Source organism: Bacillus litorisediminis (assembly GCF_022808645.1).
GTDB classification, from domain to species: Bacteria; Bacillota; Bacilli; order Bacillales; family JC228; genus Bacillus_BF; species Bacillus_BF litorisediminis.
On sequence record NZ_JAKZKT010000001.1, the window covers coordinates 1 to 57,671 of the forward strand.

The following is a 57,671-nucleotide window of genomic DNA, read 5'->3' on the forward strand; positions in this document are numbered from 1 at the left end:
AGGCCGAACACCTTCGTCATAAACAAGAAGTAAAAGAAATATATGCACGTCGAAAAGAATCCATTGAACGAGTCTTTGCGGATGCAAAAGAAAAGCATGGTATGCGATGGACTACTTTAAGAGGCCTTAAAAAATTGTCCATGCAGGCGATGCTTACGTTTGCTGCCATAAATCTTAAAAAATTAGCCAACTGGACTTGGGTAAGTCCAAAAATGGCATAAAGAATAAGAATAATAGACAAATCACACTCATTTCTAAGATGGATTCTGAGAAAAATTCTTAAAATCATAAAGGCATTTGGGAATAAAAACATTCCCAAATGCCTTTTGTCTTCAATCTGAACAGGCGATTACCGCCTGTTTTCTTCTCGAACTATTTAATTTTCAAATCTTTTAAAGACTAGTGTAGCATTATGGCCGCCAAATCCAAGCGAGTTGCTTAAGGCTGCTTTAATATCGGCCTTTCTGGCTTGGTTTGGAACGTAATCCAGGTCACAATCAGGATCTGGTGTTTCGTAATTAATGGTCGGCGGTAAAATACCGTGCTTAATAGCCAATACGCTAAAAATAGCTTCAATTCCGCCGGCTGCTCCTAACAGGTGCCCCGTCATAGATTTTGTTGAGCTAACCGGGAGCTTATAGGCATAATCGCCAAATACTTCTTTTATAGCCATTGTTTCAAATTTATCATTGTAATCTGTGCTCGTTCCGTGAGCATTTACGTACCCGATATCTTCCGGTGCTAATCCGCTATCTTGAATCGCTATTTTCATTGCCCGTGCTCCGCCTTCTCCTCCTGGAGATGGGGCTGTGATGTGGTAGGCATCTCCTGTTGCACCATACCCAACTACTTCTGCGTAAATTTGCGCACCTCGATTTAATGCATGTTCTAATTCTTCCAAAACGACAATTCCTGCGCCTTCTCCGATTACAAATCCATCCCTATTTTTATCAAATGGACGGCTTGCTGTTTTTGGATCAGGATTAGTGGATAGAGCAGTATTAGCACAAAATCCTGCAAGAGCCATTCTTGTGATAGGCGCTTCAGTGCCTCCTGAAATTATGGCATCTGCATCGCCACGCTGAATCGCTTTAAAAGCATCTCCGATTGAGTTCGTACCTGTAGCACATGCGGTTACTGTACAAGAGTTTATACCCTTTGCACCCAGGATTATCGAAACTTGGCCGGCTGCCATATCTGGGATCATCATTGGAATTAAGAATGGACTTACACGTCTTGGTCCCCGATTTAACAAAGTTTCAAATTGAGTTTCCCATGTTTCCATTCCGCCGATACCGGAACCAATCCAGACTCCAATCCGTTCTGCATTTTCTTCTGTAATTTTTAATCCGGAATCTTCAACCGCCATCAAAGAGGCTGCCACTGCATATTGGGCAAATTTGTCCATTTTTCGTGCTTCTTTTTTGTGAACATACTTTTCCGGATCAAAATCTTTAATTTCCGCTGCTACCTTTGCAGGATAATCGTCCGGATTTACCCGCGTTAATGGGCCTACTCCCGATTTGCCTTCAATCAGGGCACTCCAAGTAGATGACGCGTCACTGCCCAGTGGAGTTACTGCACCTACTCCTGTTATAACGACTCTTTTTTTCGGCATCGTCATACTTGCCACTCCTTTTTTAGATTTAACTTATGAATGACATACAATTCGAACATTGCATTTATCTTCCCCATCTTAAGGCAATAGCCCCCCAAGTGAGGCCGCCTCCAAAACCAACTAATACGATGACATCACCGTCTTTGATTTGTCCATTTTCTGCCGCTTCAGATATTGAAATTGGAATCGATGCAGAGGATGTATTCCCGTACGATCTTACGGTAGTTGACATTTTTTCAAGCGGTAAGCCTAATCTTTCCCGTGCAGATTCCATAATTCTCATGTTAGCTTGATGAGGAATTAAAAAGTCAACGTCCTCTCGCTTTAAACCTGCTTTTTCTATTACATTAACACAGGATTCACCCATTTGTCTTACTGCAAATTTAAATACTTCTCTGCCACTCATTTGAATATATTGATCCTGGTATAAGTACTTGCCTCCAGAGCCATCAGCCCCCAATTCAAAGGAAAGAATTCCTTTCTCTTCTGAGACTGGTCCCATTACTACGGCTCCTGCTCCATCTCCAAATAATACCGCTGTGTTCCGGTCTTCCCAATCAACTATTTTCGAAAGTTTTTCTACACCAACTACTAAGACATGCTTATAAGCGCCGGATTCAATGAACTGAGCTGCTGTTACCATCCCATACATAAAGCCGGAGCAAGCTGCACTTAAATCCATGGCTGCAGCCTTTTTGGCACCAAGCTTCTCCTGAAGGATACACGCTACAGAAGGAAAGGGCATATCTGGAGTGACTGTTGCCACTAAAATCAGATCAATATCCTCTCCCGCCACCTCAGCATGCTCAAGTGCTTTTTTCGCTGCTTCAAATCCCATATCGGAAGTATCCATATCATCAGATGCGATTCTCCGCTCCTCTATTCCTGTTCTAGTACGGATCCATTCATCTGATGTGTCCATTCGTTTTTCTAAATCAAAATTTGTAACAACTTTTTCTGGCACAAAATGCCCGACACCTAATACGCCTGCTTTCAAGGATTTCATCCCCTAACTTTATAATGTCTCTCTATGAATTCGTGTTAGCAAAAATATTATAGGTTAATAATATGACTTGGTACTAATTTTAATCAAAAAAGTAAAATTTCGCAACTCATTTCTTATTTTCAAAATAGAGACAACCGTCTATACGCCCCTATATTTTTCCACATACATTACTAAAGAAAAAAGATGCAGGGAGGGATGGACATGGAGAAAAGCCGATATCAGGAGATGGATGAACGTTTTTCTAGGTTCATGTTTGGCGCTCAAAGAAACCGCAGAGATAGTGAATCAATTGATGAAAAAGAAGAAATAGATGAAATGGAAGAAATTTTCAAACCAGAATCTAATCAATCATCCTCGTCAGAAATCCCTTACTTGGAACTAATGGAAAATATCGACCGGCTTATGACTTCCTTATCTACTTTTAAGCCATTAGTTAAAAAAGTAACGCCTCTACTTGAAAAATTTCTCGTTAAAAAAGGGTAATCAATAAAGAGAGCTACTTTCATAGAAGGCAGCTCTCCTTACTTTTTAATTATACATGAAACGTATTTTTATGCTGAGAATCTATACGTTGAATCCATTCCTTGTGTTTCTCCTTAACACTTTCTGTTCCTGGAACCTCAACTTCCTTCATTGTTTCCAAGTCATCCCGTGACCACACTGACAATTTCCCTGACCATTTGTACTCTTTTTGCAAAATGTAATCAATAAAGCCCGTAAATCCTCCATTACTTTTTAGGAAGGTACTTTCAAAGGACGGAAACAACTTTTTCACGACAAATGCAGCTGCTGTTTCACTGGATAAAATATAATCAAAATTGCTCTTAGGTACCTCTGCCACTTCTTTATTCCGATATACATGTACAAACAGATCCTTCTCGGGCTGTCTCATCCCATACAGAGGAGGTAACGCTATATAAACCGGATTGGAAACAATAGCACTAACCTTCTTTTGAAATGCCGTAAAACGATCTAGTTGAATCGATGTAGACGTATATTCTGCCGGCTGAAATATAATTGTCTGGTCTATTTTACTCAAGTCCAAATTTAATTGAATATGCTCTATAATTTCATCGTAATGTTGGTCCTCTAAAAACTGATGATCATAATGGGAGAAAAAGAGAAAAGACTTTTGTTCCTTTTTATCTATCGTCTGATCTAATGTTTGGTTAGTACCCTTCCATTCGATAAAGTTTGCATTTCTGCCAACCATCATGGCGAGCTCCTCATCATCTTCCTGAAAGGGATAAGGTATCCCTGTAACTTGATAACCCTCGTTTAAAAACTGCTGGCATAATTCAAAAGCAAAAAAATGATAGACTCCGTAAATAAAGATCTGATCCATTCCGGTCCCCCCTATTGCTAACAGTCTATGAATGTTCACCTTTTTATATGTGTAAGGTTCGAGACAAGAAGGGTTCGCTATATTTCCTCAAAATTTTTAAAAGTCCGCAGTATGAATGAAGATATGACATTTCTTCTTTCCGGCAAAATGTAATGGATCATGGTCTGGGTCTGCTTCTTTTTACGCTGTTCAACGAGCTCTTCCATTAATCTCTTTTTGGAGTATGTCCGATTTCCATCCATCACGAAAAAAATGGATAAGACTTGAGGGAATGTCCAATGCCTTATCGACTCTTCCGTTTGAAACTGCAGCCGGTCTTCTGCACCGAGGTTGGCCACTTTCACTTCGTGCAAAAATTTTTTATAAAAGAATAATTGCTCTTTTTCTTCATCCATTTTTTCTTTAAGAGAAAAATATGGATTGATAAGGGAAACCGTTCGAATATTTCCCTCTAAGTTTTTAACCAATTCAGGAATTAAAAGGGCACCCATTCCTTCTGCAATGATGTGTATCCTTTCATTTAAAATTTCGTGTCTTATCACATAATGATAAAGGCTTTCAGCCAATTCTCCGGCTTTTTCACTGCCCCAATGATTGCCATACAAATTAGAATAAAAAACAGTGTAGCCTGCCTCAAGCAAAGCCTTTAACCAAATGTTTCTGCCCATATGCTGAAGCCAAAAGCTATTTTTTTCCTCAACAAAATGACCCTCACCACCGAAAATTAAGACACCAAATCCGTTTGGTTTCTCTGGGTAATGGATCACATTCCATTCCGTATCCAATTGAAAAAAACGCTGCTTCACCATAGAGATGACCCCTCTTTAAAATAGATACTCTTAACATAGCTATGCAAGAACTTAGCAAAAGGATAGAGACGTATGCCTAATAATCAAGAAAACGTTCACGAAATGTAAACAAAATTTCTTTTAATACTTTTGGTCCGTGTGGTAACATATAAAAAGGAATAGGATGAAAAGTAGGTGACATTAGATGCAATATATTTGGACAATCATTTGGTCATTTCTATTGGGATTAATGATTTCTTATGTAATCCCTTCTATGACAGGTGATGTATTTCACCTTGAACTAGGATTAATCCTTGGAACTATTTTCTCTGCGTTTGTTATATTAATTACTGCATTAATGCCTGAAGGGGAAAACCAAGAAGACCCCTCTCATTAATGATAAGAAAACCACCGAGTTTGGTGGTTTTCTTATTTTAGGCAGAAATAGTGAGAGGGTTTCATTATTTCTGTGGATGCACGGTTATTTCACCCGAACTTAATGAAACAATTGCTTGATCGCCTTCACGTATAGAACCCGCAATCATTTCTATCGCCAGTCTGTTTTCTACCTCTCGCTGAATATATCTTTTCAATGGTCTGGCACCAAACTTAGGATCCCACGCATTTCTGGCAATAAAGGATTTAGCCTCATCCTCAACTGCAAGGGAGATCCCTTGTTCTTTTAATCTTTTTTCGAGGTCTGTAATGAATTTTTCAACAATTTGCATAATTAAAGCGTCATTGAGTGCATTAAAAAGAATGATTTCATCGACTCGATTTAAAAATTCGGGCCGGAAGAAAGATTGAAGGATTGGCAAAATATCCGTTTCATTTACGGCCTCAGATTTCTGTTTTTCGAAAATTAGATCAGAACCGATATTGGACGTCATAATTACAATGGCGTTTCTTCCGTCAACCGTCCTTCCCTGGGAATCAGTAATCCGTCCATCGTCTAGAAGCTGCAGGAGTATATTAAATACTTCTGGATGAGCCTTTTCCACTTCATCTAATAAAACAACAGAATATGGCTGCCGTCTTAAAGCCTCCGTTAACTGACCGCCTTCTTCATACCCGACATATCCCGGAGGTGCACCGACTAATCTGGAGACTGCATGCTTTTCCATATATTCGCTCATATCAATCCGAATCATTTGTTCCTCGCTGTCAAATAAAGCTTCAGCCAAAGCTTTTGCAAGCTCTGTCTTTCCTACCCCAGTTGGTCCTAAAAACAGAAAAGATCCTATCGGTCTTTTAGGATCTTTTAATCCAGACCTTGACCGTAAAATTGCATTTGCGACCAATTCAATAGCATGATCTTGCCCAATCACTCTCTGTTTTAATGTATCTTGTAGGCGTAACAGTTTTTCCCGCTCTCCTTCTACAAGCTTTGTAATCGGAATACCTGTCCATCGCGAAATAATTTGCGCGATTTCTTCCTCTGTTACCTCTTCTCTTAACAGCTTTTTTTCTTCAACTGCTTCTGATTGACCCTTTTCTAGTTGTTCCAGTGCTTTTTCAAGGGCGGGAATTCTCCCATGGCGTAATTCTGCCGCCCGATTTAAATCATACTGGTCCTCAGCATCTTCTAATTCCCTTCTTAACTCTTCCAGTTCTTTTCGTTTATCTCGAATCAGCTGAAGCTGGCTTTTTTCAATATCCCATTTTTCTTTCATTGAAGCTGCCATTTTTCTCTGTTCTTCAAGTTCTTTCCTTAGTTCCTCTAATCGTTTTAGGCTAACTTCATCTTTTTCTTTCAAAAGAGCTGCCTCTTCAATTTCTAATTGCATTACTTTTCTTGTCACTTGGTCCAATTCTGAAGGCATGGAATCAATTTCTGTGCGAATCATGGCACAAGCCTCATCGACTAAATCAATGGCCTTATCCGGCAAAAATCGATCTGTAATATATCGGTTCGATAAGACTGCAGCCGATACAAGAGCTCGGTCATGAATTTTTACGCCATGGTGTACCTCATACCTTTCTTTTAAACCGCGCAAAATCGAAATCGTATCCTCAACATCAGGTTCTTGAACGAGCACCTGCTGGAATCGCCGCTCTAATGCAGGATCTTTTTCAATATACTTTCTGTACTCATCTAATGTGGTAGCCCCAATACAATGCAATTCACCGCGGGCGAGCATTGGTTTTAGCATGTTGCCTGCGTCCATTGCACCTTCTGTTTTACCTGCTCCAACAATGGTATGTATTTCATCAATAAAAAGAAGAATCTGTCCATCACATTTTTTAATTTCCTGAAGAACCGCTTTTAAACGCTCTTCAAATTCACCCCTAAATTTAGCTCCGGCAATCAGTGAACTCATATCTAATGAAAAGATAGTTTTATCCTTTAAGGCTTCAGGAACATCTTTTTTGACAATCCGCTGCGCTAGTCCTTCTACGATTGCCGTTTTCCCTACACCTGGTTCACCAATTAACACAGGATTATTTTTTGTTTTTCGTGAGAGAATGCGAATCACATTCCTGATTTCTTCATCTCTGCCAATAACGGGATCTAACCGTCCTTCTTTGACTTCTTCTACTAGATTCCTTCCATATTTTTTTAAAGACTGATATTGGTCTTCTGGATTTTGCGTTATCACCCTATGACTCCCCCTTATTTGGCGAATGGCAGCTTCAGTCTTATCCACTGTTAAGCCAGCGTTTTCGAGAATCGTTTTTACCTGATGATTCGGTAACGAATAAATGGCCAGACAAATATGTTCCACCGAGAGATATTGATCTTCCCACTGACGCTGAAGCTCTTCACCTTCCTTTAATAAATTATTTACTGGATAACTGATGGATAATTGATGCGCATCATAATTTATGTTAGAGCCTGTTACTACAGGAAACTTTTCTAATGCCGCAAGCAGCTCCTGCTGGATAAAGTGGACGGAAGTAGCATTATGTTCCAGGATCTCAGGCAATAATCCGGCCGGGTCCTGGGACAACGCGTAAAAAATATGCTCGGGTTCGATGGCAGGGTGGTTCTTCGATTTAACTATTTCAGCTGCTGCGCGGAAGGCATCTTGCAGCTTATAGGTCATTTTTTCAAAAAGCATGATGCTATTTCACCTCCAACTGAAACAAATTCCTCCATTTACTTTTCCTACTTAAAAAGAGCCATTCCAATCGGATGGAAGGCTCAGGTTGTTATATTCTTATACGAATTTTAATTATGAAAGGTTTCTTTTATTTAAATTTACTTTTATATGTCCATTTCCGATTATCGTTTGTTGTTTCAGGGAAAGTGTCCCCTGCATGTAATCTGATCGATTTCGGATGCATTACATTATCTCCGGTTTCGCCAATTTCAACATAAACACCATTGTTTGGCGCTTTTTGTCCCGGTCTGAATTGTCTGCTTTGCCCCATGACAGCTCCTCCTTTGACAAGAGTTATTCTTAGTTTGAACTTTTAGCAAAGGTTTTATGACCTGATTTCCATGGCGGGAATAATTGGTGATTTAGAGCCCTTTTTTTCGCTTTCATCGTAATTCTGGTCAATGAGGCGGTTTGTCTGCCCATTTTTTTACTAACCTAATTTTGGTCATTGAGGCCTAACTACGAAAGAAGGAGCAGGTACAAAACCTCCTCCGTTTTTTAATCGTTATCTAATCCCAAGTGCAATTTTAGCATAGCGAGACATCCTGTCCTTTGTCCAAGGAGGATTCCACACAATATTCACTTGAGTATCCTTTACCTCTGGCAAATCGGCTACAGCGGTTTTAACTTGGTCAACAATGGTGCCTGCAAGCGGACACCCCATAGAAGTCAATGTCATTTCGACTTCTAAAACCCCATTTTCGTCTAATTCAACATTATATACTAAGCCGAGGTTCACGATATCCATACCCAGCTCAGGATCAATCACTTGTTCAAGTGCAGCATAGATACTGTCTTTTAAATCCTGATCCATTTGTCGAACACTCCTTTACCTTTATTCTCTCTGTTTTTTTTATGGTAACAAATCTTTGTTCAAATGAAAAATGTTTAGGTTTTAATCGTAAACTTTATTAATGTGATGAAGGCACAAGCTTGCTTTTAAGATGCTGCTCAAACCATTCTGCTGTTTTTAAAACCCCGAATCTCGAAACTTTATGATCTGCTTGCGGGTCCCGATAAAATTGAAAATGCTCCTGATTCGTATAACGTTTTTTGACCTGTTCAAAAAAGGAATACGCTGATTCAAAAGGAACAATCGGGTCTTTTTCGCCATGCCAAAACATAAGAGGGCGGTTATTTAAAGTATCCGGCTGTTGGCTTAAATCATATTCTTTCAGAATCTCTATCTGAGCATTAATCAATTCATCAGATAATGGAAGTTGAATCCCCATTTTTCGAATGTTTTCTATTTGCATAGCTGCAAACTCAACATATGCGGGATTTCCCATTAAGCTGACGGCAGTCTGAATCCAATCATATTTAGTCAACGCACCAAGGGTTATAATTGCTCCCATTGATGTACCAGCTACCCCGATGGAATTATTTTTAAGCTTATTCTCACCGTTTAAGTACTGGTAAATATCTTTAAGCTCTTCCATTGAATGAATCACTATATTCCAAAACTGGAATGTTATTTCCTGAAATGACTGTTTGTTTGCTCGTTCGCCATGATACAAACAATCCTGCAGGATGACTCTAAATCCCTTCTCCGCTAAATAATAAGCATAGTGCAGATTATGCTCTTTTGCACTATGTATTCCATGGATAAAGATAACGGTTGGCAGCGGATCAGATTTTTGGTTTATAGGAGCGACCTCTAAGATTGGAATATCTTTAACAGTATAATGATCGATATAATACAATGATCTTCAACCTTTCTTAACGATTCTTTAGTAGAACTTTTATATAATTTACCTCATAATACCAATAGGGACTGAATAAAATGATTATCCCACTATCTTTAAAAAAAGTAAAAAAGGAGACGTTATGAAAGACAAACATTTAATTGCATTAGATTTAGATGGAACCTTACTTAGAGACGATAAAACCATCTCTCCTTATACAAAGGACATTATACATAAAGTTAAAGAACAAGGACACCAGGTCATGATTTCAACGGGACGGCCGTTTCGTTCCAGTGAAATGTACTACCATGAACTCGAATTAAATACACCAATTGTTAATTTCAACGGGGCCTTTATTCATCATCCTCTCGACCATACATTCGAAGAAATTCATAGCCCGATGGATCTTGAAGTCGTCAAAGAAATCGTTAGCACCTGTCATACCTATAATTTCCATAATATCATTGCAGAGGTAAAAGATGAGGTTTATATCCATTACCATGACGAAAAATTATTAGAAATATTCTCTCTCGGAAACCCGAAAACAACGTCAGGCGATTTGCGGGAATTTTTAAAACAGGCTCCTACCAGTCTGCTCATCCACGCTGAAGAGGAAGATGTCGACATCATCCGAAAACACTTATCAGATGTACATGCTGAAGTGATTGACCATAGAAAATGGGGAGCACCTTTTCATGTCATTGAGATGGTAAAGTATGGGCTTAACAAAGCAGTCGGAGTTAAAAAAGTCGCTGACTACCTGGGAATTCAAACAGAGCATATTATTGCCTTTGGCGATGAGGACAATGATATAGAAATGCTTGAATTTGCTGGGGTAGGTGTTGCTATGGCCAATGCAATTGATAAAGTCAAGTCTGTTGCAAATGAAATCACCTTATCTAATGAAGAAGATGGAATTGGGAAATTTTTAGAGAAATATCTTTTATAATGCCTTATACTGATAATTCTTTGTCGGTCTCACCACATTTTGCCCTGTTTGAAGAATCGCCTTTTCACTTACACTATAAATGGATCACAAGATAAGATCCAATTCGGTTTCATCAACAGGGGGTTGTTGCTGTGGGGAAAAGAAATCGTTCTAGACGGTTTATCCAGCAAAATAAAACGACTGTTTCGAAGCATGATGAAGTTTTTCCATATCAAACCACCTATGCAGAAGCTGAAGCAAGAAAAATGGCGAATGTTCATTCTTCCGCTCTTGGGGGAATTGAATAGTGGGAAACCGCATTTTTAATGAAGCCTCTAAATGGGTGCATCGGGCTACTGCGGCAAGTAAAGAAACAGGTTCCAAAGACGAAGAATTGATTGCTAAAGCACAAAATGCTCTATCTTCTGCTTACGCCAATTCTACAACGGCCGAAAAGATGCAATTAAGAGATCTTCAAAACCGGTTAGATCAGATCCAATAAATATGCTGCAAAAGGCAGGTCCATTGATAGTTCCATCATGGATCTGCCTCTTTTTTAGACTTCTAACGGGATCACATATGGCAAATACCGAGTATTTTTTGTATAAATCGTTAAAACTAATGTTCCCTTAGTTCCAAGTGGTATCTCGTTATTTGGCACTAAAAAATAAAAATGATCCTGTCTCACCGATATCCTTTTTTCAGGGATCAGTACTCTATGCCCATCATCCAATGTAAAATACAAATCATGGCCATTAGCCTCTACTGTTCCGCTTACAAGAAAACCATCGTAGTTTCTTTGAACAGATATATCTGTTACAGTCGGATTAACCTCTGGAAAAAACACCTGTTTTACAATACTTCTTTGATTATGATCAAGCGGCTTTTTATCTACTGTTTTAGCCAATAATGTCAGCTTTACGACATGTTCTCCCTGCGGAACCTTGCCATTTTCTGCATACTCCCACGTTTCTTTCCACCTTCTTACTTCCTTTGGCTGTAATACCATTCTTTGAATCGCCTGCAAAAAGGACTTATTGGCTGAGTACGTATACACTGTCTCTTTCGTTCTCGGATTTGTTATTTGTATTTCAAAAACCTGGGATGTTGTAAAAATCAGTTCCCGTTTCTGATTACTGCGATTTTGCAAAACGATTTCCATTTCTGTCTGATCTGTGCCTGGTCTTACATGAATGTCTAATGCTAATCCAAATGATGGCTGAATCGCCATTGCCAGCTGAGATGGAATAAAGGAAATGAGTAAACTTGTCATCACCAGATATATTAGCGTCTTTTTCATTCAGATACCTCCAAATGGAGTCTTTTTGATGTTAGTATGTGATTTTTGCGTAAAATCATGTTAATCTCTTCTAAAAAATCCATATACGCCAGTTGTTTCAATAATATTGGTAAAGGCATTGGGGTCCACCGTTTTTATAATCCGTTCTAAGTCATACAATTCATATCTGGTAATCACAATCATCAGCATTTCCCTTGGTTCATTGGAGAAAGCACCTTTCGCCGACAAAGTGGTAATTCCTCTGATTAATTTTTCGTGAATGGTTTTTTTCATTTCATCCGATTTTTTCGTTATAATAAGCGCTGTTAATTTTTGATAACGGGTATGAATTGCATCAATCACCCTGGTTGTCACATAAAGCGTAACCAGTGTATAAAGTGCATATTCCCAGCCAAAAAGAAACCCTGCTGACAGGATAATAATGGAATTTAAGATAAAATAGTAGGTGCCCACCGGCTTATCATTCATCTTAGATAAGACCATTGCAATAATGTCCATTCCGCCGGTAGAAGCCCCAAACTTTAAAGTAAGACCAACTCCAATCGCCACGATTACTCCTCCAAAGACGGCGTTTAGAAGAATATCCTCGGAAAGACTTCGGACTGGCAGGATTTCAAGAAAAAACGAGGACAGCACGACACTGATAAAGCTATATAATGTGAAAGACTTGCCGACTTTTTTCCATCCCAAAATAGTAACTGGGATATTTAATAGAAATAACAGGATACCGGTAGAAATCGTGAATGGAGTAAAGAGATCAGAGATTCTTGAAAGCAATTGCGACAATCCTGTAAATCCGCTGGCATACACATCAGCAGGAATCAGGAAAAAATTCATCGATAATGCATTTAAAAAGGCTCCGAAACAAACGACTATGATTTTTTTTAACTCAGTTAGTATCACAAAATCAAACCCTTCTAAATGTTGCTGAATTTACCAGAATTTCGTAAACTTAAGTGAAAGCTATCATTTTAAAAAAAGAGGTGATAAAATGACTGTTCAAATCATTGCTGATAGCGCATGTGATTTACCGCTTACATACTTACAAGAACATCAGGTAGAGGTATTCCCTCTCAAGGTTCTGCTAAATGATAAAGAATATGATGACCTCTTCGATATCACATACGATCAAATTTATAACGAAATGAGGCAAGGGAGCGTGCCTAAAACAGCACAGGCTTCTCCTTTTAGGATGAAGGAAATCTTCACAAAATATGCTCAAGAAGGAAAATCTGCTGTATATGTTGCCTTTTCCTCAGGTCTTTCAGGCACTTTTCAGACAGCTTATTCCGTTCGTAACGAAGTGAAGGAAGACTATCCTAAAACGGACATTGAAGTGATTGATACGAAATGTGCATCCCTTGGCTATGGACTCGTTGTAAAAAAAGCAATTGAATTAAGTGCCATGGGAAAAACAAAAGATGAGATAGTCTCAGAAGTGGAAAGCTATAGTAAACAAATCAAACACCTCTTTACCGTTGAAAATCTCGAATATTTAGCCCGGGGCGGACGAATTTCCAAAGCTTCAGCCTGGATTGGCGGAATGCTGCAGGTAAAACCTCTTTTACATGTTGAAAACGGAGAGCTTGTTCCATTAGAAAAGGTTAGAGGAAAAGATCGCTGGAAAAAGCGGATGATTCAGTGGATGCAGGAAATAGGCGGGGACTGGGAACACCAAACAGTGGCGATTAGCCATGGAGACGCAGAAGAGACAGCGGAAGAAATGAAAACACTTATTCAATCTGAATTGGGTGTAAAGGACTTTATTATTTATCCGATTGGCGCCACAATTGGGGCACATGCAGGACCGGGAACGATTGCCATCTTTTTTTTGAAAAAGTAACGGGCATACTTTAAAAAGGAACAAACACCCGATTTAATTTTGGACATACTCTGTTTCGCGGTGTAAGGGTGTTTTGCTGAACTTTTTAAAGGAGTGGTCTTACATTGCCTCGCACATCTGATAACGATAAAAAGGCCTTTGATAATCAGGCCAACCACGAAAAGAAAAATGAACTTAGAGAGAAAAACCGCAAGGCTGGAAAGCTTCAGTACTCTAAAAAGACTGATCATTTGTAGATAATGAAATGGATAAGCCGGGCGGCTGGGAGCGCCCGGTTATATTTTTATTGAATAAGGTGCTTGGCGGTGTTGGATGAGGGCAACCCGATAGATTCTATGTCCGATAACGGACGAACGGATAGTTATCGGGGGCATTTAATCCGCTAACAGCTAAATTCCTACCAAATATCGTATTTCCTCCACAGTAAAAAACGGACTCTGAAAATCCTCCTCATGGACCGAAATTGGGTTGACACCCAAAAAACGGGCTTTGATATTCCTCCTCAATAACCAATTTGGGTTGCCTTTGAAAAAAAGCCTTGATATTTCGTCTCAAGACATAAAAAAGGACCGCAATCAGCGATCCTTTCTTAAAACTGCACGATTTGCTTCGAAGTTGCAGACCCAAGCGGCCCGCAAGAGTCACGTTTTACTAAATTGTGCGGAATGATAATCCGTTTAACAGGCTCCTTCGGGTTTTCAATCATTTGAATTAAATTCCTGGCTGATTCAAAGCCTAAATCAAAGATGTTTATGTCAACGGAAGTCAAAGGCGGCCGCGACATTTCCGCGAGCATCACATTGTTAAAGCTTACAACGGATATATCTTGGGGAACACGAATACCAATCTCATTTAAGGTATTGAGAACACCTAATGCCATCAAATCATCTGCTACAACTAAGGCTGTTGGTGGTTCTTCGAGAGAAAGAAGCTCTTTCATGGCTTCCTGCCCGCCTTCCCGAACAAATTCCTCATGCACCACATACTCATTGCGCATTTCGATTCCTACGTCCCGTAAAGCCTTTTCATATCCTAAGACACGATCTACCGTCACAACAAAGTTTAAATTTCCTCCGACAAAAGCAATTCGTTCGTGACCTAAATCAACGAGATGCTTTGTAACATCTTTCGCGGCACGGAAATTGTCATTGTCTACATGAGTTATCTGTTCTACGTGTTTAAATGGTTTTCCAATCACAACAAATGGAAAATTCCTTTCCATCAAATAACCGAGTACCGGGTCCTCAACCTTGGAATATAGGAGAATCACGCCGTCTACACGCCGTCCCTGTACCATTTTAACTACATCGTCATATATTTCTCGTTCTGTTTTTCCAGTTGTCATGTGCAGACTATATTGTTTTTGATGGGCTGCTTCACTTATTCCTCTTAATACAGTTGGAAAGAATGGATTTTGAAACACAAGATCAGTTGAACTAGCTGCCACTAACCCAATGGTTTGTGTGGTTTGACTTGCCAAGCTTCTGGCAATCATGTTGGGGTGATAGCCAAGCTGCTTCATAGCGTCCCTTACTTTTTTCTTTGTCTTTTCACTGATCCGTGAGCTGTTTGCTATGACGCGGGAAACCGTTGATGGAGATACGCCAGCAAGCTTGGCAACGTCTTTGATTGTAACAGTCATTTTAATCCCCCCTTCCAACTTTCATAAAATTAAAGATTAATTTTATAAAAACCTGCCGTTGTCTGATGAAGTTCTTCCTCGTTTACTAGAACCATAGCGTTCTCTGGCAATCCATGAAACTTAAATTGTAGTGTTTCCCACTCAGGCTGATAATGGCCCTGTTTTTGAGCGGTAATCCTTACGGTTTTTTCATCTTGATGAATTAGAATTGAATAATCTACAAAACTTCCATTTTTATAATCAAAGGTTAATCCGTCATCTTCATACATTTTAAATGTATATTCATGGTCTGCCTGATAATAGATGTGGATTGTTCTTTCCAATTCTTTCTCTGCAGTTGACATGCGAACCGGCCCCTGGGCAATAGCGGTACCAGCTAATACAAAGACTGGCATCGTATCTAATGGTGCGTGAATTAGATGCCTTTTACCGCCTGCCAATTTTTCACCAGTCCAGTAATCGTACCAATCTCCTTTTGGCAAATACACTACCCTGTATTCATCCGAAGGTTTCAGGATTGGAGCGACAATGACATTATCACCGATCATAAATTGATCATACAGATTATAGGTGTTTTCATCATCAGGAAATTCCATGACCAACGGTCTCATAATCGGAACACCCGTGTCATGGGCTTCTTTAAAGAGAGTATAAAGCTGTGGAAGCCATTGATAGCGAAGCTGAATATATTTTCGAATGATGGCTTCGTATTTTTCTCCAAATGACCACGGTTCCTGGCGAAGGAAGCCAATCGCACTATGATTTCTGAAGAACGGGGTTAACGCTCCTACCTGTGTCCATCTCGCCAATAGTTCCCCATTAGAATCATGCGCAAAGCCTCCGACATCTGGTCCGGCAAATGGAATACCTGACATCCCTAAATTCATCACCATAGGCAAAGACATTTGCAAATGTTCCCAGAAGCTTCGGTTATCTCCTGTCCAAACTGCAGCATAGCGCTGGACGCCAGAATACCCGGCTCTTGTAAGCAGAAATGGCCGTCTACCATTTAATTTTGATTTTAAACCTTCGTATGTGGCTTTTCCCATTAATAATCCATAGACATTATGAAGCTCGCGGTGCGTCTTTGGATCCCCATCATTTTCATGGATAACCTTTAAATCCATTGTCTTGGTTTCATTGAAGACTGCCGGCTCATTCATGTCATTCCAGATACCTTCAATTCCTAAATCGCTGTAAAATTGGTGGTTGTCCCCCCACCATTTGCGGACTTTTTCGCTGGTAAAATCAGGGAATGCACTATTTCCCGGCCATACTTCACCAAAATAGATGGATCCCTCAATGTATTTGCAGAAGAGATCTTCTCTTACTCCCTGCTGATAAATAGGATACTCCGGATCTTCTTTTACACCTGGATCGACAATAGGTACAACATGAATGCCTGCTTCTTTCAAATCTTGCACCAGCTGCTTTGGATTCGGAAAACGAATCGGGTCAAAAGTAAACACACGGTATCCATCCATATAATGGATATCCAAATGAACGACGTCAAGCGGAATATTCTTTTGCTTGAACGTATTGACCAAGTTACGAACTTCTTCTTCTGTTTCATAGCTATAGCGGGATTGGTGATAACCTAGTGCCCACTTTGGCGGTATAGGACTCTTTCCTGTCAAATGGGTATATTGTTCAAGTACATGTTTGAGGGTTGGTCCAGCAAATACATAATAATTGATAGTTCCCCCTTCACTCGAAAACGAGTAACAATCCTCTTCAGAGCGAAGATCAAAAGTTGTTTTGAACGTATTATCAAAAAAGATCCCATGAGCTCCTGCTTTAGATAAGGTTGTGAAAAATGGAATCGACTCATATAATGAATCAGTTTCCGGGTTATGCGGTGCGTATACATCACTGTTCCACATCACCATTTTTTCTCCCCGTTTATCCAAGAAACCCGTCTTTTCGCCAAATCCGTAAAAATGCTCATCTTCTTTCATATCTTTATAACAAATGATTTCCTTAGTTGCTTTATAGGCCATCCCTTTTTTTGTTTCCTGTACAAGAACTCTGCCATTTTGATCCATAATCGAAATCATAAGCGGCTGTTTTTGAATCGTTACGGTTAGGTCTTGTGAAGAAAGTGTTAAGGTCTCCCCAGTATCATTAGAGCTACATACGACCTGGTCGGCATTTGCTACAATAGCCGGACTATGGCGGAGCTGAGCCTCCCCAAATGGGTTCATTTCAATCCGGACAATATCGTTACGATAAAAAACGATGGCTAGCTCTCCCTGACCTGTTTTCCCGCGAAAAACATTTCCATCAAGCCGATACGATTGTAAAGGACTAACCAATTTGTAACCATGGTCGGTTATTTTTTGTTGAGCGCCGGGATGTATAGCAAAGCTTGTATCCTCTAACATGGCTGTTTCCTCCTAAGTCACGATGCTTTTCTACGTTTTCCTTTTCTCCAAACGTATAGAACAAAACCAATAAATCCTAAATAGACGACTCCTAAGACCGTGATAAACGGAATGTTAAGACCTTTTTCTTCGGAAAGCATATAAATCTCTGACGTTTCCCGGTCTAACGTAATATTAAATTGCCGGTTATCATTGCTGCGAACAATTTCTCCGTTTAGTAAGCCGTGCAGCTCTTGATCCGCTTGTAAATCAGATACATCAATTAAAGCGGTTTTCGTCTCTGATGTATTGTTAATCGCTACTACCGTTATTTCGTCTTCATACATTCTTTTATAAACAGCCATCCCATCTTCTTCAAAAAGAAGTTCCATATCTCCTCTTCGAAGGGAAGGAAATTGACTTCTGATTTCGCTTAATTCTGTTATATACTCGATTAATGCCGGATCTGCACGGAATCTCATCATTTGACGATTGTCTGGGTCATTTCCGCCATTCATAGCAATTTCAGTTCCATAATAAATAATCGGAATCCCTGGAGCTGTATACAAATAGGTTAATGGCAGCTTCCATCTTGTCCCCGGAAACAAATGATTCTGGACAATATCTTGGGTAAACCGCGGATTATCATGGTTATCGATAAAGTTTCCGTTTAAGTAGGGATCCTCATAAAGTGATTTGTTTCGGTCCCACTGCACAAACAACCATTCAAGGGATTGATCATAGTTTGCAAAAGCGTTTCTTAAATGATCAAATAATGGATAATCTACAAACCCATCAATTCCGGTTTCCTGATAGGAGGCAATAAACTGCGGATCCTTCGACCAAACTTCTCCAATCAAATAGAAATCGTCTTTTACACTTTTCACTTCTTTTGTAAATTCAGTCCAAAAACTTTGCGGAACATGTTTGACTGTATCCAGTCTAAACCCATCAATATCTGTTTCTTCAATCCACCATTTTGCTGCATCAATCAGATATTTTTTAACTTCCGGATTTTCTTGAGCCAGATCTGGCAGTTCATAAAGCCAGCCATTTTCTAATTGCTCAGGTGTATCGCCAAGGATTGGCTTCTTTTCATGAAACCACTCTTGCTTTTCTGGATTCTGTACCCAAGGATGCGTAGGCGATACATGATTGACAACAAAATCTACTATAATTTTGATATCCCTTTTATGAGCTTCCTCGACTAATTCTTTAAATTCATCCATTGTCCCAAAATGCTCTTCTGTATTATAAAAGTCTTGAATCCAATATCCGTGGTATCCTTTTTCTGAGTTATCAAATATTGGGGTGAGCCAAATCGCGGTAAACCCCATATCCTTTAAATAATCTAATTTTTCAATGATTCCTTGAAAATCTCCTCCATGATAAGCATAAGGATCCTTCATATTTACTTGAAAGTCATTAGATGTGTCTCCATTATTAAAACGGTCAACCATCAGGAAATAAATCATCTCATCTTGCCACTTTCGATCTTCTGCCTTAATGACTTGGACATTAGCTAGAGGTGAAAGGAGAAGCAACATGAGAAACAGAGCGATTGATTTTTTAAACATGCGCTGTCCCTCCCAAAATTTTTCGGTCTGTTGTTCATTTTACCCTTTCGTTCCCCCAGATGTAAGTCCTGAGATGAGATATCGCTGTAAGAACAAGAATACTAATGCAATTGGTACTGCAATAAGAATCGATCCCGCTGCAAAACGAGTAAAGTTATTAGCAAATTGCTGGTTTATAAAATTAAACAAGCCAAGAGCCAATGTGTAGTTTTCGGAGCTTCTTAAAATAATTCTTGGAAGCAGGAAGTCCACAAATGGCGCCATAAAATTAAACAGTGCTACTACTGCTAAAATCGGTTTTGCCAGCGGTAAAATGATTCGGAAAAAGACTCCAAAGTGCCCGGCGCCATCTATTTTTGCCGCCTCATCAAGCTCTCTCGGAATGGTGTCATAATACCCTTTTACAAGCCATGCGTTAAATGGAATTTGTCCTCCAATATAGACGAGAATAAGTCCCCAAAGGTTATCGTGCAGCCCTAACATGTTAATTAAAATATATAAGGCAACCATCGCCATTAGGGATGGGAACATCTGAAGAAGCAAAAACGCATATAATCCGTATTTTCTTCCTACAAACTGATAACGAGAAAAGGCGTAGGCAATTAAAGCTGTTAGTATAACAGAAGTAAATGAATTAATGATGGCCACAAAAATACTGTTTTTGTACCAAATTAAATAATCGCTATCCTCACTGAAAAATAACCATTTATAATGCTCGAGTGACCATTTTTCAGGAATAATCGATGCAGAATACATGCTCGTCCCTGGATTTAAAGACATGCCAATCGTCCAAAGTAACGGATAGGCAATCACAACTGCAACAATTGCAAGAAAAATATAGATAGCTGCTACCTCGATTTTTGATTTGGTTTTTCGGTTCATCAGATGTTGCCCTCCTCTTTAAAGGATCTGGTTCGTCTGAATTGGTAGAAGGCAAAGAGGCAGACGATTGATCCTAATATCAGAGAAATGACCGCAGCCATATAATACTGGTTCAATTCAAACGTTAAATCATAAACCCAAGATATTAAAATATCAGTTCCGCCCGCATTTTGACCGCGTACAGCCGGTCCTCCCTGGTTAAATAGGAAGATAATATTAAAGTTATTAAAATTCCCGGCATATTGCATGATCAAAAGAGGTGCAGTTGCGTATAACACATGGGGAAGTGTAATTTGCCGGAATTTTTGCCATCTTGTAGCACCATCTACTTCAGCAGCTTCATACCAATCTTTCGAGATACTTTGCAGGACTCCAGTAAACAGCGCAAATACAAACGGGAACCCGAGCCAGGTCTGAATCATAATCAGAGCCACTTTAGCCCAAAACGGATCTTGCATCCATGGAAGTGAGATTCCAAAAAGCGGCTGTAAAATATTATTATTGATCGCACCGAATTCTCCATTAAATAAAGCAGAGAAAATTAAGATGGTAACAAAAGCTGGAACTGCCCAAGGCAAAATTAAAATAGTACGAATTGTTTTTTTAAATTTGATACGCGGGTCATTAACCAATAAAGCTAAGAACAGACCGAGCCCTACCTGCAGGGTAGTGGCCACAACCGTCCAAATAATGGTCCAGGTGAATACGCTAAAAAAAGTATCCCGCCAAATATCTACTGTTACAAGTTTCGTAAAGTTTTCAAATCCTACCCAGTTTAATAGATTCTTAGGAGGTGAATTATTTAAACTGTAATCCGTAAAGGCGAGGGAGACCGTAAATAATAACGGTAATATAACGATAAAAGTCAGCATAACTAGACCCGGTGTAACAAATAGATACGGAAATCCATAGTCCCATGTATGTTTTAACGACTGGTGAAGAGTCGGATTTTTCTGTCCTGATTCAATTGCGATTGCATTTCTTCTGGCATCTAACACGTTTAATACATGAAGCGTAATCGCAAAGGCTAAAATGATGATTGAAATTAATCCATAAATCATTAAGAAAATGGAGTGATCGATTTTGGGGTCAATCCCAAGAGTCCTCAGACCCCATAAACCATAGTTAAGAAATCCACCAAGCGATAAAATAAAGGAAAGCTCTAGAATGATAAATAGGAGGCCCTTTAAATAGCGACGGTTATAGAGTTGTCCCAGTCCTGCAAATAGGATGGAAAGAATCGTAGCAATGACATGTCTTTGCTTAATCCAGGCACCAAAGCTTAGGCTGCTTTCAGCTACACTTTCCTTTCTTTCTATTTTCATTATGAATCCTCCTGAGAATAATATGATGAGACTGACCCACAAGGGGTCAGTGTCTCCCGCAAAATCGTTAACTTGCGGGGTCTGACCCTCATTGCCTGAAGTCAGCCTCATGAAATCATGGCCATTACTGAGCGGCAGCGATATTATCTTTAATTAATTGCACTGCTTCATTTAAAACATCTTCAACTGGTTCACCCTTTGCAATAAATGAAAGTGCATTGTTGATTGGCTCCCAAACTTGAGCCATTTCTGGAGCACTTGGCATTGGCTCGCCGTATTGAGATTGTTCAGCAAAGGCAGCAACCATTTCATTGTTAGTTACTGCATCACTGTTCAGTGCAGCTTCATTCGCAGGCATTTCACCAGCTACTTCATAATAGTGAAGAGAATTTTCTTCATTTGTAATAAATTTCATAAGATCAGTGGCCCACTCTTTATTTTCTGAGTAAGTAGAAAGCATCCATGATTTTACACCCATGAATGATTTGGCATTTTGACCATCAATCGTTGGCAGCGGCGCGGTTCCAAGCTTGTCACCTAGAGCCTCTTGGAATACTGGGATATTCCAAGGACCAGATAGAACCACTGATGCTTTCCCTTCAGTAAATAAACCGCTAATGATATCTGGGTTTACTTCAACTGGAATATAGCCATTTTGGAACCAGGATTGAATCAGTTCCCCGCCTTTAATGGCTCCTTCATTATTTAAACCAATGTCTTCCACGTCATAAGCACCATCTGTTTTATTGAAGACATAGGCACCATAAGTAGCAAAGAATGGATAAGAGAAATAGAAGTTAGCTGCTTCAGCTAAAAAGCCATAGGTTCCGGCGCTTGCATCTGTATGTTCTGCTGCAATCGCATTTAACTCCTCAAGCGTCTCAGGAGCTTTTTCAACTAAATCTTTATTATAGAAAATTCCATATGTTTCAACGACTAAAGGAACACCATAGATTTCCCCATCATAGGTTACAGCGTCAATAGCCGATTGTGTGTAAGTATCAACAGTATCACCTAAATCTATTGGATCAGCATGTCCGGCAGCTACTATACTTCCAATTCTGTCATGAGGCTGGAAGAAGATATCCGGACCGTTACCTGCCGGGCCATCTAAAGCCAATGCTTCTACTTGGTCAAGCATACTAATAGGAGTTACTTCAATTTCAATACCAGTTTCTTCTGTGTATTTGTCAAAAATCGTTTGTAAAGCTTCTTTTTGCTTTTCTTCATCATTTACCCAAATTTTTAATGACTCAGGTTTTTCTGGCATCTCCTCTGCTGCTTGTTCGCCATCGTTTGTTTCAGGCTGATCATTTTCCGATTGTGCGTCTTCACGCGTCGGACCACAGGCAGCCAATACGCCCAAAATGAGCATAAACACCATGAAAAGCGTTAACGCTTTTTTCATTTTGACCCCTCCAAATAATTATAGGATTCTATAAGACTATTGATTGTACAAACGTTTGCACAAATTTCCTTAAAAAAAGAAAAGCAAGCTACTTCAAATTATGTTGTGAAAGCGATTGCACAATCTACTTTCATTATACATGGAAAAATCACTTTGACAACCCTTTTTTTATTTTTTTGTAAACGGTATCTTTATGATAATACTTGATTTTATTATCACATTCTCATAATCTGTTAATATGATTCTGAAAGGGGATTGTTAAAAAAATGCAAATTGAATCCGTTTACCATCGGCCTACCGATAATTATGCATACGTTTGCGCAAATGGGGATTTAAAAATCGTTTTACGAACAAAAAAGAATGATATCCATGAAGTACAATTAATTGCAGGAGACCCTTATGATTGGACTGAAGTTTCGAAGGGACAATGGGAATGGAACAAAGAGACAGCGCCTATGAAGCTTTCCGGAACTGATTCATTATTTGACTATTGGTCAATCACTGTTCGCCCTCCCTTTCACCGGCTCCGCTATGGATTTCTATTAATTAGTCAAACTCAACCGATATTTTATTGTGAAAAAGGGTTCTATGATCATCCGCTTAAAGATAATGGCTATTACTTTTGCTTCCCTTTTGTTCACACGAGCGATGCGACCGATGTTCCGAAGTGGGTGCAAAATACCGTATGGTATCAGATCTTTCCAGAAAGATTTGCCAATGGGAATGCAAACAATGACCCCCAGGGAACACTTGAATGGGCAAGCGCTGAACCATCCCCGACCAACTTTTTTGGCGGAGATCTTGAAGGTGTCATAGAGCATCTTGATTATTTAGAGGACTTAGGTGTGAATGGCCTTTATTTTACACCGATTTTTAAAGCAACCTCTAACCATAAATATGACACTGTTGATTATTTTGAAATCGATCCTCAATTCGGGACAAAAGAAACCTTTAAAAAGCTAATAGACGAATGTCATAAACGGGGTATTCGGGTTATGTTAGATGCCGTCTTTAACCATAGCGGCTATTACTTTCCTCCATTTCAGGATGTTCTAAAGCACGGAGAAGCTTCTATTTATAAGGATTGGTTTCATATTCGCGAGTTCCCGATCGTTCAAGAGCCAAGACCTAATTATGATACATTTGCTTTTACTCCGTTTATGCCAAAATTCAATACGCAAAATCCGGAAGTTAAACAGTACTTACTAGACGTAGGTCGTTATTGGGTGAAAGAATTTGATATTGACGGCTGGAGACTCGACGTGGCCAATGAAGTAGATCACCAATTTTGGAGAGAATTTAGAACCGCTGTAAAAGAAATCAAGCCTGACCTATATATATTAGGAGAAATTTGGCACGATTCGATGCCTTGGCTTCGTGGTGACCAATTTGATTCTGTAATGAACTATCCATTCCAGACCAATGTCTTAGATTTATTTGCCCGTAAAACAATTTCCTCGCGAAAGTTTATGGAAAATATGACATCAGTTCTGTTCCTATATCCGGAAACCATTAATAAAGGTTTATTTAATCTTGTGGGCAGCCATGATACACCGCGTATTTTAACAGAGTGCGGAGAAAATTTGGATGATGTTAAACAAATCTTTACTTTGCTATTAACCTATCCAGGTACACCCTGTATATATTATGGGGATGAGATTGGACTGACTGGCGGGATGGATCCGGGCTGCCGCAAATGCATGCCATGGGATCGAAAACTGCATAATCAAGAGCTATTTAAGCATATTCAATCACTGATATCGCTTAGAAAAAAAGAGCCTTTGCTTGCCAATCAGGGATGTATTAAATGGGAGTACGAGTCAGGACTTATTGGTTTTAGGAAATACAATCAGGAAAAAGAAGTATTAGTATTAATTAATCCCCATGACAGGAAAGTGAATGTGAATTTAAAAAGTAAACTGGTTCGGGCAGCAGAATGGAAGGACCTGCTTGCATCAAAGATCTTACAGAAAGATAGCAGTTCGATTTTCATTGACATTCCGGCAAAACAATTTATTATCATTAGTGTGCAATGAAATTTTGTTAAGCTCGTCGTAAAAGAACAAAATAGATGAGTGCCGACTCAAAGTTAAAAGCCATAAAACCTCACTATCATTCATAAAATGAGAGGGTCCGGTCTTTTAACCCATTATGAGTCGGCTTCTTCTTTTATACTTGTTTGATTAAAGGAGAATACAGATTATGGAATCTGGCAGAAATCAGTTAAAGAATATGTCCTTATTTGCATTAACTTGGCCGATTTTTATTGAAATCTTTTTACACATGCTGATGGGGAATGCTGATACCCTTATGCTTAGCCAGTATTCAGATAATTCCGTTGCTGCAGTTGGTGTAGCTAATCAAATCCTTTATCTTATTATTGTGATGTTCGGTTTTGTAGCAACCGGGACTGTTATCTTGGTCGCTCAATATTTAGGGGCAGAAAGGGAATTAGAGGCTGGCAGTGTCTCGGTCGTTTCCTTATTTGCCAACCTTATTTTCGGAATGATTCTCAGCCTAATTCTGCTTATATTTACATCGCCTATTTTAAAAATGATGGATATCCCGGCTGAGTTAATGGCTGAAGCCAGCTCCTATTTAAAAATAGTCGGCGGTTTTGCCTTCGTTCAAGCCTTGATTATGACTGCAAGCAGCATTCTGCGCAGTTATGGATTTACGAAGGATGCGATGTATATCACGATCGGCATGAATATTCTAAATGTCATCGGAAATTATCTTTTTATTTTCGGACCGTTTGGAATTCCTGTATTAGGTGTCGATGGAGTTGCCATTTCTACCACGGTGAGCCGTCTGGCTGGTTTTATTATCATCATGATTGTTTTAGTTAAAAGAGCGCCAAATTCACTGCCAATCCGAACTATTGTCCGTCCGCTCCAACACTTTAAGGATTTGTTAAAAATCGGGATTCCTTCCGCTGGGGAACAATTATCGTACAACGCCTCTCAAATGGTGATTACCATATTTATTGCATCCCTTGGAACCGAGGATTTAACTACTCGTGTATATACACAAAATATTATGATGTTTATTTTTCTCTTTGCAGTTGCCATCAGCCAGGGCACGCAAATTATCATCGGTCATATGATTGGCGCAGGGAAAATAAGCGAGGCTTACGATAGATGCATAAAAAGTCTTAAGATTGCAATCGTGATTTCACTTGCAATGGCTATCGTTGTTTCCTTTTTCTCAAAACCGCTTTTCTCGATTTTCACTGAAAATTCTTCAATCATATCGCTCGGTTCATTACTAATCTTGATCACTATTATTTTAGAACCGGGTCGGTCGTTTAACCTCGTAGTCATCAATTCATTGCGGGCTGCTGGGGATGTAAAATTTCCAGTGTATATCGGGATTCTTTCGATGTGGGGCGTTAGTGTAACTCTTGCATATCTATTAGGAATTACCTTTGGCATGGGATTAGTCGGAATCTGGATCGCCTATTGTGCGGATGAATGGCTGCGCGGCATTTTAATGCTTTTTAGGTGGAGATCAAGGGTATGGGTGGATAAAGCTTTTGTAAAGGTGAGTGCTTAGTAGACAAATAGTGGAGGCCAGGGCTTTCTGATTTTGTTATTTAGCCCTCGGTTCTGCAGTTCGGTAACAGTTTTCTGAGTCCGATTATCCGCTTCTGTGTTCGGTTACCCTGCTCCTGAGTTCAGTAATCCGCTTCTCAGTTCGGTTACCCTGCTCCTGAGTTCGGTTATCCGTTTCTAAGTGCGGTTATCTTGCTGCCGAGTTCGGTTATCTCGCTCGTGAGTTCAGTTATCTTGTCCTGAGTTCGGTTACCCGCTTCTGAGTTCTGAAAAATCACCTATTCATCTATAAAATCAGCTCAAAATACTATAGATTCAGCTTCAAGCAGGTTCAATTACCCCCGAATTCAGATAAAACAGCTCAATCACCCAATAAACCAACATTAACTTCCGATATCCAGCCCCACACGAAAAAACCTTAGCTACTCGCTAAGGTTTTTTTCAGAATAAGAGAGCTTTCGCCAAACAATTCCTATCAATCACTCACCTGAACCCCATAATCAGTAAACCAAACATGAATTTGACCCAGATGAGCAAGTAACTGCGGACCAGACATCAACTGTCCATACCAGGGAATCGAGAAGGATTTGCCTTCTGACTGAACAAGTTCATTTAATTGATTTACATCAAAAAACTCATATAAAGGAGAATTGGAGTCTTCTAAAATTGTATGGAGCCATTTGGTTACCGCCTTCGTATAAGCAGGGTTATGAGTTTTCGGATACGGGCTCTTTTTGCGATACAAGACTTCATTAGGCAGCAGACCTTCTAGAGCTTTGCGTAAAATTCCTTTCTCCCGGTTACCCGCCATTTTCATCTCCCAAGGAACATTCCAAACATATTCAACAAGTCGATGATCTGCATAAGGAACCCTTACCTCCAAACCGCATCCCATACTCATCCGGTCTTTACGGTCGAGGAGATTAGTCATAAACCAAAGCATGTTGAGATAAAATAACTCCCGTCTTCTTTTATCCTCTCCTGTTTCACCATCTAAAACGGGTGTTTCATCTACGGTTTCTTGATATCTTTGCATCACATAGTCTTCTAGGTTTAGCTTGGAACGCCACTCATCTTTCAGCAAAGCTTGCCTTGCTTCTGTTGATCTCATCCAAGGGAAGCCGCTTCGATTTAAGTCATCCGCCCTGTAAAACCATGGGTAGCCGCCAAAGATCTCATCGGCACATTCTCCCGATAAACTTACAACAAATTCTTTTTTAATCTGTTTACAGAACCATAGCAATGAAGAATCGATGTCAGCCATGCCTGGCAAGTCACGTACATGAACCGATTCAACCAGATAATCAACAAGCTCTTCTTGAGAAATGACGCATCTATGATGAATGGTATTAAATTCTTTCGACATTTTTTCAATCCATGGCCCATCTGCATTAGGCTGAAAATCATTGGCTTTAAAAAATTCGTCATTACCCTCGTAATCTATCGAAAACGTATGGAGCTGCATTCCCTGCTCCCGATAATGATTAGCGGCAACGGCTGTAATGGCACTTGAATCTACTCCGCCTGATAAAAATGTACATAATGGTACATCAGATACAAGCTGTCTCGTCACAGCGTCCTTAAATAAGTATCGGATTTGTTCGGCAGTTTCAGCTAATGACGCTGTATGTCGTTCACTCTTCACATTCCAGTATCTCCAAATCTTTAATCCTTGAGTTGAGAGACTGAGAGCGTGTGCAGGCCTTAATTCCTTAATATCCCGAAAAACACCGTGCCCTGGTGTCCTTGAAGGGCCAAGGCCAAAGATTTCTGACAATCCTTCCCTTGTGACTATTGGCTTAATCGACGGATGAGCTAATAATGCTTTAATTTCCGAACCGAATACGATTCCGCTTCCTACTTCCGCATAAAATAATGGCTTTACCCCTAATCGGTCCCTGGCAATGAATACTTTTTGCTCAGCTTCATCCCAAACAGCAAAAGCAAATATCCCATTTAAAAAATCTACACATTTTTCTTTCCATTCAATATAAGCAGTAAGCAGAACTTCTGTGTCAGAATGTCCTTTAAAAGAATATCCTTTTATGAGTAACTCTTTACGGAGATCTTCTGTGTTATAAAGTTCTCCGTTATAGCAGATGGTATAAGCATTACCTTGATGCAGGATCGTCATCGGCTGCTTACCGCCCTCAGGATCAACAACCACTAACCGTTTATGACCAAATAAAACGTGGGGTCTGACAAAATAATTAGTATCATCTGGTCCTCGTTTTGAAAGAGTCTCAGCCTTATTTTGAACTATCTCAACATGAGAGGATAAGTCCTGTTTGAAATCAATCCAGCCTGTAATACCACACATAATATTTCATCCTTTCTACTCCAGTATTAATAAGGCAGGAAATGCATGCTGTTATTGTATGCTCTAATTGGGCTATTGTTCATTGTCCAAAATTCAGATTGGTTTAAAAGAGACTCGATTCGTCAAAAACGATAGTATACGATTATCTATTCGGTGGTAAAAGTTCCTAACATTTCATTAACCTACTCTTTAGATTTTTACACAACATGGAGGTTGCAGGACATATGGATGTAAGCCGTTATAAAATCTTTGAGCATCAATCCAGATCCTTTTCCGAGGGAACACTTGAATACATTAACGATCAATGGGTATTCTTTGATGATGAAAGCGAAGAGGCTTCATTATTGGAAGATTTTTTGTTCCAAGAAGTTGAGGTTTTTTCTAATCATAGATGGCGTAAAGGTAAGCTGATTGAAACTGATAAAGTAAAACTGTCCAACGAAATTTTTGACCTGCACAGTGCAACAAAAATAAGGATCCGTAAAAATCTGGTGTATTCCCTTGAAAGATTATTGGAGGATCTGCATGAGGATGCGTTTTTACAATTTGTTATGACATTAAACTCTATGGAGTTTTCGATTTATGATTGTATCTATTGCCACAATCACTTATCATTTCTTAAAGAGAAAAAAAATCAAAATGGTGTAAACATGATGATTTTTGATAATGGAGAAGTCATTTGTGCCGTTCAGCATCATTTTGAATACTTCAAAAGGATTAATGACCGCTTCGAATTTACCCTTAGTACAGGAAAAAGAGTCGTGATTGAAAAACTCGCTTAGCAAGAAAAGCTAAAAGCGCCTTGCTCAGCCCCGACAAGCTTAAGACATACCCCCGCAGAATGGGCCAGCCCTCCGGACGGGGATGGCTAGAGATGCGAAGAGCGAGACTGGCTTGCGCTAGACAGTTATCTAAATCGAGAAAAATTACATTTTTCGCCTATAATAAAGCTGAGCCACCCCCCAAGCGGGCTGCTCAGCTTTTTTTACATCGAATCAAATTTGGGCAGTGAGACCTTGCTGGAGTTCCTTTTCAAAAGCTGCATCCGTTAATGGCCGGCTGAAGTAGAAACCCTGGACATAATGACAGTCAAGTTTCTCTAATACCTCAACCTGTTCCTTTGTCTCAACTCCTTCAGCAACCACTTTCATATTTAACCCCTTGCCCATCATAATAACGGCCTGAACTACAGCCAAGTCAATCGTGTTCGTCGAAAGCTGGTCGATAAAGGTCTTATCAATTTTGAGCCGATTTACAGGTAAAGTTTTTAAATAGCTTAAAGAGGAATAGCCTGTTCCAAAATCATCAATTGAAAGATTAATTCCAAGCTGCTGGAGATCCTTCATGACCCTTAAACAATACTGCATATTGCCAATCATAACACTTTCAGTCAGTTCCAAATATAAGTATTCAGGCCGCAAACCCGTCTCCTCAATAACATTGGCAACATCTATAACGAATGCCGGATCCAATAATTGATGAGCGGAAACATTGACCGATATGGTCAAGTTACGATATCCTAACTCATGCCATTTTGCATTTTGCCGGCACGCCTCATTTAAAACCCATTTCCCGATTTCTTTAATTATTCCTATCTCTTCTGCAATCGGGATAAAAACGGCAGGAGGCACGTCACCATATTGAGGGTGATTCCACCTTAATAAAGCTTCACTCCCTGTGAATCTATTTGTCTGTATATCCACAATCGGCTGATAAACAAGGTGAAATTCATTTCGTTCTAATGCTTTCCGTAAATATCTTTCCATTTCAAGACGTTTTTTTGCTTTTTCATTTAACTCATTTGAAAAAAGCACAATTCTATTGCCGCCCATTAATTTGGCACGATTCATCGCTGTATCTGCATTTCGGAACAATGTTTCTGTATCTGTTCCATCTGTTGGATAAATACTGACACCGACACTTGACGTAACAAAATAATCTTGCTGGTCATATACGACTGGCTGCTTAATATTTTCAAAAATATGATAGGCTATTTCATAAAAATCCTGGTTCATTTCGCTTTTTGTGACCAATACTGTAAATTTATCCCCGCCAAATCTCCCCAGAAAAGAGCCTTTTGGCAATGAATTTTGAATCCGATAGGCCAGTTCTTTTAAAATATAATCGCCCGCATGATGGCCAAGACTATCATTAATTAATGAAAAGCTGTCCATATCAATAAACATCACTGCCAGAGACCGCTTTTTCTTAGCCGCCGCTTTGATTTGCTGACTTACCTTTTCCGTAAACAACGTCCGATTGGCCAGGCCCGTCTCCAGATCGTAATGGGCTAAATGGGTAACCTTTTCTTTCACTCGGATTTGCTCAGTTATATCGCGTCCAATTCCATAAATACCAACCATTTCTCCATTAACAATAATGGGGATATTCTTCATATTAAGTGTGTAATATTGTCCCGTTTTGGAAACCACTTCAAGATCATAGAACTGTTCTTTTCCCCGCATCGTCCGATAAAAATGCATTTTGACCTTTGCTGCTTCTTTATCCTGAATAAATTTAATCGCATTCTTGCCAATTAATTCTGATTTGTCATAGCCGAACACTTTTTCTAAAGCCGGATTGACACTGGTGAATCTCCCCTGTAAATCCGTCGAATAAACAATATCGGAATTATGGTCAAACAAAGAACGATAGTATTGCTCGGAAATCTGTATATTATCATGCATTTCCTGGAGATCCCTCGTAGAGGCTTCCATTAATTGAGTAAATGTACTCATCGTATACATTTGATTTGTTCTTATAAATTTTGGCAAAGGGGTTGCCTCTTTTTTGACTTGCTTCGTCTCACTTAATGCTATGTATGTAAGAACATTTCCATCTACACGAATTTTCTCATCAGTATCAACAATCTCTCCGTAAGCAAAAAATCCGATAGAGGGTGCAATTGTTTCAAATACAGCTAATTCATAAGATGTATAATCAGATAAAAACCGTCTTCTCGACATACAAGGAAAAACAAATATTGTTTCAATCGTTTGTCTTGCAAGTTTTCTCAGATTTTTTCCTGTTTGTTCCATAATTTTTTCTGTATCGGCGTATGCAAATGTTAGTTCATCGCCTTCTGAAACATCTTCACTTAATTGGATTGAACCATTATCGCCAATGTTTTGAATAAAAATCGGGTACTTTTCATCGTGATTTTTGATCAAAAAAGGAAATTCTGAACCGGATAAGGGGAGCCTTTCGACAAATTTTCCCCCTAAATACTGACGCAATATCTGTAGCGGCTTTTTATGCTCTAACGCATATACATTCGCTCCGCTTGCCTTTGTAATGACGAAGGGTCTGCCTACCTCTTTCCAGCTGAAATGGTTGCCGGTATATGCAGATAACTGGTTAGAATCTAATACAACTCCGGTAATTCCTTCTGTAATCACTTCATTCCCATCAAATACAAACGAAGTCACATACTTGCCATTATCACCAGCTAGTCCTCCCGCTATCTTTACTTGAGGCGCTGCCTTTTTTAATCCCTCCAAAAAGTAACCTGTAACAATTGCATTCACTGATGAATACAAGATGACGGCTTTTGAATCAATAGAGGTGTATGACGATCCTATCTCTTCACCAAGGAAGCTTGCATTAAACTTTTCTATATTTTTTATACTAAATCCTTTTATTTCTGTTTGATCAAAGACTGTACAGGAAATCAGGATCTCATTCGTAGTATGTTTACCGCAAGCAATTTCTCCATCAGTTGTGCTTCCGATTATAACGGCGGAAGGGAGATGAGTTCGTACAATTTTTCCGACCTGAAGAAGCAGGTCTTGGCGAACTTTCCCGCAAAATAGGTTCACCAGTACATTGGAATAGTCTGGAAGCTCATGCTCGTAAGAAAAGTCAATAAAGGCTTGCTCAGATTGGTAAAGCTGACTTACTGTTTTCACTAAGACGTCACCACCTCTTCACGCGTAAAAGAAAGAATTTACATCATATGTTCTCTTTCCATCCAACCCATATTTGAAGGAATTTTATAAAACACTGTATATATCCATTATCTATATCGGTGGAAACGTCAAACTATTTAAATTTTTATATCAAAAAAGAGGATTGATAGCTAATGATGCTTAAATTTTGGTTTCTCTTTGTAGGTATACCAGCGCCACATCCATTCAACTGGTCCGATTCTAAAGTAGGCAAACCATAGATAGCTGGCGGCTAATTGAAAAAGATATAATCCTATAGCCAGCAAAGTCCCTTCCCAAAGCTCTGCCCTGCCGTACCATCCGAGACCATAGCCGTAGAAAATCAACGTACAAATGATAGATTGGGATAGATAAATCGTAATCGACATTCTGCCGGCCCTTGCAAATGCTGTCAGGACTTTCCCTTTTTTTCTGTTAAAAAGCCCAATGCAAAGAAAGAAATATGCTACTGCCAAGATGGGTCCGCCTATCGAATCTTGCAGAAAAATAAATTCATATCGATATCCAGTAAATAGTGGTATTAGCTTTATAACTAATCCAACTGCTGCGAGAGTACATCCTGTTGTTAGAAAATAACGGGAAGAATGGGTTTCAATCCATCTTCCTTTCGCTAGCCCTGCCCCCAATAAAACCATCGGTAAAATAGAGACTGCTATGATTAAAGGTAATCCGATTCCGTTAAGATTGAGATACATCCATTCTTCTATTCGCATATTGGTAATTTCTATAAAACTTCCGTCCGCATAAATATGAGCAATTTGCTTAGTGTCTATCCCTGGACTCACCTCTTCATCAATCGGTACAAAAACCGATACTATCCAAAAAAGGAAAAATAGGAGAAGGTTCGGAATAAATAATAGCAGGCTGCCGATGGTGATCATTGTTTTTGCTGATCTCTTCAACAAGAATAGCAAACATAAGCCTGTGACCGCATAAGTAATTAATATATCCCCTGTCCAAATCAAAAAGGCATGGATTAAACCCACCCCTAATAGAAAAATAAATCTTCGAAGCAGGGTATGACGCGGATGCAGCTCCAATTGTTTCGATTTCTCCATAATTTTTATGGCACCAAAGCCAAATAAAAGCGAAAAAAGCGGATAAAAACTGGCCGCCACAAAAACTTCTAAAAATAAAAAAAGAGATTGATTAATGTCTCCTTCCCAGTACGTATAGGGATTAACAACCCAAACATAAGGAGAATGAAAAGACATCATATTGATCAATAAAATACCCAAGAGAGAAATCCCCCGGGCCACATCAATTCCAACGATTCTTTCCTTTTCCACAGTATTCATTTTCACTTTCATGTTCCTCCTTCCGCTTCCAATTATGTCCATTATATCGGTTTTCTGCCTCATTTAGAATCGCCTGGAAAATAGGCGTTTGTATCACATCTTCGATCGTTTCTCATACATTAATATCAAAAGCCCGCGAGTGTAAGGGAAGAGGTGTTTTGCGAATGCCTGCCGTTGTTGGAATTGTTCAAGTTAATAGTATCGGGAGCAGTTCTGTTTTTCATATAGGGGATGTTTTTTCAGTTGCACCTCAGTCTGTAACTAAAACGTTCGCTGGAGCAGGTTCTTTTAATACTGGTGACGGGTTATACGTTGTCAATCACTACAGCAACACAAACGCGTATGATCAGGAAGGAATTGATATGCCAATTGCATTTACGTTATAGGATCAATTTTTTTATTTTATGAATAATAGGTGATCGTATGAATTTTTATATTCAGCAATCTATTTATATCCATATACTGCGAGTTGGCAGTGTAACGAACTCATCTGTTTTACAAATCGGCAGCTCAGGATCGATATCGGCAAATGCCTATCTTTATAATACTGGCGGATATGTACTTCCGGCACCAGAAGCTGATGCTGCAGCTGGGCCTGTTACACAGATAACAGGCGAGCAGCCTGGTGTTGAACCTTCACTCGTTCCATTAGGCGCACCAACTCAATAGTTTAAGGAAAGGCGGGATTGCATGTACCAACCCTATTCCTATGCGGATTCATATCGACAAGTGATTGAGAGACACCAGAAAAAAATTCAACAGCTGGAAAAAGAAATTCTCGAACTAAAAAAAATCGTAAAAGAGCTTCGATCACAGCCTTCTTTAAAAATCGACCGCATTGAATATAAATTTGACCAATTAAAAATTGAGACCTTAGAAGGTACATTGAATGTAGGCATTTCGCCACAGGATCTGCAAAATATAGGCGATCTCTCGACTGGACAGCATCCTGTTCCTTCATCGGTCTACGATCCAAAACATGTAATGATTCACGATTTAATTGAGGAAAAATTAAAACAGTATATGGATGAATCGGTTCCGCAAATCATTTACGATACACAGGATCAGCTTGGAATGCAGCCAAATGAGTCTTACCTAGAATTGATTAGCCAGGATATTAAGAATCAATTAAAAACAAGAATCCAGTTTCATATCAGGCAGCTTTCGCACCAAGTAATGGAGAAGGAGCCAATAGAACAAGTGGCGGAAATGGTAGCTGCCCGAATCAAAGGTGAAATACAACAAGGCATCTTCTCATTCCTGTCACGCTTTCAATCTAATGAAAAAGGAGAGAATCCTAATGATGCAATTTAATGTGCTGAATCGTGAATTATCGGTTGGCTCTATTAAAATAGATGCCGTTACGAGTGCTTCTTTAGTGCAGATTGGCGATTCAGAAACGATTCAGCTCGCAGCTACTTTTGATACTCCTCCAGAATCATTGATCATCGGACCTTTTGTGCCGCTTTCACCAGAAGGGTGATCATCGATGTGGAAAAGAATTTCCCATCTTAATTGTTTGTCTTCCAATACGGTCAGCTTTAGTTCCCTTCTCCGCTTAGGGGATACCCATACGATTTCATCACGATCAGATGTATTTGCTGTGCAAAGAGAAGAAGAAATTTTTTTCGGTTATGAAGGACCCTTTGAAAGGCACGAAACCTCTATCTTTACTGAACCAATTCCATTGCCCCCCAAGGGGAATGTTCAAGCTCATTTTTATCAATATAACCCTGGTATTTTCGTCAATAACCTAGATATTACGGCAACATCAGCTTCTTCAATCGTAAAGGTCGGAAATATCGGGAAAGCCTATATGGAATCAAGAGTCAAGCATATTCGCCAATTAAAGCCAAAGGAGAACGATTAATGGGTGAGTCACATAGAATAAAGTGACTATAGAGAGAAGAGGATGTTGGCTATGCCTGCCATAGTAGGACCTGTTCAAGTCTTTTCGGTAAGTGGTGGCGAGGTTCAGTTTGGTGATTCGTTTTATGTCTCGCCTAAAAGCAGTCACAAAACGATTACCGGGTCAGGAACCCATAATACTGGACCTTTTATCATTACCAATAATTTCCTTAGCGCGAGCAACTATATCGATTTAAATGCAATCGATCAGCCTATTACAGGAAATGCATGATGCTTAAATTTGTCACTCGCAGCAAAATAGCCGACAGAGGCTTTCCTCTGTCGGCTTTTAAACGTTACTTATTACTTGTATCGCAGAAATATTAGCTTTGATTCATCTCTTTAATAAATGATATTTGGTGACCCCCATCAAAGAAGTAGAGACATGCTTCAGAAAGTGGCTTAGAGACAATCTTTTCAACCGCTTGCTTGTATAGTTCAATTTGAGTTTTATATCTTGCAATTAATTCAGGTTTTGCCTGTTCAAAACCATTGGGATACTTGCCTGTAATCGTATCGGATTTAAAATCAATTAAAACCAGTCCTTGCTCATCCTCAAATAAACAGTCAATAATCCCTTGAATAAGTACTTTCTCATCAAAATAGTCTTCGGCCGGTACGACAAAACTAAATGGCAGTTCACGATATACCGCAGGAGCCTTAAGCATTCGCGCGCCTACGTTCGATTCAAAAAAGCGGAGGATTTGTTCAGGATTTATGCTCTTCGCTTGTTCTTCGGTAAGCAGCTCCATCGATTTCATTCGGTTTAGCAGTCTATCGATGCTTTCTAAGGAAACTTCCTGCTTCAACGGGACATGCTGCATGACTAAGTGCATAGCCGTCCCTCTTTCAGTGGGTGTCAGCTTCTTTTCTTGCAAAAAGCTTGGACGATCGAACAAAGAGGTACGGCGAAGAGATGGCAGCATCTCTTCCCGATTGACCCATTCACGCTGTCTTTTTAATTCTGAAACAGACATTTTAGAGCGCATGCCTGTTAAAGGTTTAAATGGATATTCCCAAGTCATTTGCTTTAAAATCGCCGCGGCTGTATCTCCGAATTCTCCAGCCTGCTCGCCATTTCGCACAGCTTCCAGCCCATTTTGTCTTTGGTCAGCACCTATGGCATTAGCTAATAAAGAGGGAGCAGATAATATAGTGAATTCAAAACGCGCCGGATGATCAAGAGCCTTATAAGGAGATGACAGCCCCATTTCACTTAGAACTTCCTGAAAATCCCTTGATCTTAACAGTGCTGGCCCAATCCAGTCTAAATAAGTGGAAGCCTTTGACCGGACAAAGTCAGGGAGTAACCAGCCGGAACTGTCTCCAGATAATCTCCATTTTTCTATCGATTTTTCTAGCTTAGAGATGGTCCCTACAAGATATAATTTTTCCTTAGCCCTAGTTAAGGCTACGTATAAAATTCTCATTTCCTCTGATAAAGATTCTAGCCGTTTTTTACGGGCAAACGCTAATTGCGGCAATGATGGATAAGTTAGTCTTTTAATAGGATCCACATATTTCATCGCAATCCCTAAATCCTTATCTAATAGGGTTGATGACTGGACATCCTTCATATTGAAATTTTTATTTAAACCCGCAATAAATACAAAAGGAAATTCTAATCCTTTTGAACGGTGAATAGTCATTAAGCGGACCACGTCATCCTGTTCCCCAATTGAACGGGCTGTTCCCAGATCCTCTCCCCGTTCTTGTAATCTCTCAACAAAACGGAGGAAGCGAAAGAGCCCCCTAAAGGAGGTTGTTTCGTATACTCTCGCCCGGTCAAAGAGAGCTCGCAGATTGGCTTGTCTTTGTTTTCCGCCGGGAAGCCCGCCCACATACTCCAAAAACTTAGTATCTTGATAGATTTGCCAGATTAGCTCTGATAAAGTCCCTCTTCTTGCCAGTACTCTCCAATTTTCAAGATAGTTTATAAATGCCTTCCCTTTTTCCTTCGCTGTAAGATAATCGGGACCATCATCATGAACAAAGGAAGTAAATGCTTCGTAATAGCTTCCCTTTTTATGTGAAATCCTAATTTGCGCCAATTCTTCCTCATTCATCCCCACAATCGGTGAACGCAAAACAGCTGCCAACGGTATATCTTGTTGCGGATTATCGATTATTTTTAAGAGGGATAGCATGACAGCAATCTCAGTTGCCTCAAAATAACCGTCTGAGAGATCGGCATAAACCGGTATCCCTAATTCCTTACATTCATCCATAATGGTCTGGGCCCATGGCATCGACCTCAGTAAAATTACAATATCTCTGAACTGCAGCGGTCGATACGAGCCTATTTTCGCATCATATACCTTTGCGCCGCTATCAATTAAGGAGCGAATCTCTTTCGCGATAAATCTGGCTTCAAGCTGCGATTTTTCAAGTTCTTCTTGGTTTTCTTCCTCCTGATCGGATTCTTCCTGACCATCTTTTTCAATTAAAACAACAGAAACGGGCGTTGGTGAAGGCGGATAAAGGTCATTTACCTTTAGTTCAGCATCCTCTGTATATTCAATATCTCCAACCTTTTCTCCCATTGTTTGCTTAAAAATAAAGTTCGTTCCATGCAGAACCTCTTCCCGGCTTCTGAAATTCTGAGCCAAGTCTATTCTTAAACCGCTTGGGGCATTTTCATCGGGCTGAAAACTGCGATATTTTTCAATAAAGAGCTGAGGTTCCGCCAATCGGAATTTATAAATGGATTGCTTGACATCCCCAACCATGAACAGGTTTCCATTTTCTTCTGAACCCTTTTTGATCAGCTGGATAATCGTTTCTTGAACAAGATTCGTGTCCTGATACTCGTCGACCAGAATTTCCTTAAATTTTTCCTGATAAGCTTTGGCAATATTGGAAGGCTGGTTTCCCTCCATTAAAATTGAGAGCGAAAAATGTTCTAAATCACCAAAGTCAATAAGGGATTTATCCATTTTCACTGCTTGGAATTTCTCATGATAGCGCTGCACTAGCCGTACAACACCTTCAACAATTGGCTTCATCGCCCTAATATCATTCAGATAAGAATCCGGTTTTCTTGAAAAGAACTGTTCCTTAATCTTATCTATTAAGTCTTTTGCTTTCTTTCGCAGCGTATCGGTTTGTTTTAATAAATCCTCATCAAAGTCTGCTTTTTTTACAGAAACCGCTTTTAGGAACCCTTCAGCATGAATGGTTTGATATAAAGGATCCCAGCCTATTTCTGCAGCCTCTCGCAGCCTTTGAATATAGGCAATATCTTGCTCATACGTTTGTATTTTCGGCGCTGGCCCTCCTGGGAGAGAGGCTAAATCAATCGCTTGCTCCAGCATGGCTTTCGCAGCACCGAGTTCCATTGTAATCGAATCCATGATTGTTTTTGTAAAAGGCAGCTGATTGATGTCTGTTTCCGGATCTATATCATACAAATCAATTAAATCTTTGAACCATTGATTAGGGTTTGGATTTGCCCTTGAAAACTCATATAAGTTTCGGATTATAGTTTGCAAGGGAAGATCAGATCGGTCATCGGCAAACACATCGACAAGCTTGTAAAATTCGTTCGCATCCTCCATTGCATAACTTTCTTCTAGCAACTCATCCATCACTTCATCTTGAATTAAAGCCAGTTCACTAGAGTCTGCAATCCTAAAGTTAGGATCTAAATCGAGCAAATAATAATATTTTCGGACTATATCTAAACAGAATGAATGCAAGGTAGAGATCGATGCTTTATTTAGCAACGTTAACTGCTTGCGTAAATGCAGAGAATGCGGGTTCTCTTTAATTGCAGCTTCAAGAGCATTTCCAATTCGGTGTCTCATCTCTGCTGCCGAGGCATTCGTAAAGGTAACCACTAGTAATTGATCGACATTGTATCCGTGTTCCTCATCCATCAGCCTTTGAATAATTCTTTCCACTAGAACAGCGGTTTTTCCTGATCCGGCTGCAGCCGCAACAAGGATATCTTTTCCTGATGCAGAGATGGCTTTCGCCTGATTGACAGTCCACCTTGGTTTATTCATTTACTTCAGCCTCCCTTCTGATCCAATCGATTGCTGTTTCAGCTTTCGCTGGCTGCAGATAGCGAAACGCATTCTCTTGCAAACTACTGTCAAATTGGCATATAGATTTATAGGAACAAAACGCACAAGGAGTCTGGTTCCTTAATTTATAGGGAGCAATGTCAATGCGGCCCTCCACCATTTGATTCCCTGCTTTTTTAAAGGTCTTTCTAACATACCTTCTTAACACATCAAATTCATCTTTAGTTGCAATTTTAGAATATGCATTAAAGCTTCCATCCTTTTTCAGTCCTGCCGAAACAATGGATGACGTCCCGCTCTCCAGGCTTTGATCCATCAGTTTTACAACATCTGGATCTGATAATAATAGACCTAACATTTTATACTGTTTTAATAATTCTGTTTCAATTTGGTCTTCCTCAAGCGGTTCATTGGCTTGCAGAAACGGATTGTGAATATGGAAGTAAAGCACTCCAGCCGGTTCGGCTTTTGCGCCTAGCCAATCTTTAGAATGCGTCACGACTAAATCTAAGTACGTCAGCATTTGCAGAGATAAGCCATAGTAAATATCACTTAATTGGAGTTCCTTTTTGCTCGACTTATAATCTACGACCCTGACATAGGTGCCTCCATTAAAAGATGCCGTATCAACCCGGTCAATTCTTCCAGCCAATTCCATCTTTGTTCCGTCATCTAATGAAAACGTAAGCGGAGGCAGTTTGCCATTTTTTCCAAATCCAATCTCCAGACCAGCAGGAACAAACCGGCTAGCTTTGGCCTGCTTGCTTAAGGCGTATGATGTTTTAGCAATAACTTGCTCTAATTTATGACGAATATAATGATGGCGATTTGAACTGAGCAAAATCTGATTTTGCAGTTTTGGTGCAAGTAGCTCTACCACATCTCTAGATAACTGTTCACAGTCCTTTTTAGATAAGGACGCCCATGACCGGTTACTTGCTTCCAAACGCTCAGCTAACAATTTTAAAGCTCCATGAAAAAGCTCCCCTATATTTGGCGCATCCAGCTTATAAATAGGTCTCGGTTCCAGTCGAAGCCCATGAGAAATAAAATGTGAGAATGGACATGAATTGAATTTTTCCATTCTTGAAACACTTGCCTGGATTACATCCCCGTACAGTTCTTTTGTTATTTTTTTACTCAAGGCCTTTGTTTTATTTTCAAAAAACAAACTAGAGAGTACTTTTGCTGTTGCCGTTTTAAGAGATGGAATCTCCATTAAAGCGTTATATACATCCCACCAAAAATCAGAAATTGGATTACCTTTCTTATAAAGCTGTAACTGACTCGTTAAATGTGATAAAGCTACATCTGGAATAAGAGCAAATTGCTTTTCTTGTTCCCCTGACGGTTCCAGCCCCCAAGTGAGTCTTTCCATAGTCGGGAACAGTTCCTTTAATCGTTTAATCCATGGTGAGGCCAGCAGGCTTTTTCCCTCTTCATCTGCTATCGGATAGCTAATGAATAATTTTTCCATAGGTGTCGTGAAGGCCTTATACGCAATAAAATCCTCATCTAATAAACGCGTTTCACTGCTTGGGGCAAGCGGGATTCCTGCATTTTTCATAAGTAAGCGCTCTTCATCAGCAATAATGCCATCATCTGTCTGCTTTTGCGGAAGCACGCCATCATTCAGTCCAATAATAAAGGCTGCTTTCCCGTGATGGATTCTCGACTGATCGATATTGGCAATCAGGACCTGATCCAGAGATTGCGGAACAATAGAATAGGTAAGAGCATTAAAGCCTGATTCGATGATTTCCGCAAATTGCTTAAGTGAAAGCACTTCATCTCCTAATAGTTCAACTGCCTGATCCAATAAACGGATGACCGCATCCCATACCTGGTCATGCTCTCTTGCCCTTTCCAATTGTCCTGATTCCTCAGCTTCTTGGATCCATTTTTCCAGCTTAGCCGGAATCTCTAATTCTTCTAAAAATAAATACAAAGCCTCCGCTTGCTCTCTTACATGACCGGCCCTTTTTAACCGGTAAGCCAAACGGTTTATAGGGGCCGAGACAATGATTCGAAGCTCATTAATTTTTGCTTCCATTCTCTTTTCTTCATCAGTCTGAGGCAGGTCAGTCCATTCTAGCCCTTTGTATCTTCTGTATTTCCAACGGTCCCTGCTTATCCATTGTTTTCCTTTAATACCGTAGGCTAAGCAGTAATTTTCCAAAAGATCTGCATCTGCCCGGAAAGCGGCCGCATCTGCCTCGCGGGGATATAATAATTCCGTTTTAATGGCCCTGAACATGGGCTCGTAACGCCAGTTCTGCTGAATGACTTCCAAAACGGAACGAACTAATTCAATAACGGGATGATGAATCATTTTTCTCTTTTGATCTTTAAAATAAGGAATCTGATACTGTTTAAAAATGGTATCCAACAATTCATCATAAGCGGCTCCGTTACGAACCAGAATAGCAATATCGCGAAAACGATAGTCTTCCTCTCTGACGAGCTTATGAATCGTTTGTGCGATTCCTTCCACTTCTGCCCGCCGATTGGCAGCCTCTGCCATCGTAAGGGCTGTATCCTCTAAAAAAGGAGCAGGAGGCATACTTATAAGTTCTTGCTCCAAATGATTCAGAGAAATATGGGAACGATATTGATTTTCCAGTATTTCATCTTCACAATGCATCCCTGCATCCTTTGCTATTTGATAAAGGGTTGCATACGTTTCTCCAGTCATTCTGAATAAATCGAGTTCATTAGGCAATTCATATCGATACGTACGATCTAGCGTCAAGAGAAAATGAATATGTACCGAACAATTCATAAGGCTTGCAATAACCTCATATTCCTGAGGAGTAAAGCTATAAAATCCGTCTACAAAAACCGTCGCACCGTTGAGAAAATGAGAAACGGGCAATTGTTCCGCTAATAATCGGAGGCTGTCCTCCTGATCCAAATATTTTCCTTCTAATCTCTCTTGAAAAGCTTGAAGTACAAGGGGCAAGTCATTGAGCTTGTCCGAAAGTGTAGATCTTTCTTTTTGGTGCTCTAATTCATTTTGCAGCTGCCGTAATTCTTCAGGCTTCACACAATACCGCTTTAATTCTGTTAACAAATCTCCAAGCTTCTCAATAAACCCGATTTTGTCTCCTTGCGATTGAAATAGACGAAGCTCATTTTTTCGTTCATTTAGAATTTTTCTGATAAGCATGCTAATTCCTGTAGTATCAATCGGAAGCCTGGTTAAACCCCCTGTTTCCTGCAGTACCCGCCAGGCCAGTCTTGAAAAACTGTAAACCTGAGCTCGAATCATGCCCCCTGCAGGGAGACGCTTTGCCAATTCATATTCTATTTGAAAGGTCATTTGATCCGGTACAATTATTAAAATGGGCGGACCTAATGGCCGTTCGTTTAATTCCTTCATGACTTCTTCTAGCATTCTTTCAGTTTTTCCTGAACCCGAACGCCCTAATAAAAACGTGACAGACAAACTCATCCTCTTCCTTTCTCCCTCAAATAGTCCCGTTTCATTAATTCTATCCTTATTTTAACTTACTTTGGATTTGCATTCTATGAAATGAGCATGACCACTTTTAGGAAACAATCTGCCAAAATGGCTGGGCGAGCATATTGTAATCAGAGTAGTGGCAAATTCCAGTTCCAATTGGCGGTGATGACTATGGTTGAATCTAGGAAAATTTTATTTTTTACCGGTGTAATATTAGTGATATGTGGAGTATTTGTGGCTTGTAATATTTATACACTCATTCCGATTTATCAGGATATATCGGAGAGTCTCGATGTTACAACTGAGCAAGTCGTGTTTGGCAGTACTCTCTTTACTTTATTCTACTCATTTGGTCTATTAACCTTTGGGGCATTATCGGATGCATTTGGAAGAAGAAAAATTATCATCTTCGGACTCCTTAGTTCCGCATTCGCGACACTATTAGTCGGACTATCTCCTACGATAGAGAGTCTCTATATTTTTCGAGCTATACAAGGATTTTCGCTTGCAACTTTTGCTCCCGTTACCTTTACGTATTGCTTTGAAACCTTTCCTTCAAGATATCGAACTCTGGTTATCTCTCTAATTAATACGGGATTTTTAGTTGCGGGAATTTTAGGTCAAGTGGCCAGTCAGGCTTTTGCAGATTTTTCTGATTGGCGTGATACTTATTATTTCTTTGCAATCTCATATACAGTGTTATTCATCATGGCTTTCACTAGTTTACCTAAAATTAAAGAGGCATGTAATCGGGGAGAGCTGCTCAAAACCTACAGACGGATTGTTCAAAATAAATCACTGCTTAAATGCTATGGCATCGTGTTTACACTGCTTTTTTCGTTCATCTCTTTTTATGACGGATTAAACCATTATTTCGGAGAGAACCCAAATCAGTTATTCATGCTGAGAGTCATTGGATTATTGGGAGCCATTCTGTCTTTATTCACGGGAAAAATCCTCGATAAATGTGGAGAAATGAAAACCCTATTTCTTGGGTTATATTTAGGATTCAGCAGCCTATTTCTATTGCTGTTTGAATCATCTTTTCTGGCTATCGCTTTCGTTTCGGTTCTATTAGTCTCATCAATCTCTACTCTCGTCCCGACGATGATTACCATAATTGGATCAATAGCCGGAAAAGACCGGGCAAAAGCATTATCGATTTATTCATTTATTTTGCTGACAGGTGCAACAGCTGCTTCGCCGATCGCAATTTGGCTTTCATTTAAATTCATTGTTCTATTATTAATCTTTTTATTTCTTATTAATCTTTTACTGGGAACCTCTCTTTTTCCAAAAACAAAGAGACAAAGCGCCAGGCTCTGATCTTAGATGGACACTTTGTCTTTTTCTCATTCCCGTACTTTTTGAACACCCATTTCCTTGAGACGTTTCTTATCAATTTTCCCTACATGAGTTTTAGGTAATTCAGCTAAAAAGTGATACGACTTTGGAATCTTATATCGCCCTAAAGATTGAGAACAAAAATCGGATATCTCCTTCTCAGTTAGTTGTACACCAGCTTCTATCACAAGAAAGGCCGTTACTTTTTCACCCCAGTACATATCAGGAATGCCAACTACCGCTGCTTCCATTATCGATGGGTGTCTCAGTAAACATTGTTCTACCTCCAATGGATACACATTTTCTCCACCCGTAATAATAAGGTCTTTTTTTCGGCCGACAATATAGTAATAGCCTTCTGCATCTTTCTTTGCCAAATCCCCGGTTGCAATCCACCCGTCCTTTTTTGTGTCACTTGTTGCTTCCGGATTGTTCCAATACATTTCAAAACCATGCTTTCCTTTTACCCATAGTTCACCAATTTCGTTTTCCCCTGCTTCCTTCCCATCATCACTGATAATGACGGCATCATTAAAAAGCATCGGCTTTCCGACGGAGCCCCCTTTCTTATAGGCGATTTCCGGATCAATATAAAAATTATTAGGTCCTGCTTCTGTTAACCCATAGCCCTCTTTAAATAGAATACCTTTTTCTTTAAATGCATCATAAATTTCAGAAGGACAAGGTGCGCCGCCGGAAAGGAATAGCTTCATCGATGAATAGGAATGTTCTGTAAAGACGTCTGAATGAATAAAAGCCTGATACATCGTCGGGACAAATAATACAATCGTACACTGATGTTTTTCTAATAAATGTGAAGCTTTTTCAGGAGAAAATGATTGAGCCAGCACGACCCTTCCACCCATTAAAAGAATCGGAATCGTTAAGGCATTTAGCCCGCCTGTGTGAAACATTGGAAGCACCGTCAATGTTGTATCATCCTTCGTTAAATTCCAGCTTATTATGGTATTTAGAGCGTTCCAAAGAACTGACTGATGGGAAAGAATGACCCCTTTTGGCTTTCCTGTAGTTCCTCCTGTATAGATCATCGCTAGAGCATCCCGCTCATTTAAATCTTCGGGAAGTATAGGGTATTCATTCCCGCCAACCATCAAATCATATTCGTCTGTATTGATGGTCAAAACCGAAAATCCGCTCTGATTCGAAATCATTTTAATAAAATCAAAATGGCAAAATACATAAGCCGGCTGTGAATCATAAAGAATCCATTCAATCTCTTCTTTTGCTAATCGCCAGTTTAATGGTACAAAAATGGCACCTAATTTGATACAAGCAAACAGCAGATCTAAGTAAGACACATGATTGGGAGAAAGAATTGCCAGCCTGTCTCCTTTTTTTACTCCCCTATTTTGCAAAAAATAGGCCAAGCTATTTGAACGCTGGTCTAACTGTTTATACGTATACCTTTGATTGGTTTCCCCATCAATGATAGCGACCTGATTTGGAGAAATTCTTGCTCTGCTCGTTATCCAATTCAATTCCACCTGCATCAAATATCACCTCATTTGTCATCCAGTCCATATGCTTAAAATATCGAAGCGGAGTTACAAAATGGTTACATAAGTGGTGGGTATACTAAGATCTCATCAATAAAAGACAAAATTCGGATGAGGTGCTGGTGAATTGTCCTTCATACGGGGGATGATGGACAAAACTCTCATGAAGAGATGGAGAATCGTCCTTCATACGGGGGATGATGGACAAAACTCTCATGAAGAGATGGTGATATGTCCTTCATAAGGGAGATGATGGACAAAACTCTCATGAAGAGCTGGTGAATTGTCCTTCATTCGGGGGATGATGGACAAAACTCTCATGAAGAGCTGGTGAATTGTCTTTCATAAGAGGCATGATGGACAATTCGCTCATCAAACGCTGGTGTTGTCCTTCATAAGAGGCATGATGGACAGTTCGCTCATCAAACGCTGGTGAATTGTCTTTCATAAGAGGCATGATGGACAATTCGCTCATCAAACGCTTGTGAATTGTCTTTCATAAGAGGCATGATGGACAATTCGCTCATCAAACGCTGGTGAATTGTCTTTCATAAGAGGCATGATGGACAATTCGCGCATCAAACGCTAGTGAAGTGTCCTTCATAAGGGGCATGATAGACAATTCGCGCATCAAACGCTGGTGAATTGTCTTTCATTAATAGAAACTCAAAGAAAAATAACCATGGATTAAACCAAGGAATACTGGTTGTTCCTCTATTCAATGCAATTCGGTCCTTAAGCAACCATATCTAATCCAAAAACAAAGGGTCTGACCCCACAAAATAGCATAAGGTCAGACCCTTTTAAAAATTTATTATCACATCATAATTCCGCCATCAACATGGAGCACCGTTCCATTTACATAATGAGATTCTTCGGAGGCGAGGTAGAGATAGGCATTGGCAATATCTCTCGGTTTTCCGAGCTCCATCACCGGAATCATTTTTTTGAGCGATTCAATTACTTTGTCAGGAACCGTTTCAACCATTCCTGTTTCGATAAATCCAGGTGCGACGGCATTAACCCTGATTCCTTTTCTTCCAAGCTCTTTGGCCCATGTTTTCGTCATACCCACTACTGCAGCTTTACTGGCCGCATAGTTAGTTTGGCCGACATTCCCATAGACTCCTGAAACAGAGGACGTATTAATTATTTTTCCATACCTCTTTTCAGCCATCACAGGAACAACTGCTTGTGTACATAGAAATACACCGGTTAAATTAACATCTAGTACTCTTTGAAAGTCTTCCTCTGTCATTTTAACCAGCATCGCATCCCTTGTAATCCCGGCATTATTTACTAGAATATCAATCGTTCCATATTCCTCAAGGGTACGTTTAACCATCTGCTCTACACTTTCCTTTTTGCTGACATCCACTTGAACGAATAAAGCTTCATAACCCTCGGCTTTTATTGCCTGACAAGCTTTGCTGCCAGCTTCCTCCTGGAAATCAGCCAGCACAACCTTAGCCCCTTCACTCGCAAATACATGTGCCGCTTCTAATCCAATCCCACCCGCAGCACCTGTTATAATAGCAACCCGATCTTGTAATCTCATATCTTACACCCCAACTTTCTGTAAAAACCCTTCTACCGCTGAAAGTAATTGATCTGGATCATCAATTAGAGGGGAATGGCCGCAGCCTTCTAGTTTAAACACCTCTGCCCTTCCGTCAAAATCCTCGATAATCTCATCGGTCATATATTGTAAAACAACCATATCTTCCTCACCATATAAAACTGCCACCGGAATGGTAATATCTTTTACTTGGTTCGAACCCTCGGTTAGACCGTTATGAACAGGACTGATATTAAATGTATTTAAGGCATGATATACCTCTGCTAAGTTTCTTTGTGTAAGCATGTCTTCTAAATACCGGTCATATCGCTCCCGATCCGGCTGATTTTTATGGTAAATAGCGGCATTCCAAACAGCCTCCAGAAATCCTTTGTTTTTTTCGTCATAAGCCTTCTGGATTGGAATGGTTCTTCCTATATCCTGTTTAACATCCTCGAGATTTTTGAATCTATTATTTAAATCCGGCTGTCCGTCATCTCCAACAGCATAAAAAGCATATCCTCTCGTTGATGCTGAAGCGAGAAGGAGCAGCTGTGAAATATATTCCGGATGATCAGCAGCGAGCTGCATGCTGACTGCTCCTCCCATCGACCAGCCCATACAAATAAAATGAGATAAGCCCATATCATCAGCCCATGCTTTTACATCCTCTGAAAAATCACGGATCGATTCAATTGGTTTATGATAGCTTGATTGACCAAATCCGCGAAGATCGACTGCATACACTTTAAACTTAGGATCTAGTCTTTCTATGACAATATCCCAGTGAACGGATGAAGTCATATTTCCATGAATCAAAACAAACGGGATGTTTCCACCTTCTCTTTCCTGATAAGCAATGCGTTCCCCATTTGGCAAAACTGAATACTGTACGACCGTTTTCATCCTATCTCCTCCCATTATTTAACGTTCCCCATTGTACGACTGTTGAAGCCCAAGCGTAGCCAATACCAGCGCTTACCAAAACAATTACGTCACCGTCTTTTATTTTTCCTTCCTGTAACGCAAGTTCTAGAGAGATAATTTGGTCCAATTGTCCGATATGTCCGTAGTCCTCTAAGTAAATCGATTGATTTTCGCTTACATTCAGCTGATTAAGGATATATCGATGGGCAGAACGCTTCATGTGAAGCATCGCAACATAATCAATATCGTTTTCAGTGAATCCTGATTTTTCAACTGATGTACGAATCACCTTCATAAAATTGGATAATGACTTTTCCTCAAGTCTCGATTTCATTCCTTCTGGGTCCGGAACGTCAAGCTTATACAGCTTTTCATCAAATCCTTCATGGAGAGGATTCTTAGTTCCGCCAATCGGCACAATCACATCTTCTGAGAAAGTACCGTCCGTAATAATAGAGCCTTCAAGCAGCAAATTGCGGTCCACCCCTTTTTTTAAAACAATCGCGGCTCCTCCAGCTCCTAAGTTGTACATAAAACGGGTTCTTGGATTTTGATAGTCAATAAAATCCTCATTGCGGTAGCCTCCTGCCAGCAAGGCAGTTTTGATATTCCCTGTAAGCATCAGGCTTTTCGCAACCTGTAATGCCATAACCGTCGTGCCGCAGCGCAGGGCGATATCAAAGGCCCACGCATTTTTCGCACCAATTGCTTCTTGCAGCTTAATCCCTGCTGTCCATAGAGGATACTCTTTGTACTCTTCACCTATATAAATGACAAGATCAATTGATTTCGGATCGATATGTCCCTTTTCCAATGCAAGCTTTGCTGCCTTTATTCCCATTTCACATGTATGGTCATCTGGGCCAGCAACCGGCTTTTTCTTGATTCCCATTTTCTCTTCAACCACATGAAGAGGCAATCCCGATTGCTCGCTAATTTCTTTACTAGTCATAAAAGTATCGGGAAGGTAAACCCCTGTACTGACAATTCCGATTGACACCGTTAACTCCCACCTTTATCATTGGCTAAATCAAGCATTTGACACATACAGTGATAGGCTTCTTCTAAAGATTCTACGATTCTCTCTTCTCCATGCTGAACATGAACTACCTTGATTCGTTTCTTATCTTCATCCACTTTCTGGACTCTGACAATAAAGGAATCTACTATTTTTTCATCCACCTATAACCCTCCTTAAGAAGAAGCCTTATGTTTCACAGATTTTGATATTGATTCGCTGTTTTCTAATTTTGTTAATTTTTTGCGATTCAATAATTTTTTCCAGGCACCGACAATGCCTTGCGGGAAGAAGATTACGACTAATATATAAATAATCCCGAAAATAATAATCCACCGTTCAAAAATCCAATGCACTTTCGCCAATTCCGTAAGCCAATGATGGGTAAATTCGATGATTCCTGAACCGATAATGGCACCAACCAATGTCCCTACTCCGCCAATAATGGTCATCAGTAAGGCGTCCAATGTTATATCCATTGCAAATACACTGGTATTCACATATCTAAGGGAGATTCCATATAAGGAACCGGCAAAAGCAGCGATGACTCCTGCCACAACGCTTACAATAATTTTGTATTGGATCACTTGATAGCCCAATGATTCAATCCGCTGTTCATTTTCGCGAATTCCCTGCAGCACCCTGCCAAGCGGAGATTCAGTAAATCGCCTTAAAAACAGATAGATAACTAGCATAGAAACTAAGCAAATCAGATAGAAAGTTAGTCGCTCTCTTAGGAAATCCGGTACACGAAAGGTGAAGCCGTCGTTTCCAAACGTAACCGTTCTCCATTTTTCGGCTAATACAAGAAGGAGTCCAGAAAGCGCAAGCGTAAGCATCGCATAGAAATGACTTTTTAACCGCAATGTTAACAGACCTACAATATAGCTTACGACCCCTGACAATACGATGGCGGCAAGAATCGATAAGAATAAATATCCATTCGTAGGTTCCAAATGCTTCATAAAAATCCCTGTCATATAAGCACCAATTCCGAAAAACATCGCATGCCCAAAAGAGACGATTCCGGTATAACCAAGCAACAGATCGTAACTCATCGCAAAGGCGGCAAAAATATAAACTTGTGTTAAAAGAATCAGCAAACTTCGAGATTCATAGAAAAATGGCCAACAGAGAAGAACAATCGCTATCAATGCGAAGAACACGATCCCCTGATTTCGTTTTAATACTGCCATGCTCTCACCCCTTCGCTCCAAATAAGCCCTGTGGTCTGAAAACTAATACAAGAGCCATTATAATCATATTGACCGCGAGCGACAGGTCTGGCACAAAGTACGCCATAAATGCCCCAGCTAACCCAACTAAGATGGCAGCTAAAATGGAGCCAGTAAAATTCCCCATTCCGCCAATGACAACCACAATGAAGGCAAGAATGGCATATTCCAAACCCATTTCGGCATGAATCACGCCCGAATATGGCCCTAACAAAACTCCGCCTAGCGCGGCTAATGCAGCGCCCACCATAAACACCCACATAAACACATTCTGAATATTGATTCCCAGTGCTTGAACCATCTCTTTATTCATAACTCCGGCGCGTACGACTAATCCAATTTTGGTTCGCTTTAAGATAAAGCTGATTAAGAAAAAGATGAGCAGACCGACAGCAATGATAAATACGCGGTATTTGATTAAAATAATGCCTCCTACTTCCCAGCTTCCCGCTAACAGACCCGGGGTAGATGCATGAATTTGATTCGGACCCCACACGACCTTGAGGGACTCCGAAAGCACCAGCATAAACCCCAGCGTAATCAAAATCTGCTGAATATGGTTTCCGTAAACCGGTTTAATAATCAATTTTTCAGTAATAAATCCTAGCAATAACCCGCATAATAAAGCTCCTAATATACCGATCAAAAAACTAGAGGTCAAACTGTATATCCAAATTCCGGCATAAGCCCCCCAGGCAAACAATCCTCCATGGGCAAAATTCAATACATCCATTAACCCAAAAATTAAAGTGAGGCCAGCAGCGAGTAAAAATATAAGCATTCCGGTGGCTAACCCATTAATCGTCAGGTTTGCTACAACTGAGAGCGTCTCCATTTATCTACCTCCCTTTATGCAATTCCCAAATACTTTTTGCGCAAATCTTCATCGCACATTAATTGTTCCATTTCACCAGAGTGAACCGTTTTTCCGTCATCCATAATAAAGAACGAATCCCCGATTTGACTGGCCATTAAAAAGTTTTGCTCTACCAGTAAAATCGATGTTTTCTCCTTTATTTGCACGAGAGCCTCCATCACTTTTTCCACTACAATCGGAGCAAGACCCTTACTCGGCTCGTCGATAAGAAGTAAGCGATTATCATTGACAAAAGCCCTGGCAATGGCGAGCATTTGCTTTTGTCCGCCGCTCAAATGGCCGCCTTCTTTTTTCCAGTACGTTTTTAAGTCGGGAAACAAATCGAGGACCCAGTCTACCCTTGCTTTGGTATAATCATCGTTTTTTTGAATTGCAACTTTGATATGTTCCTCTACGGTTAAATAAGGGAAAATTCCCTGATCCTCCGGAACATAGCCAATCCCTTTTTTTGCAATCTGGAACGTTTTTAATCCATTTAATCGATCCCCTGCAAAAGTGATCTCACCTTTAGTAGGCGGATAATACCCCATAATCGTTCGTAAGGCTGTTGTTTTTCCGGCACCATTTCGACCTAATAAAACGGTAATTCCACCTTGTTTCACCTCAAGTTGAACTCCTTGGAGGATGTGATATTGGCCAATATAGGTTTCCACATTTTCTAAACTAAGCAGTGAAGTCATTGTACAGTCCCCCTAAGTACGCTTGCTGCACCGTTTCGTTATCCATAATCTCACGCGGATTTCCATCCGCTAATAAATTCCCATTGTAAAGTACCGCTATTGAATCAGACAAATCCAAAATCATATCCATTTTGTGCTCTATTAACAGAATGGTCTTATCCTCTCTTGCTTTTATCGAGCGGATCACATCTAATATCGCTGGCACTTCTTCCAATGACATCCCTGCCGTTGGTTCATCGAGCAATAATACCTCAGTTCCAAGGGCGAGGAGCATGGCTAACTCAAGCTTTCTCTTCTCACCATGAGCAAGATTCTTTGCCAGCTCCCCTTCCTTTCCCTTTAATAACACGAGCTCAAGCAGTTCCATGGCATCATCTTGAACAGAAACATAAGAAGTAAAATGTCTGAGCATTTGAAATCGGATGCCTGCCTTAGACTGGGAAGCCAATCTGACATTTTCTAATACTGTTAAATTAGGAAAAACATTCGTTAATTGAAAGGAACGTCCAATTCCTTTCCTAGTTCTAAGGGTAGGTGAGAGCTTGGTGATATTCTCTCCATTAAGGAGAACCTGACCTTCTGTTGCTTTTAATTGTCCGCTGATCAGATTAAAAAACGTTGTTTTTCCGGCACCATTTGGACCAATAATAGATTTTAATTCATGCTTTTTTACTTGAAGTGACACTTGATTAACCGCTTTATGCTTTCCAAATTCAATCGAAAGCCCTTTTGTTTCCAAAGCAAAAGTCACGTGTAGAATCCCTCCTAAAATAGTGTCCTAAAGAATCGGGGTCTGACCTGCATGAAGGTCTGACCCCTTGTTCTTTTTTTCTTAATTACGAATTGGAGGAGCCGTTTCTTCTGGACTTAATTCACGAATTAATACAGGAACCGGGTATGGAACTCCTTCCTTCTTCTCTAAGCGAATAGCATAAAGTGTTTGCAGCGCCTGATGATCTTCTGGCCGGAATGTCATAGTTCCTTTTGGTGTTTCAAAGCTCATGCCTTCCATAACATCAATTAATGTATTTCCGTCTGCATCACCTTCTGTTTTCTTAAGAGCTTCTACAATAGCAATCGCTGCACTCATTCCGCCTGGAGTAAATAAGTCCGGAACATCTCCGTTAAAGCGTTTTTTATGCTCTTCAACAAGCCAGTCGTTGACTTCGTTATCTGGCAGTTCATGATAATAAACCGTAAAGCCTTCCATGCCAATCAGTGGTTCCATTGTTGATAAGGCTGCAATATCAGGTGCACCTGTTGAAATTTTGATTCCTTTTTCCTGAAGCTTCATGTCTGCAATTTGTTGCCATGGAGAGTTAGCACCGGCCCAAATAACGAATAAGTAATCTGGATCTGCATCAATAATTTTTTGAATATTGGCTGTGAAATCAGTTGCTGCCGGGTCTGCAAATTCCTCAAGCACGATTTCGGCCCCAAGCTTTTCAGCTGCTTCCTTAAATGCAGCCACTCCATCCCATCCAAATGAATAATCAGGCGCTAATGTAACAATTTTCACACCTTCCCCAGCAATGGCGGCAGCTCCAGCAACGGCATCCTGTGAAGAATTTCGAGCCGTTCTAAAGATATATGGATTGAATTCAGAACCCGTAATACTGTCAGCTACGGCGGGTTCTACAATCATGATTTTTTCATATTCTTCTGCTAATCCGATAACAGCCAGTGTGTCGCCCGAGCTTGAAGAACCAACCAAGAAATCCACTTCATCTTCCTCTAGCAGTTTGGTTGCCTTCTGCACAGCTACTTCCGGTTTTGTTTCTGTATCTTCAATAATGACTTCGATTTTTCTGCCAGCTACTTCGCCGGTTCCATCTGTTGCATAGTCAATTCCTAGTTCAAATCCGCGGGTTGTCTGCGTGCCGTAGGATTCAAGAGCACCTGTCATAGATGCAAGAACACCAATTTTTATCGGTTCCTTTTCCCCCCCCTCTGGAGTATCCGTGTTCGAATTTCCTCCCTGATTTTGAGGTGTAGGTGATTCTTGCGCGGTGTTAGATGCACAAGCACTTGCAATGAAAAGGACAAGAACAAATAAAAATGCTAATTTTGTCAAATGCCATAAAGACTTCACATAAATCCCCCTTTATTTGGTTGAATAACTAAAGCACCTAAGCTTTGTAACAAGAGTAATTGAAAGCAGTTACAAATCGGTTACAAGACTACTACTCGGGAAACTTTATGATTATTTCTCTTTGAAATACTACATACTGTCTGCACCGAGCTGAAGGTTATCTTGCTCGAATATGCTGTGGCAAACAGGTGCACAGGCATGTTTTGAACTAACCGATGTACGTTGCCTTGCCACGAGCTGAAGATTAAAATAAGAGGTAATTTACGGAGTAACGGAATGTGAATCCATTAAATAAGTTTGGCGGATCCTCATTCCGTTATTAGAACAAAAACCTGCACTTCAGGGGTTGAAGCGGATTCTGATTCCGCTATTCGTACAAAATAAATCAAATTTCACAAAAAATAGGCAAATAACGGAACCAGGATCCGAATAAATGCGCCAAACAAGGATTTTTGAATAAATAACGGAATGAGGATCCATTAAATGAGTTTGGCGGATCCTCATTCCGTTATTAGAACCACAACCTGCACTTCAGGGGCTGAAGCGGATTCTGATTCCGCTATTCGTACAAAATCCATCAATTTGACGAAAAAAATCGCAAATAACGGAACCAGGATCCGAATAAATGCGCCAAACAAGGATTTTTGAATAAATAACGGAATGAGGATCCATTAAATAAGTTTGGCGGATCCTCATTCCGTTATTAGAACCAAAACCTGCACTTCAGGGGCTGAAGCGGATTCTGATTCCGCTATTCGCAAAAAATTAATCAAATTTGACTAAAAAATCGCAAATAACGGAACCAGGATCCGAATAAATGCGCCAAACAAGGATTTTTGAATAAATAACGGAATGAGGATCCATTAAATAAGTTTGGCGGATCCTCATTCCGTTATTAGAATCAAAACCTGCACTTCAGGGGCTGAAGCGGATTCTGATTCCGCTATTCGCAAAAAATTAATCAAATTTGACTAAAAAATCGCAAATAACGGAACCAGAATCCGAATAAATGCGCCAACCAAAGATTTTTGAATAAGTGCTTTAATAAGCAAAAAAATCAGTTCGATTGTATGATTTCATACATCTGCTTTGTAGCATCCAGCGGTTCTACTCCAAATTCCATTTTTAAAACATCGACACAGCGTTTATACCATTTCAAAGCTTGCGGTCTATTATTTTTGCGATAATAGCTATACATTAATAACCGGTACGCTTCTTCCCAGGTTCGGTCCTTCTGCAGAATTTGTTCGCAGTAAAAAATTGCCTGATCAAAATCTTCTACTTTTACAAAAAGCTGGGCTAATTTTTCTGCCCCTCGTAAATAAAGTGTCAGCAATCTTTCTCTCTCTTGAATACACCAGTCTTCAAATCGCCGTTCTGGTATATATTCTCCTTTATAAAAGGTAAGACCCCGCTGTAAAAATTCCCTTGCTTTATTTACATCCTTTTCTTCAAGTCCTGCCTGAATCCAATCTTGAAAATAATCAGTATCGACCCAAATCTTGGCTTCTGGATTTAATCCATAGGCTGACCCTTGCCTAATGACATAAAAAGGCTGACTTCTTTTCATCCTTTTTGGTTGAAGTACATTGTTTAAAGCATTCAGAACCACTTTAAAGTCTCTTGAAGCACGTTCTGTATCATAGTCCGGCCATAGATTGGCGACAATTTCATCTTTTTCAATTACTTTGGTTCGATGAGTGATAAAAAGTTCAAACAGCTCCTTCGCTTTTCCCCTTTGCCACTCTTTCTCTTCTACCTCCTGATCTCCGAGGAAAACTTTAAAACTGCCAAGCGTGCGAACCTTTAAGGTATAGCCCGGATGAGAGTCTAAATCCTTATAGCCTAACTCACTTAAAATTTTCGAAACAAACTCCTTATGAATCCCAAGTTTTTGGGCTTCTAAAAGAAGCGGTACGAGCATCTGGGGATCCTTTGGGCCAAACAAGGTTCGAGATAAAAAGACAAATTGATATCCTTTCAGCTCACAAGTTGCAAGGAAGCTCGAAAGTGCCATTTTTAACGAGGCTTTTTGTTCAGTTTCAAAGGCTGCTAAAGCAATCCAGAGCCTGGATATCATTTCTCCAAATTGATCCTGACACTGAATGAAATACGCCAGTGCCTTTTCAAATTGAAAATACGCTTTCTTAAAATCCCGCTCGTAATAGGCACAGATTCCAAGGCCGAGTTGAATCAAAGAACTAAGCCAGACATCCTTCACATTTTCAGTTTCATAAAGAGCTTTCGTTCCCATGTCTCTTGCCCTGTCAAACTCTCCTAAACTTCCATATAACAGACAAAGACCCATATAGGGCTCAGCTTTACCCCTCGAGATATTCATTTGCTCCATCATATCAAGAGCTGTTTCATAACACTGAACCGAAAGTCCAATATCGTAATCTTCTAAAAGCTGTACAGCATGACCCATGCGTATCCAACCGCAAGCCTCAACAAAAGGAGATTTGGATTGAATGCCTAATTGAATTCCAGCCTGTGCTAGCTCCTTTGAACGAAGAGCATTTCCCATCAAACCCTCTATCAGCGATAAAAGGAGAACAGCTTCACGATGAGACTGCGGCAATTTTTTATCAGAACTCTGTTTGGCTGGTTTATGCTCCAATAACTTCTTAGCTTCTGAGAGTCTTCCCGTTCTTAAATAGATTCGTGCCAGAAGCAGATCTTCCTTCTCTTCCTCTTGAATGGCCTTCTCACCCTTGCTATACCACACTTCTGCACGACCGGCCTCTCCTGCATTAATATAATTCTCAGCCATCAGCCAATATAAATTTCGGGAAGAATCTCCTAAAGATTGATTGGTACTTTCTCTTAGCTGAATCGCTTCATTAAGGATTCTCTCTGCCATTCTAGGCTGAATCGTGTCAAGGTATATTTGGGCCCATCCTTCAAGAGCGAGACAAGCATGTTCGAAATCCTTTGTCTGAATCGCCATTTTTTCTGCTTGAGCATAGCATTTTTCTGCAGCAGCATAGCGCGATCGGTAACGCAGAATTTCACCTTCATAGAACCAAAGCTTATAGTACCTGTCTTTCTCCGAATCTGGCAGTTTCTTTAAAAACTCATATAGACT

Annotated in this window: 50 protein-coding genes (1 of these 50 running past the window's edge); 18 read left to right on the forward strand and 32 right to left on the reverse strand. The window is 40.0% G+C overall.

Going from position 1 to position 57,671, the window contains the following annotated elements:
• Positions 1–221: transposase (locus tag MLE14_RS22660; RefSeq protein WP_243298308.1), on the forward strand; the 221-nt coding region annotated here is incomplete at its 5' end.
• Positions 222–376: 155 nt separating this feature from the next.
• Here the strand turns inward: MLE14_RS22660 and fabF are convergent.
• Complete coding sequence (gene fabF, locus MLE14_RS00010; RefSeq protein WP_243296359.1) at positions 377–1,618, reverse strand: beta-ketoacyl-ACP synthase II; 1,242 nt, start codon at positions 1,616–1,618, stop codon at positions 377–379.
• 64 nt (positions 1,619–1,682) lie between these two features.
• Positions 1,683–2,615 (reverse strand): beta-ketoacyl-ACP synthase III, encoded by a 933-nt coding sequence (locus MLE14_RS00015; RefSeq protein WP_243296197.1) that lies wholly within the window; start codon positions 2,613–2,615, stop codon positions 1,683–1,685.
• A gap of 210 nt (positions 2,616–2,825) precedes the next feature.
• Here MLE14_RS00015 and MLE14_RS00020 point away from each other — a divergent pair, with 210 nt between their 5' ends.
• Positions 2,826–3,107 carry a hypothetical protein gene (locus tag MLE14_RS00020; protein ID WP_243296198.1) on the forward strand — a complete coding sequence of 94 codons (282 nt, stop codon included), beginning with the start codon at positions 2,826–2,828 and terminating at the stop codon, positions 3,105–3,107.
• A gap of 49 nt (positions 3,108–3,156) precedes the next feature.
• On the opposite strand, the gene MLE14_RS00025 is transcribed toward MLE14_RS00020, so the two are convergent.
• Positions 3,157–3,969 (reverse strand): hypothetical protein, encoded by an 813-nt coding sequence (locus tag MLE14_RS00025; RefSeq protein ID WP_243296199.1) that lies wholly within the window; start codon positions 3,967–3,969, stop codon positions 3,157–3,159.
• 77 nt (positions 3,970–4,046) lie between these two features.
• The gene (locus MLE14_RS00030) at positions 4,047–4,778 is read right to left on the reverse strand and encodes a hydrolase (protein ID WP_243296200.1); all 732 of its coding nucleotides are present in this window, start codon (positions 4,776–4,778) and stop codon (positions 4,047–4,049) included.
• Positions 4,779–4,962: 184 nt separating this feature from the next.
• On the opposite strand from MLE14_RS00030, the gene MLE14_RS00035 reads away from it, so the two are divergent.
• A complete protein-coding gene (locus MLE14_RS00035; RefSeq protein WP_243296201.1) occupies positions 4,963–5,154 on the forward strand; it encodes a YjzD family protein in 192 nt (63 codons plus the stop codon).
• A 64-nt stretch (positions 5,155–5,218) separates the two neighbouring features.
• Here MLE14_RS00035 and clpB read toward each other — a convergent pair whose 3' ends face one another.
• The 4 genes from clpB to MLE14_RS00055 form a co-directional block, all read right to left on the reverse strand.
• Entirely contained in the window at positions 5,219–7,819 is a 2,601-nt protein-coding gene (gene clpB / locus MLE14_RS00040; RefSeq protein ID WP_243296202.1) for an ATP-dependent chaperone ClpB, read from the reverse strand.
• Positions 7,820–7,949: 130 nt separating this feature from the next.
• A complete protein-coding gene (locus MLE14_RS00045) occupies positions 7,950–8,132 on the reverse strand; it encodes a YjzC family protein (RefSeq protein WP_243296203.1) in 183 nt (60 codons plus the stop codon).
• 234 nt (positions 8,133–8,366) lie between these two features.
• Positions 8,367–8,675: a metal-sulfur cluster assembly factor gene (locus MLE14_RS00050; RefSeq protein WP_243296204.1), complete on the reverse strand. Its 309-nt coding sequence runs from the start codon at positions 8,673–8,675 to the stop codon at positions 8,367–8,369.
• 97 nt (positions 8,676–8,772) lie between these two features.
• Entirely contained in the window at positions 8,773–9,564 is a 792-nt protein-coding gene (locus tag MLE14_RS00055; protein WP_243296205.1) for a prolyl oligopeptidase family serine peptidase, read from the reverse strand.
• A gap of 124 nt (positions 9,565–9,688) precedes the next feature.
• Here MLE14_RS00055 and MLE14_RS00060 point away from each other — a divergent pair, with 124 nt between their 5' ends.
• The 3 genes from MLE14_RS00060 (at position 9,689) to MLE14_RS00070 (ending at position 10,976) form a co-directional block, all read left to right on the forward strand.
• The gene (locus MLE14_RS00060; RefSeq protein ID WP_243296206.1) at positions 9,689–10,495 is read left to right on the forward strand and encodes a Cof-type HAD-IIB family hydrolase; all 807 of its coding nucleotides are present in this window, start codon (positions 9,689–9,691) and stop codon (positions 10,493–10,495) included.
• Between the two features lie 131 nt (positions 10,496–10,626).
• Positions 10,627–10,782, forward strand: a complete 156-nt coding sequence (locus MLE14_RS00065; protein WP_243296207.1) for a hypothetical protein — start codon at positions 10,627–10,629, stop codon at positions 10,780–10,782.
• The gene (locus MLE14_RS00070) at positions 10,782–10,976 is read left to right on the forward strand and encodes a DUF3813 domain-containing protein (RefSeq protein WP_243296208.1); all 195 of its coding nucleotides are present in this window, start codon (positions 10,782–10,784) and stop codon (positions 10,974–10,976) included. The genes MLE14_RS00065 and MLE14_RS00070 overlap by 1 nt, the downstream gene beginning before the upstream one ends.
• A 54-nt stretch (positions 10,977–11,030) precedes the next feature.
• Here MLE14_RS00070 and MLE14_RS00075 read toward each other — a convergent pair whose 3' ends face one another.
• Positions 11,031–11,774 (reverse strand): BsuPI-related putative proteinase inhibitor, encoded by a 744-nt coding sequence (locus tag MLE14_RS00075; RefSeq protein WP_243296209.1) that lies wholly within the window; start codon positions 11,772–11,774, stop codon positions 11,031–11,033.
• 60 nt (positions 11,775–11,834) lie between these two features.
• The gene (locus MLE14_RS00080) at positions 11,835–12,677 is read right to left on the reverse strand and encodes a YitT family protein (RefSeq protein ID WP_243296210.1); all 843 of its coding nucleotides are present in this window, start codon (positions 12,675–12,677) and stop codon (positions 11,835–11,837) included.
• An 88-nt stretch (positions 12,678–12,765) separates the two neighbouring features.
• On the opposite strand from MLE14_RS00080, the gene MLE14_RS00085 reads away from it, so the two are divergent.
• Positions 12,766–13,617 carry a DegV family protein gene (locus tag MLE14_RS00085; RefSeq protein ID WP_243296211.1) on the forward strand — a complete coding sequence of 284 codons (852 nt, stop codon included), beginning with the start codon at positions 12,766–12,768 and terminating at the stop codon, positions 13,615–13,617.
• 104 nt (positions 13,618–13,721) lie between these two features.
• Positions 13,722–13,853, forward strand: coding sequence for a DUF3941 domain-containing protein (locus MLE14_RS00090; protein WP_243296212.1), 132 nt, complete (start codon positions 13,722–13,724; stop codon positions 13,851–13,853).
• Positions 13,854–14,206: 353 nt separating this feature from the next.
• On the opposite strand, the gene MLE14_RS00095 is transcribed toward MLE14_RS00090, so the two are convergent.
• The 6 genes from MLE14_RS00095 to MLE14_RS00120 all read right to left on the reverse strand — a co-directional run bounded on the left by MLE14_RS00095 (position 14,207) and on the right by MLE14_RS00120 (position 22,814).
• Positions 14,207–15,259, reverse strand: a complete 1,053-nt coding sequence (locus tag MLE14_RS00095; RefSeq protein WP_243296213.1) for a LacI family DNA-binding transcriptional regulator — start codon at positions 15,257–15,259, stop codon at positions 14,207–14,209.
• A gap of 29 nt (positions 15,260–15,288) precedes the next feature.
• A complete protein-coding gene (locus MLE14_RS00100) occupies positions 15,289–17,643 on the reverse strand; it encodes a glycoside hydrolase family 31 protein (protein ID WP_243296214.1) in 2,355 nt (784 codons plus the stop codon).
• Between the two features lie 17 nt (positions 17,644–17,660).
• Positions 17,661–19,199: an alpha-amylase family glycosyl hydrolase gene (locus MLE14_RS00105; protein ID WP_243296215.1), complete on the reverse strand. Its 1,539-nt coding sequence runs from the start codon at positions 19,197–19,199 to the stop codon at positions 17,661–17,663.
• Between the two features lie 39 nt (positions 19,200–19,238).
• Positions 19,239–20,081, reverse strand: a complete 843-nt coding sequence (locus tag MLE14_RS00110) for a sugar ABC transporter permease (protein ID WP_243296216.1) — start codon at positions 20,079–20,081, stop codon at positions 19,239–19,241.
• A complete protein-coding gene (locus MLE14_RS00115) occupies positions 20,081–21,406 on the reverse strand; it encodes a carbohydrate ABC transporter permease (protein WP_243296217.1) in 1,326 nt (441 codons plus the stop codon). Before MLE14_RS00115 ends, MLE14_RS00110 begins: the two co-directional genes overlap by 1 nt.
• A 124-nt stretch (positions 21,407–21,530) precedes the next feature.
• Positions 21,531–22,814 (reverse strand): sugar ABC transporter substrate-binding protein, encoded by a 1,284-nt coding sequence (locus MLE14_RS00120; protein ID WP_243296218.1) that lies wholly within the window; start codon positions 22,812–22,814, stop codon positions 21,531–21,533.
• Between the two features lie 266 nt (positions 22,815–23,080).
• Here MLE14_RS00120 and MLE14_RS00125 point away from each other — a divergent pair, with 266 nt between their 5' ends.
• Both MLE14_RS00125 and MLE14_RS00130 read left to right on the forward strand, forming a co-directional pair.
• A complete protein-coding gene (locus MLE14_RS00125; RefSeq protein WP_243296219.1) occupies positions 23,081–24,850 on the forward strand; it encodes a glycoside hydrolase family 13 protein in 1,770 nt (589 codons plus the stop codon).
• Positions 24,851–25,016: 166 nt separating this feature from the next.
• Complete coding sequence (locus tag MLE14_RS00130; RefSeq protein WP_243296220.1) at positions 25,017–26,369, forward strand: MATE family efflux transporter; 1,353 nt, start codon at positions 25,017–25,019, stop codon at positions 26,367–26,369.
• Positions 26,370–26,843: 474 nt separating this feature from the next.
• Here the strand turns inward: MLE14_RS00130 and asnB are convergent, their stop codons facing one another.
• Positions 26,844–28,688 carry an asparagine synthase (glutamine-hydrolyzing) gene (gene asnB, locus MLE14_RS00135; protein WP_243296221.1) on the reverse strand — a complete coding sequence of 615 codons (1,845 nt, stop codon included), beginning with the start codon at positions 28,686–28,688 and terminating at the stop codon, positions 26,844–26,846.
• 224 nt (positions 28,689–28,912) lie between these two features.
• On the opposite strand from asnB, the gene MLE14_RS00140 reads away from it, so the two are divergent.
• Positions 28,913–29,470: a DUF2777 domain-containing protein gene (locus MLE14_RS00140; protein ID WP_243296222.1), complete on the forward strand. Its 558-nt coding sequence runs from the start codon at positions 28,913–28,915 to the stop codon at positions 29,468–29,470.
• Positions 29,471–29,683: 213 nt separating this feature from the next.
• Here MLE14_RS00140 and MLE14_RS00145 read toward each other — a convergent pair whose 3' ends face one another.
• Both MLE14_RS00145 and MLE14_RS00150 read right to left on the reverse strand, forming a co-directional pair.
• Positions 29,684–32,596, reverse strand: a complete 2,913-nt coding sequence (locus MLE14_RS00145) for an EAL domain-containing protein (RefSeq protein WP_243296223.1) — start codon at positions 32,594–32,596, stop codon at positions 29,684–29,686.
• Between the two features lie 170 nt (positions 32,597–32,766).
• Positions 32,767–33,933: a DUF418 domain-containing protein gene (locus tag MLE14_RS00150; RefSeq protein WP_243296360.1), complete on the reverse strand. Its 1,167-nt coding sequence runs from the start codon at positions 33,931–33,933 to the stop codon at positions 32,767–32,769.
• Between the two features lie 164 nt (positions 33,934–34,097).
• Here MLE14_RS00150 and MLE14_RS00155 point away from each other — a divergent pair, with 164 nt between their 5' ends.
• From MLE14_RS00155 to MLE14_RS00180, 6 genes are read left to right on the forward strand one after another with little or no spacing between them, the layout of a single operon-like run.
• Entirely contained in the window at positions 34,098–34,319 is a 222-nt protein-coding gene (locus MLE14_RS00155) for a spore germination protein (RefSeq protein ID WP_243296224.1), read from the forward strand.
• A 37-nt stretch (positions 34,320–34,356) separates the two neighbouring features.
• Complete coding sequence (locus MLE14_RS00160; protein ID WP_243296225.1) at positions 34,357–34,602, forward strand: spore germination protein GerPB; 246 nt, start codon at positions 34,357–34,359, stop codon at positions 34,600–34,602.
• A 21-nt stretch (positions 34,603–34,623) separates the two neighbouring features.
• Positions 34,624–35,247 (forward strand): spore germination protein GerPC, encoded by a 624-nt coding sequence (gerPC, locus tag MLE14_RS00165; RefSeq protein ID WP_243296226.1) that lies wholly within the window; start codon positions 34,624–34,626, stop codon positions 35,245–35,247.
• Positions 35,237–35,416: a spore gernimation protein GerPD gene (locus MLE14_RS00170; protein WP_243296361.1), complete on the forward strand. Its 180-nt coding sequence runs from the start codon at positions 35,237–35,239 to the stop codon at positions 35,414–35,416. The genes gerPC and MLE14_RS00170 overlap by 11 nt, the downstream gene beginning before the upstream one ends.
• 6 nt (positions 35,417–35,422) lie before the next feature.
• Positions 35,423–35,803: a spore germination protein GerPE gene (locus MLE14_RS00175; protein WP_243296227.1), complete on the forward strand. Its 381-nt coding sequence runs from the start codon at positions 35,423–35,425 to the stop codon at positions 35,801–35,803.
• 51 nt (positions 35,804–35,854) lie between these two features.
• Positions 35,855–36,073, forward strand: a complete 219-nt coding sequence (locus MLE14_RS00180) for a spore germination protein (protein ID WP_243296228.1) — start codon at positions 35,855–35,857, stop codon at positions 36,071–36,073.
• A 91-nt stretch (positions 36,074–36,164) separates the two neighbouring features.
• Here MLE14_RS00180 and addA read toward each other — a convergent pair whose 3' ends face one another.
• Together addA and addB are read right to left on the reverse strand one after the other, a co-directional pair.
• Positions 36,165–39,848 (reverse strand): helicase-exonuclease AddAB subunit AddA, encoded by a 3,684-nt coding sequence (gene addA, locus MLE14_RS00185; protein WP_243296229.1) that lies wholly within the window; start codon positions 39,846–39,848, stop codon positions 36,165–36,167.
• Positions 39,841–43,323, reverse strand: a complete 3,483-nt coding sequence (addB, locus tag MLE14_RS00190; protein WP_243296230.1) for a helicase-exonuclease AddAB subunit AddB — start codon at positions 43,321–43,323, stop codon at positions 39,841–39,843. The genes addA and addB overlap by 8 nt, the downstream gene beginning before the upstream one ends.
• 183 nt (positions 43,324–43,506) lie before the next feature.
• Between addB and MLE14_RS00195 the strand changes: the two genes are divergently transcribed.
• The gene (locus MLE14_RS00195) at positions 43,507–44,661 is read left to right on the forward strand and encodes an MFS transporter (RefSeq protein ID WP_243296231.1); all 1,155 of its coding nucleotides are present in this window, start codon (positions 43,507–43,509) and stop codon (positions 44,659–44,661) included.
• A gap of 26 nt (positions 44,662–44,687) precedes the next feature.
• On the opposite strand, the gene MLE14_RS00200 is transcribed toward MLE14_RS00195, so the two are convergent.
• The 11 genes from MLE14_RS00200 to MLE14_RS00250 all read right to left on the reverse strand — a co-directional run.
• Positions 44,688–46,190 carry an acyl-CoA synthetase gene (locus MLE14_RS00200; protein WP_243296232.1) on the reverse strand — a complete coding sequence of 501 codons (1,503 nt, stop codon included), beginning with the start codon at positions 46,188–46,190 and terminating at the stop codon, positions 44,688–44,690.
• Positions 46,191–47,013: 823 nt separating this feature from the next.
• The gene (gene fabG / locus MLE14_RS00205) at positions 47,014–47,754 is read right to left on the reverse strand and encodes a 3-oxoacyl-ACP reductase FabG (RefSeq protein WP_243296233.1); all 741 of its coding nucleotides are present in this window, start codon (positions 47,752–47,754) and stop codon (positions 47,014–47,016) included.
• Between the two features lie 3 nt (positions 47,755–47,757).
• The gene (gene phaZ, locus MLE14_RS00210) at positions 47,758–48,660 is read right to left on the reverse strand and encodes an intracellular short-chain-length polyhydroxyalkanoate depolymerase (protein WP_243296234.1); all 903 of its coding nucleotides are present in this window, start codon (positions 48,658–48,660) and stop codon (positions 47,758–47,760) included.
• Position 48,661: 1 nt separating this feature from the next.
• Entirely contained in the window at positions 48,662–49,681 is a 1,020-nt protein-coding gene (locus MLE14_RS00215) for a 3-oxoacyl-ACP synthase (protein WP_243296235.1), read from the reverse strand.
• Between the two features lie 2 nt (positions 49,682–49,683).
• Positions 49,684–49,863: a hypothetical protein gene (locus MLE14_RS00220; protein ID WP_243296236.1), complete on the reverse strand. Its 180-nt coding sequence runs from the start codon at positions 49,861–49,863 to the stop codon at positions 49,684–49,686.
• Positions 49,864–49,875: 12 nt separating this feature from the next.
• Positions 49,876–50,895, reverse strand: a complete 1,020-nt coding sequence (locus MLE14_RS00225; RefSeq protein WP_243296237.1) for a branched-chain amino acid ABC transporter permease — start codon at positions 50,893–50,895, stop codon at positions 49,876–49,878.
• Positions 50,896–50,899: 4 nt separating this feature from the next.
• Positions 50,900–51,769, reverse strand: coding sequence for a branched-chain amino acid ABC transporter permease (locus MLE14_RS00230; protein WP_243296238.1), 870 nt, complete (start codon positions 51,767–51,769; stop codon positions 50,900–50,902).
• A gap of 14 nt (positions 51,770–51,783) precedes the next feature.
• Positions 51,784–52,491, reverse strand: a complete 708-nt coding sequence (locus tag MLE14_RS00235) for an ABC transporter ATP-binding protein (RefSeq protein WP_243296239.1) — start codon at positions 52,489–52,491, stop codon at positions 51,784–51,786.
• Positions 52,475–53,242 carry an ABC transporter ATP-binding protein gene (locus MLE14_RS00240; RefSeq protein WP_243296240.1) on the reverse strand — a complete coding sequence of 256 codons (768 nt, stop codon included), beginning with the start codon at positions 53,240–53,242 and terminating at the stop codon, positions 52,475–52,477. The genes MLE14_RS00235 and MLE14_RS00240 overlap by 17 nt, the downstream gene beginning before the upstream one ends.
• Positions 53,243–53,323: 81 nt before the next feature.
• The gene (locus MLE14_RS00245; RefSeq protein WP_243296241.1) at positions 53,324–54,583 is read right to left on the reverse strand and encodes a substrate-binding domain-containing protein; all 1,260 of its coding nucleotides are present in this window, start codon (positions 54,581–54,583) and stop codon (positions 53,324–53,326) included.
• Between the two features lie 1,057 nt (positions 54,584–55,640).
• Positions 55,641–57,671 carry the 3' portion of a BTAD domain-containing putative transcriptional regulator gene (locus tag MLE14_RS00250; protein WP_243296242.1) on the reverse strand. The gene runs 1,191 nt beyond the window's last position, so only the last 2,031 of its 3,222 coding nucleotides appear in the window; its start codon lies beyond the right edge, outside the window; its stop codon occupies positions 55,641–55,643.

Excerpts from the sequence above, each read along its gene's own strand:
- fabF (WP_243296359.1), bottom strand. The coding sequence starts at position 1,618 with ATGCCGAAAAAAAGAGTCGTTATAACAGGAGTAGGTGCAGTAACTCCA.
- MLE14_RS00020 (WP_243296198.1), top strand. The coding sequence starts at position 2,826 with ATGGAGAAAAGCCGATATCAGGAGATGGATGAACGTTTTTCTAGGTTC.
- MLE14_RS00025 (WP_243296199.1), bottom strand. The coding sequence starts at position 3,969 with ATGGATCAGATCTTTATTTACGGAGTCTATCATTTTTTTGCTTTTGAA.
- MLE14_RS00030 (WP_243296200.1), bottom strand. The coding sequence starts at position 4,778 with ATGGTGAAGCAGCGTTTTTTTCAATTGGATACGGAATGGAATGTGATC.
- MLE14_RS00035 (WP_243296201.1), top strand. The coding sequence starts at position 4,963 with ATGCAATATATTTGGACAATCATTTGGTCATTTCTATTGGGATTAATG.
- clpB (WP_243296202.1), bottom strand. The coding sequence starts at position 7,819 with ATGCTTTTTGAAAAAATGACCTATAAGCTGCAAGATGCCTTCCGCGCA.
- MLE14_RS00045 (WP_243296203.1), bottom strand. The coding sequence starts at position 8,132 with ATGGGGCAAAGCAGACAATTCAGACCGGGACAAAAAGCGCCAAACAAT.
- MLE14_RS00050 (WP_243296204.1), bottom strand. The coding sequence starts at position 8,675 with ATGGATCAGGATTTAAAAGACAGTATCTATGCTGCACTTGAACAAGTG.
- MLE14_RS00060 (WP_243296206.1), top strand. The coding sequence starts at position 9,689 with ATGAAAGACAAACATTTAATTGCATTAGATTTAGATGGAACCTTACTT.
- MLE14_RS00075 (WP_243296209.1), bottom strand. The coding sequence starts at position 11,774 with ATGAAAAAGACGCTAATATATCTGGTGATGACAAGTTTACTCATTTCC.
- MLE14_RS00085 (WP_243296211.1), top strand. The coding sequence starts at position 12,766 with ATGACTGTTCAAATCATTGCTGATAGCGCATGTGATTTACCGCTTACA.
- MLE14_RS00095 (WP_243296213.1), bottom strand. The coding sequence starts at position 15,259 with ATGACTGTTACAATCAAAGACGTTGCCAAGCTTGCTGGCGTATCTCCA.
- MLE14_RS00100 (WP_243296214.1), bottom strand. The coding sequence starts at position 17,643 with ATGTTAGAGGATACAAGCTTTGCTATACATCCCGGCGCTCAACAAAAA.
- MLE14_RS00105 (WP_243296215.1), bottom strand. The coding sequence starts at position 19,199 with ATGTTTAAAAAATCAATCGCTCTGTTTCTCATGTTGCTTCTCCTTTCA.
- MLE14_RS00110 (WP_243296216.1), bottom strand. The coding sequence starts at position 20,081 with ATGAACCGAAAAACCAAATCAAAAATCGAGGTAGCAGCTATCTATATT.
- MLE14_RS00115 (WP_243296217.1), bottom strand. The coding sequence starts at position 21,406 with ATGAAAATAGAAAGAAAGGAAAGTGTAGCTGAAAGCAGCCTAAGCTTT.
- MLE14_RS00120 (WP_243296218.1), bottom strand. The coding sequence starts at position 22,814 with ATGAAAAAAGCGTTAACGCTTTTCATGGTGTTTATGCTCATTTTGGGC.
- MLE14_RS00125 (WP_243296219.1), top strand. The coding sequence starts at position 23,081 with ATGCAAATTGAATCCGTTTACCATCGGCCTACCGATAATTATGCATAC.
- MLE14_RS00130 (WP_243296220.1), top strand. The coding sequence starts at position 25,017 with ATGGAATCTGGCAGAAATCAGTTAAAGAATATGTCCTTATTTGCATTA.
- asnB (WP_243296221.1), bottom strand. The coding sequence starts at position 28,688 with ATGTGTGGTATTACAGGCTGGATTGATTTCAAACAGGACTTATCCTCT.
- MLE14_RS00140 (WP_243296222.1), top strand. The coding sequence starts at position 28,913 with ATGGATGTAAGCCGTTATAAAATCTTTGAGCATCAATCCAGATCCTTT.
- MLE14_RS00150 (WP_243296360.1), bottom strand. The coding sequence starts at position 33,933 with ATGAATACTGTGGAAAAGGAAAGAATCGTTGGAATTGATGTGGCCCGG.
- MLE14_RS00155 (WP_243296224.1), top strand. The coding sequence starts at position 34,098 with ATGCCTGCCGTTGTTGGAATTGTTCAAGTTAATAGTATCGGGAGCAGT.
- MLE14_RS00160 (WP_243296225.1), top strand. The coding sequence starts at position 34,357 with ATGAATTTTTATATTCAGCAATCTATTTATATCCATATACTGCGAGTT.
- gerPC (WP_243296226.1), top strand. The coding sequence starts at position 34,624 with ATGTACCAACCCTATTCCTATGCGGATTCATATCGACAAGTGATTGAG.
- MLE14_RS00170 (WP_243296361.1), top strand. The coding sequence starts at position 35,237 with ATGCAATTTAATGTGCTGAATCGTGAATTATCGGTTGGCTCTATTAAA.
- MLE14_RS00175 (WP_243296227.1), top strand. The coding sequence starts at position 35,423 with ATGTGGAAAAGAATTTCCCATCTTAATTGTTTGTCTTCCAATACGGTC.
- MLE14_RS00180 (WP_243296228.1), top strand. The coding sequence starts at position 35,855 with ATGCCTGCCATAGTAGGACCTGTTCAAGTCTTTTCGGTAAGTGGTGGC.
- addA (WP_243296229.1), bottom strand. The coding sequence starts at position 39,848 with ATGAATAAACCAAGGTGGACTGTCAATCAGGCGAAAGCCATCTCTGCA.
- addB (WP_243296230.1), bottom strand. The coding sequence starts at position 43,323 with ATGAGTTTGTCTGTCACGTTTTTATTAGGGCGTTCGGGTTCAGGAAAA.
- MLE14_RS00195 (WP_243296231.1), top strand. The coding sequence starts at position 43,507 with ATGGTTGAATCTAGGAAAATTTTATTTTTTACCGGTGTAATATTAGTG.
- MLE14_RS00200 (WP_243296232.1), bottom strand. The coding sequence starts at position 46,190 with ATGCAGGTGGAATTGAATTGGATAACGAGCAGAGCAAGAATTTCTCCA.
- fabG (WP_243296233.1), bottom strand. The coding sequence starts at position 47,754 with ATGAGATTACAAGATCGGGTTGCTATTATAACAGGTGCTGCGGGTGGG.
- phaZ (WP_243296234.1), bottom strand. The coding sequence starts at position 48,660 with ATGAAAACGGTCGTACAGTATTCAGTTTTGCCAAATGGGGAACGCATT.
- MLE14_RS00225 (WP_243296237.1), bottom strand. The coding sequence starts at position 50,895 with ATGGCAGTATTAAAACGAAATCAGGGGATCGTGTTCTTCGCATTGATA.
- MLE14_RS00230 (WP_243296238.1), bottom strand. The coding sequence starts at position 51,769 with ATGGAGACGCTCTCAGTTGTAGCAAACCTGACGATTAATGGGTTAGCC.
- MLE14_RS00235 (WP_243296239.1), bottom strand. The coding sequence starts at position 52,491 with ATGACTTCACTGCTTAGTTTAGAAAATGTGGAAACCTATATTGGCCAA.